This is a genomic window from Ensifer sp. VA4 (genome assembly GCF_055710065.1).
The window spans coordinates 113,789-170,505 of the sequence record NZ_JBVQPO010000014.1 but is presented as its reverse complement, the minus strand read 5'-3'; the positions used below and the strand labels follow the sequence as shown (position 1 = coordinate 170,505).

54 protein-coding genes (2 of these 54 running past the window's edge) are annotated in these 56,717 nt (G+C 61.8%); 21 read left to right on the top strand and 33 right to left on the bottom strand.

The features are described 5' to 3' along the window. Positions 1–624 carry the 5' end (the start) of a Na/Pi cotransporter family protein gene (locus tag AC0C6X_RS24370; protein ID WP_472955648.1) on the bottom strand. It extends 1,029 nt beyond the left edge of the window, so 624 of the gene's 1,653 nt are visible here — the first part of the coding sequence; it begins with the start codon at positions 622–624; the stop codon falls past the left edge of the window. Between the two features lie 118 nt (positions 625–742). Between AC0C6X_RS24370 and AC0C6X_RS24365 the strand changes: the two genes are divergently transcribed. Further along, positions 743–1,618 carry a LysR substrate-binding domain-containing protein gene (locus tag AC0C6X_RS24365; RefSeq protein ID WP_334196746.1) on the top strand — a complete coding sequence of 292 codons (876 nt, stop codon included), beginning with the start codon at positions 743–745 and terminating at the stop codon, positions 1,616–1,618. An 80-nt stretch (positions 1,619–1,698) separates the two neighbouring features. Here AC0C6X_RS24365 and pta read toward each other — a convergent pair whose 3' ends face one another. The 8 genes from pta to tauA form a co-directional block, all read right to left on the bottom strand. Continuing rightward, the gene (gene pta, locus AC0C6X_RS24360) at positions 1,699–2,718 is read right to left on the bottom strand and encodes a phosphate acetyltransferase (protein WP_472955645.1); all 1,020 of its coding nucleotides are present in this window, start codon (positions 2,716–2,718) and stop codon (positions 1,699–1,701) included. Further along, positions 2,718–3,755: a YeiH family protein gene (locus tag AC0C6X_RS24355; RefSeq protein ID WP_472955643.1), complete on the bottom strand. Its 1,038-nt coding sequence runs from the start codon at positions 3,753–3,755 to the stop codon at positions 2,718–2,720. The genes pta and AC0C6X_RS24355 overlap by 1 nt, the downstream gene beginning before the upstream one ends. Positions 3,756–3,826: 71 nt before the next feature. Next, on the bottom strand, positions 3,827–5,602 hold the full coding sequence (xsc, locus tag AC0C6X_RS24350) for a sulfoacetaldehyde acetyltransferase (protein WP_472955640.1): 1,776 nt from the start codon (positions 5,600–5,602) through the stop codon (positions 3,827–3,829). A 35-nt stretch (positions 5,603–5,637) separates the two neighbouring features. Further along, a complete protein-coding gene (locus tag AC0C6X_RS24345; RefSeq protein ID WP_472955638.1) occupies positions 5,638–7,038 on the bottom strand; it encodes an NAD(P)/FAD-dependent oxidoreductase in 1,401 nt (466 codons plus the stop codon). A gap of 18 nt (positions 7,039–7,056) precedes the next feature. Then, entirely contained in the window at positions 7,057–7,443 is a 387-nt protein-coding gene (locus AC0C6X_RS24340; RefSeq protein ID WP_247959955.1) for a nuclear transport factor 2 family protein, read from the bottom strand. A gap of 111 nt (positions 7,444–7,554) precedes the next feature. Further along, entirely contained in the window at positions 7,555–8,382 is an 828-nt protein-coding gene (locus AC0C6X_RS24335; protein WP_472955635.1) for an ABC transporter permease subunit, read from the bottom strand. Beyond that, the gene (locus AC0C6X_RS24330) at positions 8,375–9,187 is read right to left on the bottom strand and encodes a taurine ABC transporter ATP-binding protein (RefSeq protein ID WP_247959953.1); all 813 of its coding nucleotides are present in this window, start codon (positions 9,185–9,187) and stop codon (positions 8,375–8,377) included. The genes AC0C6X_RS24335 and AC0C6X_RS24330 overlap by 8 nt, the downstream gene beginning before the upstream one ends. A gap of 86 nt (positions 9,188–9,273) precedes the next feature. Then, entirely contained in the window at positions 9,274–10,290 is a 1,017-nt protein-coding gene (tauA, locus tag AC0C6X_RS24325) for a taurine ABC transporter substrate-binding protein (protein ID WP_173520064.1), read from the bottom strand. Between the two features lie 143 nt (positions 10,291–10,433). Here tauA and pdxR point away from each other — a divergent pair, with 143 nt between their 5' ends. Both pdxR and AC0C6X_RS24315 read left to right on the top strand, forming a co-directional pair. After that, a complete protein-coding gene (gene pdxR, locus AC0C6X_RS24320; protein WP_472955632.1) occupies positions 10,434–11,915 on the top strand; it encodes a MocR-like pyridoxine biosynthesis transcription factor PdxR in 1,482 nt (493 codons plus the stop codon). A 146-nt stretch (positions 11,916–12,061) separates the two neighbouring features. Beyond that, positions 12,062–12,430 carry a hypothetical protein gene (locus AC0C6X_RS24315; RefSeq protein ID WP_472955630.1) on the top strand — a complete coding sequence of 123 codons (369 nt, stop codon included), beginning with the start codon at positions 12,062–12,064 and terminating at the stop codon, positions 12,428–12,430. 138 nt (positions 12,431–12,568) lie between these two features. On the opposite strand, the gene AC0C6X_RS24310 is transcribed toward AC0C6X_RS24315, so the two are convergent. The 3 genes from AC0C6X_RS24310 to AC0C6X_RS24300 form a co-directional block, all read right to left on the bottom strand. Further along, positions 12,569–12,829: a hypothetical protein gene (locus AC0C6X_RS24310; RefSeq protein WP_247959949.1), complete on the bottom strand. Its 261-nt coding sequence runs from the start codon at positions 12,827–12,829 to the stop codon at positions 12,569–12,571. 285 nt (positions 12,830–13,114) lie between these two features. Beyond that, positions 13,115–13,714, bottom strand: a complete 600-nt coding sequence (locus AC0C6X_RS24305) for a hypothetical protein (RefSeq protein ID WP_472955628.1) — start codon at positions 13,712–13,714, stop codon at positions 13,115–13,117. A 12-nt stretch (positions 13,715–13,726) separates the two neighbouring features. Then, positions 13,727–14,050, bottom strand: a complete 324-nt coding sequence (locus tag AC0C6X_RS24300; RefSeq protein ID WP_472955626.1) for a PepSY domain-containing protein — start codon at positions 14,048–14,050, stop codon at positions 13,727–13,729. 197 nt (positions 14,051–14,247) lie between these two features. Between AC0C6X_RS24300 and AC0C6X_RS24295 the strand changes: the two genes are divergently transcribed. Further along, positions 14,248–14,544: a PRC-barrel domain-containing protein gene (locus AC0C6X_RS24295; RefSeq protein ID WP_247960085.1), complete on the top strand. Its 297-nt coding sequence runs from the start codon at positions 14,248–14,250 to the stop codon at positions 14,542–14,544. A gap of 96 nt (positions 14,545–14,640) precedes the next feature. Here AC0C6X_RS24295 and AC0C6X_RS24290 read toward each other — a convergent pair whose 3' ends face one another. Next, positions 14,641–15,138: a YciE/YciF ferroxidase family protein gene (locus AC0C6X_RS24290; protein WP_247960084.1), complete on the bottom strand. Its 498-nt coding sequence runs from the start codon at positions 15,136–15,138 to the stop codon at positions 14,641–14,643. A gap of 295 nt (positions 15,139–15,433) precedes the next feature. Here AC0C6X_RS24290 and AC0C6X_RS24285 point away from each other — a divergent pair, with 295 nt between their 5' ends. The 3 genes from AC0C6X_RS24285 (at position 15,434) to AC0C6X_RS24275 (ending at position 19,118) form a co-directional block, all read left to right on the top strand. Beyond that, complete coding sequence (locus AC0C6X_RS24285; protein WP_472955623.1) at positions 15,434–17,350, top strand: ABC transporter ATP-binding protein/permease; 1,917 nt, start codon at positions 15,434–15,436, stop codon at positions 17,348–17,350. 100 nt (positions 17,351–17,450) lie between these two features. Continuing rightward, on the top strand, positions 17,451–18,491 hold the full coding sequence (locus AC0C6X_RS24280) for a glutathione synthetase (RefSeq protein ID WP_472955621.1): 1,041 nt from the start codon (positions 17,451–17,453) through the stop codon (positions 18,489–18,491). A 159-nt stretch (positions 18,492–18,650) separates the two neighbouring features. After that, positions 18,651–19,118, top strand: a complete 468-nt coding sequence (locus AC0C6X_RS24275) for an NUDIX hydrolase (RefSeq protein WP_247960083.1) — start codon at positions 18,651–18,653, stop codon at positions 19,116–19,118. Here AC0C6X_RS24275 and AC0C6X_RS24270 read toward each other — a convergent pair. Both AC0C6X_RS24270 and AC0C6X_RS24265 read right to left on the bottom strand, forming a co-directional pair. After that, on the bottom strand, positions 19,115–19,309 hold the full coding sequence (locus AC0C6X_RS24270; protein WP_247959944.1) for a hypothetical protein: 195 nt from the start codon (positions 19,307–19,309) through the stop codon (positions 19,115–19,117). The two genes, AC0C6X_RS24275 and AC0C6X_RS24270, sit on opposite strands and share 4 nt — an antisense overlap. Before the next feature lie 149 nt (positions 19,310–19,458). Next, complete coding sequence (locus AC0C6X_RS24265) at positions 19,459–20,742, bottom strand: DUF763 domain-containing protein (protein WP_247959943.1); 1,284 nt, start codon at positions 20,740–20,742, stop codon at positions 19,459–19,461. Between the two features lie 252 nt (positions 20,743–20,994). Between AC0C6X_RS24265 and AC0C6X_RS24260 the strand changes: the two genes are divergently transcribed. Beyond that, the gene (locus AC0C6X_RS24260) at positions 20,995–21,174 is read left to right on the top strand and encodes a hypothetical protein (protein WP_173520073.1); all 180 of its coding nucleotides are present in this window, start codon (positions 20,995–20,997) and stop codon (positions 21,172–21,174) included. 352 nt (positions 21,175–21,526) lie between these two features. On the opposite strand, the gene AC0C6X_RS24255 is transcribed toward AC0C6X_RS24260, so the two are convergent. The 4 genes from AC0C6X_RS24255 to AC0C6X_RS24240 form a co-directional block, all read right to left on the bottom strand. Continuing rightward, entirely contained in the window at positions 21,527–23,134 is a 1,608-nt protein-coding gene (locus AC0C6X_RS24255) for a copper resistance CopC/CopD family protein (protein ID WP_472955619.1), read from the bottom strand. A 45-nt stretch (positions 23,135–23,179) separates the two neighbouring features. Continuing rightward, positions 23,180–23,710 carry a YcnI family copper-binding membrane protein gene (locus AC0C6X_RS24250; protein ID WP_247959941.1) on the bottom strand — a complete coding sequence of 177 codons (531 nt, stop codon included), beginning with the start codon at positions 23,708–23,710 and terminating at the stop codon, positions 23,180–23,182. A gap of 296 nt (positions 23,711–24,006) precedes the next feature. Next, the gene (locus AC0C6X_RS24245; RefSeq protein ID WP_472955616.1) at positions 24,007–24,381 is read right to left on the bottom strand and encodes a hypothetical protein; all 375 of its coding nucleotides are present in this window, start codon (positions 24,379–24,381) and stop codon (positions 24,007–24,009) included. A gap of 300 nt (positions 24,382–24,681) precedes the next feature. Next, entirely contained in the window at positions 24,682–25,224 is a 543-nt protein-coding gene (locus AC0C6X_RS24240; protein ID WP_247959939.1) for an NADPH-dependent FMN reductase, read from the bottom strand. A gap of 482 nt (positions 25,225–25,706) precedes the next feature. On the opposite strand from AC0C6X_RS24240, the gene AC0C6X_RS24235 reads away from it, so the two are divergent. From AC0C6X_RS24235 to AC0C6X_RS24215, 5 genes are all read left to right on the top strand, one after another. Beyond that, positions 25,707–27,050 carry an extracellular solute-binding protein gene (locus AC0C6X_RS24235; RefSeq protein WP_472955614.1) on the top strand — a complete coding sequence of 448 codons (1,344 nt, stop codon included), beginning with the start codon at positions 25,707–25,709 and terminating at the stop codon, positions 27,048–27,050. Between the two features lie 74 nt (positions 27,051–27,124). Then, positions 27,125–28,015, top strand: a complete 891-nt coding sequence (locus AC0C6X_RS24230) for a carbohydrate ABC transporter permease (RefSeq protein ID WP_247959937.1) — start codon at positions 27,125–27,127, stop codon at positions 28,013–28,015. 7 nt (positions 28,016–28,022) lie between these two features. Beyond that, complete coding sequence (locus tag AC0C6X_RS24225; protein WP_247959936.1) at positions 28,023–28,910, top strand: ABC transporter permease subunit; 888 nt, start codon at positions 28,023–28,025, stop codon at positions 28,908–28,910. A 42-nt stretch (positions 28,911–28,952) separates the two neighbouring features. After that, positions 28,953–30,074, top strand: a complete 1,122-nt coding sequence (locus tag AC0C6X_RS24220; RefSeq protein ID WP_472955612.1) for a sn-glycerol-3-phosphate import ATP-binding protein UgpC — start codon at positions 28,953–28,955, stop codon at positions 30,072–30,074. A gap of 30 nt (positions 30,075–30,104) precedes the next feature. Further along, positions 30,105–31,019, top strand: coding sequence for a sugar phosphate isomerase/epimerase family protein (locus tag AC0C6X_RS24215; RefSeq protein WP_472955609.1), 915 nt, complete (start codon positions 30,105–30,107; stop codon positions 31,017–31,019). Positions 31,020–31,113: 94 nt separating this feature from the next. Here the strand turns inward: AC0C6X_RS24215 and AC0C6X_RS24210 are convergent, their stop codons facing one another. The 5 genes from AC0C6X_RS24210 to AC0C6X_RS24190 all read right to left on the bottom strand — a co-directional run bounded on the left by AC0C6X_RS24210 (position 31,114) and on the right by AC0C6X_RS24190 (position 35,891). Then, positions 31,114–31,248: a hypothetical protein gene (locus AC0C6X_RS24210; protein ID WP_349508040.1), complete on the bottom strand. Its 135-nt coding sequence runs from the start codon at positions 31,246–31,248 to the stop codon at positions 31,114–31,116. Positions 31,249–31,285: 37 nt separating this feature from the next. Beyond that, positions 31,286–31,942, bottom strand: coding sequence for a flavin reductase family protein (locus AC0C6X_RS24205; RefSeq protein ID WP_472955607.1), 657 nt, complete (start codon positions 31,940–31,942; stop codon positions 31,286–31,288). Between the two features lie 596 nt (positions 31,943–32,538). Further along, on the bottom strand, positions 32,539–33,252 hold the full coding sequence (locus tag AC0C6X_RS24200) for a GntR family transcriptional regulator (protein ID WP_472955605.1): 714 nt from the start codon (positions 33,250–33,252) through the stop codon (positions 32,539–32,541). A 39-nt stretch (positions 33,253–33,291) separates the two neighbouring features. After that, complete coding sequence (locus tag AC0C6X_RS24195; protein ID WP_472955603.1) at positions 33,292–34,488, bottom strand: amidohydrolase; 1,197 nt, start codon at positions 34,486–34,488, stop codon at positions 33,292–33,294. Between the two features lie 26 nt (positions 34,489–34,514). After that, on the bottom strand, positions 34,515–35,891 hold the full coding sequence (locus tag AC0C6X_RS24190; protein ID WP_472955751.1) for an amidohydrolase family protein: 1,377 nt from the start codon (positions 35,889–35,891) through the stop codon (positions 34,515–34,517). Between the two features lie 165 nt (positions 35,892–36,056). Here AC0C6X_RS24190 and AC0C6X_RS24185 point away from each other — a divergent pair, with 165 nt between their 5' ends. The 6 genes from AC0C6X_RS24185 to AC0C6X_RS24160 all read left to right on the top strand — a co-directional run bounded on the left by AC0C6X_RS24185 (position 36,057) and on the right by AC0C6X_RS24160 (position 43,657). After that, complete coding sequence (locus AC0C6X_RS24185; RefSeq protein ID WP_247959929.1) at positions 36,057–37,631, top strand: ABC transporter substrate-binding protein; 1,575 nt, start codon at positions 36,057–36,059, stop codon at positions 37,629–37,631. A gap of 163 nt (positions 37,632–37,794) precedes the next feature. Beyond that, complete coding sequence (locus AC0C6X_RS24180; RefSeq protein ID WP_173515051.1) at positions 37,795–38,760, top strand: ABC transporter permease; 966 nt, start codon at positions 37,795–37,797, stop codon at positions 38,758–38,760. Continuing rightward, positions 38,760–39,656 (top strand): ABC transporter permease, encoded by an 897-nt coding sequence (locus AC0C6X_RS24175; RefSeq protein ID WP_472955601.1) that lies wholly within the window; start codon positions 38,760–38,762, stop codon positions 39,654–39,656. Before AC0C6X_RS24180 ends, AC0C6X_RS24175 begins: the two co-directional genes overlap by 1 nt. 1 nt (position 39,657) lies before the next feature. Then, positions 39,658–41,370 (top strand): dipeptide ABC transporter ATP-binding protein, encoded by a 1,713-nt coding sequence (locus AC0C6X_RS24170; RefSeq protein ID WP_472955599.1) that lies wholly within the window; start codon positions 39,658–39,660, stop codon positions 41,368–41,370. 211 nt (positions 41,371–41,581) lie between these two features. Next, positions 41,582–42,778, top strand: a complete 1,197-nt coding sequence (locus tag AC0C6X_RS24165; RefSeq protein WP_472955598.1) for a cyanate transporter — start codon at positions 41,582–41,584, stop codon at positions 42,776–42,778. A gap of 174 nt (positions 42,779–42,952) precedes the next feature. Then, the gene (locus AC0C6X_RS24160; RefSeq protein ID WP_173515047.1) at positions 42,953–43,657 is read left to right on the top strand and encodes a GntR family transcriptional regulator; all 705 of its coding nucleotides are present in this window, start codon (positions 42,953–42,955) and stop codon (positions 43,655–43,657) included. Between the two features lie 180 nt (positions 43,658–43,837). On the opposite strand, the gene AC0C6X_RS24155 is transcribed toward AC0C6X_RS24160, so the two are convergent. The 3 genes from AC0C6X_RS24155 to AC0C6X_RS24145 form a co-directional block, all read right to left on the bottom strand. Then, on the bottom strand, positions 43,838–45,235 hold the full coding sequence (locus AC0C6X_RS24155; protein WP_173515046.1) for an amidohydrolase family protein: 1,398 nt from the start codon (positions 45,233–45,235) through the stop codon (positions 43,838–43,840). Positions 45,236–45,389: 154 nt separating this feature from the next. Beyond that, the gene (locus AC0C6X_RS24150) at positions 45,390–46,250 is read right to left on the bottom strand and encodes a LysR family transcriptional regulator (RefSeq protein WP_173515045.1); all 861 of its coding nucleotides are present in this window, start codon (positions 46,248–46,250) and stop codon (positions 45,390–45,392) included. A 270-nt stretch (positions 46,251–46,520) separates the two neighbouring features. Next, positions 46,521–47,225: a gamma-glutamyl-gamma-aminobutyrate hydrolase family protein gene (locus AC0C6X_RS24145; protein ID WP_173515044.1), complete on the bottom strand. Its 705-nt coding sequence runs from the start codon at positions 47,223–47,225 to the stop codon at positions 46,521–46,523. 445 nt (positions 47,226–47,670) lie between these two features. Here AC0C6X_RS24145 and AC0C6X_RS24140 point away from each other — a divergent pair, with 445 nt between their 5' ends. Next, positions 47,671–47,937, top strand: a complete 267-nt coding sequence (locus AC0C6X_RS24140; RefSeq protein ID WP_173515043.1) for a hypothetical protein — start codon at positions 47,671–47,673, stop codon at positions 47,935–47,937. Between the two features lie 239 nt (positions 47,938–48,176). On the opposite strand, the gene AC0C6X_RS24135 is transcribed toward AC0C6X_RS24140, so the two are convergent. The 6 genes from AC0C6X_RS24135 to AC0C6X_RS24110 form a co-directional block, all read right to left on the bottom strand. Further along, on the bottom strand, positions 48,177–49,196 hold the full coding sequence (locus AC0C6X_RS24135) for a sulfate/molybdate ABC transporter ATP-binding protein (RefSeq protein WP_173515042.1): 1,020 nt from the start codon (positions 49,194–49,196) through the stop codon (positions 48,177–48,179). Further along, entirely contained in the window at positions 49,196–50,008 is an 813-nt protein-coding gene (cysW, locus tag AC0C6X_RS24130) for a sulfate ABC transporter permease subunit CysW (protein WP_246304356.1), read from the bottom strand. Before cysW ends, AC0C6X_RS24135 begins: the two co-directional genes overlap by 1 nt. Positions 50,009–50,070: 62 nt before the next feature. Beyond that, positions 50,071–50,892, bottom strand: a complete 822-nt coding sequence (cysT, locus tag AC0C6X_RS24125) for a sulfate ABC transporter permease subunit CysT (RefSeq protein ID WP_173515040.1) — start codon at positions 50,890–50,892, stop codon at positions 50,071–50,073. Between the two features lie 78 nt (positions 50,893–50,970). Next, positions 50,971–51,957 carry a thiosulfate ABC transporter substrate-binding protein CysP gene (gene cysP, locus AC0C6X_RS24120; protein ID WP_173515039.1) on the bottom strand — a complete coding sequence of 329 codons (987 nt, stop codon included), beginning with the start codon at positions 51,955–51,957 and terminating at the stop codon, positions 50,971–50,973. Between the two features lie 99 nt (positions 51,958–52,056). After that, on the bottom strand, positions 52,057–53,253 hold the full coding sequence (locus tag AC0C6X_RS24115; RefSeq protein WP_282439000.1) for a septal ring lytic transglycosylase RlpA family protein: 1,197 nt from the start codon (positions 53,251–53,253) through the stop codon (positions 52,057–52,059). A 568-nt stretch (positions 53,254–53,821) separates the two neighbouring features. Next, entirely contained in the window at positions 53,822–55,915 is a 2,094-nt protein-coding gene (locus AC0C6X_RS24110) for a carboxy terminal-processing peptidase (protein WP_173515038.1), read from the bottom strand. Between the two features lie 362 nt (positions 55,916–56,277). Between AC0C6X_RS24110 and AC0C6X_RS24105 the strand changes: the two genes are divergently transcribed. After that, positions 56,278–56,717, top strand: the beginning of a protein-coding gene (locus tag AC0C6X_RS24105; RefSeq protein ID WP_173515037.1) for an oxidoreductase. It continues 1,666 nt past the right edge of the window; only the first 440 of its 2,106 coding nucleotides appear in the window; its start codon is at positions 56,278–56,280; its stop codon lies off the right edge, out of view.

The window sequence follows — 56,717 nt, the reverse complement described above, 5'->3', positions numbered from 1 at the left end:
GATGGGCACGATGCCTTTCGCGGCAAAGGTCAGGATCAGCAGGATCGCCGCCACGCTGGAATGCAGCGCCCAGGTAAAAAGCGCCGCAAGGATCATCACGGTCAGCGCGTCCCTGCCGATGAAAGCGACGATGGACGGCAGGAGCGGGCTTTGCGCGAGCGGCTGCGTCGCATGGCCGATCATCTGCAGCGACAGGAGCAGAAGGCCGATGCCGAGCACGGCGCGTCCGCCTTCAACAGCCTTGCGCGCCGAGGCCTTCAGATGCATGAGGCCGCCCACCGCAATCAAGAGCGGCGCCAGCCAATTGAGATCGAAGGACAGGATCTTGACGACGAGCGCCGAACCGAGATCGGCGCCGAGCAGCACCGCCAGGCCGGTATCAAGGGCCAGAGCGCCGCTGACGGCAAAGCCGGCGGCAAGCATGGCGACGGCTGTCGAGCTCTGCAAGGCAACGGCAACGGCGCAGCCGCAGGCGGCGGCGCGCGGCCGCCCACCAGCGCCGCCGACGGTGCGCGCGACGATGTCGCCCGCCGCCGCTTCAACGCCTTTCTTCACGAGACTGACGGCATAGAGCAGCAGGACGGTTGCGGCGGCGAGTTCGAGGGCGACAGCCGGCAGGTTCATGGGCGTGTTCCGGAAAGAGCAGCAATCCGAAAACTATCCTTTGCGACTTTACATAAATCAAATCGTTCGTTCTAATGAATCCATAGGTCAGATCTATCCTGAAGAGGCGTCCGCACGCATGCGCTATGTCCAGCTTCGCGCCTTCCACAATGTGGCAATCCATGGCGGCTTCTCGCGCGCTGCGGAAGCGCTGTTCCTCACCCAGCCTGCCATTTCGGACCAGGTGCGCAAGCTCGAGGAGGAGTACGACGTGCTGCTCTTCAACCGAAACAAGAAGCAGGTGACACTGACCCAGGCCGGCCAGAACCTCCTTGAAGTCACGCGCCGCATGTTCGACGTCGAGCAGCAGGCGCTGGACCTTCTTTCGGAATCGCGGGCGCTCAGGGCCGGCAAGCTTCGCATCGTCGCCGACGCTGCCCACCACCTGCTGCACATCCTTGCCGCCTTCCGGCGCACCTACCCGACAGTGCAGGTCTCGATCGATTCCGGCAATACCGAGACGGTCATCACCAGTCTGCACGCCTACGAGGCGGATATTGGCGTTCTCGGCGAAATCCCGCAATCGAGCGATTTCGACATCCTGAAACTCAATTCCACGCCAATCATCGCCTTTGCCAGCTTCAACTATTCGCTGGACAATCGGAAGAAGATCACCTTCGCCGAGCTCGTGAAACACCCGCTCGTCATGCGCGAGCAAGGTTCGAAAACCCGGCAAAAGCTGGAGGCCATGGCGGCACGATGCGGCGTGCAGCTGACGCCGCTGATCGAGGCCGAAGGCCGTGAGGCCGTTCGCGAGATCGTGGCGGCCGGCGGCGGCGTCGGTTTCGTCTCCTCCGCTGAGTTTGGCCAGGACGCCCGCCTCGTTCCCATCGAAATCGACGCGCCCGAGATGCTGATGGACGAAGCGCTGATCTGCCTGCGCGAGCGCAGCAACGGCAAGCTCGTCAGCGCCTTCTTCGACATTGCGCGCAAACTTGCGCACACGCCGACGTGAGCCGCGAGGGATCAAAGACACAAAGGTGTCGCTGCAGCGCTTTGACTTGCCGCATGCTTTGTCCCTTTGACCCGCTGTCATTAAAGGGGACGTGCAGTCGGCCGCCGGTTTGACGCCTGAACGACGGTCACGGCGATCATGTGAAAGACATCGTCGACAGTGCAGCCACGCGAAAGGTCGTTGGCGGGCTTGGCAAGCCCTTGCAGGATCGGGCCGATGGCGGTGGCGCCGCCGATGCGCTGGGCGATCTTGTAGCCGATATTCGCCGCATCGAGATTGGGGAAAACGAAGACATTGGCCTCGCCATGCAGCGCCGAGTTGGGTGCCTTAGCGGCGCTCACCGCCTCGACGAAGGCGCTGTCGAACTGCAGTTCTCCATCGATGACGAGACCGGGTGCGGCGGCATGGGCAAGCCTCGTCGCCTCCACCACCTTGGAAACGCGCTCGTGCGCAGCACTGCCCGCGGTCGAAAACGAGAGCATCGCCACCTTCGCAGGCTGGCCGGAGAGCGCCTCGAAGGACTGCGCCGAAGTCACGGCGATGTCGGCGAGGCCCGCAGCATCCGGATCCACCACCAAACCGCAATCGGCAAAGACGAAAGCGCCCTTCTTCGCGTGATGCGGTGCACAGAGCATCATCAGGAAGAAGCTCGAAACGAGACTGACGTCCGGCGCGGGGCCGATGGTCTGGAGCGCGGCGCGCACCGTGTCGGCGGTGGTCGCAACCGCGCCCCCCACCGTACCATCGGCCGCATCTTCCCGCACCATCATGGCGGCAAAGACGAGCGGCGAACGCACCGCTTCGCCCGCTGCTGCCGCATCCACACCCTTGTTCCGACGCAGTTCATGGTAAGCCGCAGCAAGGCGCCGGGTAAGCGTTGACGAGGCCGGATCCTCGATGCGGATTTCGCCCGGCCCAGCACCAGCGGCCTCCAGCCGCTCTTCGACAATCTTCCGACTACCGACGAGCGTGATCTCGGCGAGACCGGCACGAACGGCCCTGAGGCCCCCCTCGACGATGCGCGGGTCTTCCCCTTCGGCAAGCACGATATGGCGCGGCGCGGCCTTCGCGGCTTCGAGAATGCGATCGAGCGGTTTCATCAGGCGTGCCCCAGATAGTGAATGCCGACGAGGATGAAGAGAGCGATGAAGATGGTTTCGGCAACGATCAGCGCGACCGCATCGCCGCCGACGTCGAGCACGCGGCGAAGCGAAGTGCGCATGCCGACGGCGACGATGCCGGCGAGCAGCGCCCAGCGCGAGGTCTCCATCCCGGCCTTTGCGACCATTTCCGGCACGAAGCCGAAGGAGTTCAGCGCCGCAAAGATCAGGAAGGCGACGACGAAGCCGGGCAACAGCGGCGGGCGCTTGCCGGTCTCACCCTCGGGCTGCGGCACCTTGCGCAGTGCCAGCGAGAAGGTCAGCACGACCGGCGCCAGCATGGTGACGCGGATCAGCTTGACGAGGGTCGCCGTCTCGCCCGCCTCCGGCGAGACCGAAAAGCCGGCGCCGACGACCTGGGCGACATCATGGATCGTGCCACCGAAGAAGATCCCGGTCGCCCGCGCATCGAGCCCCATGGTCTGGGCGATGATCGGATAGGCAATCATCGCAAGGGTCGAGAGTACCGTGACCGAGAGCACGGTGAAGATCAGGTTGCGCTCGGAAAACTCGTTCTTCGGCAGCACCGCGGCGATCGCCATTGCCGCCGAGGCGCCGCAGATGGCGACGGAACCGCTGGTGATGAGCGCCAACCGCCAGCCGCGGCCGAGCAGTTTGGCTGCGAGCAACCCGAAACCGATCGTCGCGGCAATGGCAGAAACGAGCAGCAGGATCGTACCGGCGCCAAGCCCGATCAGGAGGTCGACGCTGATGCGCATGCCGAGCAGCGCCACGCCGATGCGCAGCACCTTCTTGGCGCAGAAATCGATGCCGGCGACGCAACGCCCCTCCTCCGAGAGAAAATGAAAGGCAATGCCGAGCAGCAGCGCCATCAGCATGGCCGGCGCACCATAGTGGTCGGAGAGGAACTGCGCAGCAACGGCGACCGCCGCGGTAACGGCGAAGCCTGGCCAATAGGTCGAAAACCCTGAGGGCATGCTGCGGAAACGTTCGTGGACGGAGGCGGTGAAGGTCATGTTTGCGTTCCGGTCGCTTGCGGGAAGCTTCGCCTGCCCGGGCCGACCGGGCAGGCATGGTCTGTGAGCGGTCAGGCCCGCTTCTGCGGACGCATGTCGGCGCGGTCGATGCCGGCAACCGGCACCGGCTTCTTCATCGCGTCGCGGCGGAAGGGTTCGCCAAGCTCCTGGTTGAGGATGACTTCGATGAAAGTCGTCACGCCGTTCTTCTGGTCGGTGATCGCATTGGAGAGCGCCTCGGTGAGTGCTGCCGTGGTATTGACGGCAACGCCCTTCAGGCCGCAGCCCTCGGCGACTTTCGCGTAGGAGAGATTGGGATTGAGCTCGGTGCCGACGAAATTGTTGGCGTACCAAAGCGTCGTGTTGCGCTTTTCCGCACCCCATTGGTAGTTGCGGAAGATCACCATGGTGATGGCCGGCCAGCCCTCGCGGCCGATCGAACCCATCTCGTTCATCGAGATGCCGAAGGCCCCGTCGCCGGCAAAGCCGACCACCGGCACATCCGGGCAACCGATCTTGGCGCCGACGATCGACGGGAAACCGTAACCGCAGGGCCCGAACATGCCGGGTGCAAGATATTTCCGGCCGGCCTCGAAGGTCGGATAGGCGTTACCGATCGCACAATTGTTGCCGATGTCGGTGGAGATGATCGCCTCCTTCGGCAGGGCCGCCTGGATCGCCCGCCAGGCCTGGCGCGGCGACATGCGGTTCGGCTCGCGCGAACGTGCGGTCTCGTTCCACTCCGTGCCCGGATCGTCGTCCTCGTGGTCCATGGAGGAGAGCTGCTGCTGCCAGGCCGAACGGGTCTGGTGGATCGCAGCCTTGCGCTCCTCGCGACCGGCATCACCGGCCGACGGCGAGAGCTGCTCGAGGATCTGGCGGGCGACCTGCTTGGCGTCGCCGCAGATGCCGACCGTCACCTTCTTGGTGAGGCCGATCCGGTCGGCATTGATGTCGACCTGGATGATCGCGGCGTTCTTCGGCCAATAGTCGATGCCGTAGCCCGGCAGGGTCGAGAAGGGATTGAGCCGGGTGCCGAGCGCCAGTACGACGTCGGCCTTGGAGATCAGCTCCATCGCCGCCTTCGAGCCGTTGTAGCCGAGCGGACCGACCGACAGGCGATGGCTGCCGGGGAAGGCGTCATTGTGCTGATAGCCACAGCAAACCGGTGCATCGAGCCGCTCGGCAAGCTTCATGGAATCGCCAATGGCATTGCCGATGACGACGCCGGCGCCATTGAGGATGACCGGGAATTTCGCCTCTGAAAGCAACTTGGCCGCTTCTGCGATCGCCTGCGGCCCGCCGGCCGGACGCTCGAAACGGACGATTGCCGGCAGGTCGACGTCGATGACCTGGGTCCAGTAGTCGCGCGGGATGTTGATCTGCGCCGGGGCGCAGCCGCGCCAGGCTTTTTCGATGACCCGGTTCAGCACCTCGGGAATGCGGGAGGGATCGCGCACTTCCTCCTGATAGCAGACCATCTCCTCAAACATCGCCATCTGGTCGACTTCCTGGAAACCGCCCTGGCCGATCGTCTTGTTGGCCGCCTGCGGCGTGACCATCAAAAGCGGCGTGTGGTTCCAGTAGGCGGTCTTGATCGCCGTGATGAAACCGGTGACGCCGGGGCCGTTCTGGCCGATCGCGATCGACATCGTGCCGGTGGCGCGGCTGAAGCCGTCGGCCATCATGCCGGCATTGGTCTCGTGGGCGCAGTCCCAGAACTTGATGCCGGCCTTGGGGAACAGATCCGACACCGGCATCATGGCCGAGCCGATGATGCCGAAGGCATGTTCGAGGCCATGCATCTGCAAGACTTTGACGAAGGCTTCCTCGGTGGTCATTTTCATGGGGCAGTTCCTTTCCTGGGAATTATTTCAAAGAGTTAGAGGATCTCGTCGCGGAGGTAGTACCAGCGGTACATTCCCCATTGGCCAAGCCGGCGGAACGGCGTCAAAAGCCCGTGGCTCGGCAAGGGCGAGGTGAAGATGGGAAGGTCGAGGGCGCCGCCCTTGCCGGCGACCATCTGGGCCATGCGGCGGCCGGCCTGGGCGGAATACATGACGCCGTTGCCGCCATAACCCATGGCGTAGAACAGCCTTTGGCCCGGATCCGGCTGGAAGATGCGCGGCATCATGTCGTGGCTGACATCCACCCAGCCCCACCAGGAGTAGTCGATGTCGATGCCCTTCAGCGCCGGGAACTTGCGGTAGAGACCTCCGAGCAGCAGCTCGAGATGCTTCGGGTTGCCGGCATCGCGCCCGGTTATGGCGCTGCGGCTGCCGATCTGCACGCGGCCATCGGGCAGCATGCGGTAGTAGTGGCGGAGTGTGCGCGTGTCGGTAAGCGGTATGCGCGCCTTGAAGTTCAGCGCCTGCTGCTCGCCTTCAGTCAGCGGCCGGGTGACGATCGAGTTCGACAGGATCGGCATCAACCGGTGGCGCGTGAGCGCATTCATGCCGGGTGACGTGTAGCCGGCGGTTGCAATGCAGACGGCGCGGGCACGAACCGTGCCGCCCGGCGTCGTCAGGTAGTGCAAGCCACCCTTCGTCGTGCAGGAGAGCACGGGACTGGAGGTATGCACCTTTGCGCCAAGCCGGCGGGCGAGCTTCAGGTAGCCGAAGGCGAGCTTTGCCGCATGAATGCCCATGCCGTCGGGCTCGTGCATCGCCCCGCGCGCTTCCTCATCGCGGACGAAATCGCGGTGGATCTCCTCGCGCGAGACCATGCGGGCTCGGTAGCCAAACGTGTCGTTGAGGACGCGAACCTCGCTCTCGAGCGCCGGCAGCATCTTGTCGCGGTGGGCGATATAGAGATGGCCGCCGTCCTGCGGATCGCAGTCGATCTCCGGTTCCCGGACCAGCGCCCGGAAAAGGTCGAAGCCTTCGGCGATCTCGGCATGCATCTTTCTGGCGACATCCACACCCCAACGGGCAATCCATTGCGAGCGCTTCAGCCGGCCGGCGGAAATCTGCGCCTGCCCGCCATTGCGGGTGCTGCAGCCCCAGGCAACGCCATTGGCCTCCAGCACCATCGCCTTGATGCCGTGGTCGCGCGCCAGATGGATGGCACAGGAGAGGCCGGTATAGCCCGAACCGATGATGGCGACGTCGACATCGATGTCCCGGGTGACGGGACCGTCATCCTCGGGTTCGGGCCCGGCGGTACCAATCCAGTAGGTCGGCGCATAGTCCTTGCCCGTGCCGGGGCTGCGGGCATGGTTGGGATCGTAGGCCGGATCAAACGGCTGCCTTGCGGGCTTGAGGGGTGTGGCGCGCAGTTGCATGGCTCTTGCTCCAGGCCATCAGTAGCGGGGTTGCAGGACCGGGCGGTTCTTGCGGAACGCCTGCTTGCGCACGATCTTGCCGTTGCGGAATGTGAAGAGGTCGCAGCCTTCCGCCTCGATGCGGCTGCCATCGGCCGCCGTGCCCGAGAAGGTCCATTCGGACACGCCGCGATCGCCCTCCACGAAATGGCTGTGGTTGCCCCACTCGGCATCCGGCATCGATTTCCAGACGCTGCTGAAAGCATCTGCGATCGCTCCGGTGCCGACGAAGCGGGTGCCGTGAACCTCCGGGCCGCCGACCGCATTGAATACGCAGTCCTCGGCGAAGAAGCGCATGACCCCGTCGATGTCGTGCCGGTTGAAGGCATCGAACAAGGTTTTGAGATCGGTTGCAGAGAGTGTCATGGTCCTGTCCTTTGGCTTGGTCCGCAAGGCATGGCTTCGCCGGAGACGGGAAATGCCGTCTTCAAAAGGCCGCCAGGCCGAATTCAGATGAAGTGTCGAAGTTGCCGCCGGTTACAGGCGGCCCTTCCAGGGGATCAGCGCCTTTTCGAGGTAGCGGATCAAAAGATCGAAGGCGAAAGCGAAGATGCCGATGATGAAGATGCCCATGATCACGGTATCGCTTTCGAGGTTTTCGGCGGCGTTGAGGACCATGAAGCCCAGGCCTCGGTTTGCAGCAACCATTTCCGCGGCCACCAGAGTGGTCCAGCCGACGCCGATGCCGATGCGCATGCCGGTGAAGATCTCGGGCAAGGCGGCCTTCATGATCACCTGGCTGATCACCTGTCCGCGCGTGGCTCCCATCGCATAGGCCGCGTGGATCTGTTCGGTCGAGACCGAACGTACCCCTGCCCTTGCGGCAATCGCCATCGGCGCGAAGATCGCCAGATAGATCAGGAACACCTTCGGGAACTCGCCGATGCCAAGCCAGATGATCACCAGCGGCAGGTAGGCAAGCGGCGGCAGCGGCCGGTAAAATTCGATGATCGGATCGAAGAGGCCGCGCACGACGCGATTGACCCCCATCAGGATGCCGATCGGCACCGCCGTCACCAACGCCAGCAGGAAGGCACCGAAGACGCGGCCGATACTGGCGAGCGTATGCTCCATCAGCGTCGAGTTCGAAACGCCGTCGGTCAGCGCCAGTATGAATTTGTCCCAGACCGCCAGCGGCGACGGCAGGAAGAGCGGCTTGACCCAGCCGGATTCGGTGACGGTGAACCAGAGGGCGACGAGAACGACCGTCGTTGCGAAACTGATCAGGCCGCTGCTTCCGTCACCTGGCGCACCGAAGATCTTTCCGGCCTTGGCGGGCTTGGCTCGTGTCACTCTATCAAGCATGGGCCACCTCCGGGTTGCCGGACGCACGTTCGTCGCCATAGATGATGCCGAGCACTTCCTCGCGCATGCGGATGAATTCCGGGCTGGACTTGATCGCACGCGCATTGCCCTCGGCGAGGAAACGTTTGTTGAAGTCGAGTTCGTAGGTGTGGGTGATGCGGCCCGGCCGCGGCGACATGACGATCAGCCGCGAGCCGAGGAACAGCGCCTCTTCGACGCTGTGGGTGATGAAGAAGAACATCTTGTTGGTGAGCTGCCAGACCTTGAGCAGCAGTTCCTGAATGGTCTCTCGCGTCAGCGCGTCGAGCGCTGCCATCGGCTCGTCCATCAAGAGCATGGCGGGATCGCAGGTCAGTGCCCGCGCAATGCCGACGCGTTGCTGCATGCCGCCCGACAGGTGATAGATCATGTGGCGGTGGAAGTCCTGCAGCCCGACCAAGGCGAGGTTCCTGGTGGCGAGTTCCCGCCTAGTCGCCTTGTCGACACCACGCAGCTTGAGACCGAATTCGGTGTTCTCGATTACGTTGAGCCACGGCAGAAGCGCGTGTTTCTGGAAGACCACGCCGCGTTCGGCGCCCGGCCCGTTGACCTGATGGCTGCCAAGCGTGATATCGCCCTCCGAGGGGGCCATGAAGCCCGCCATCAGATTGAGCAAGGTGGTTTTTCCGCAGCCGGAAGCACCCAATGCAACGACGAAATCGCCGCTGTTGATGGTAAGGTTTACACCTTTCAAGGCGATGATCGCCTGGTCCGAGTACAGGCCCGGATAGGTCAGACTGATGTTCCTGACGCTCAGTGTTTCCATGAGAAATGCCTCCCTGCACCTCGGTCACGGTCTCGATGATGGACGCACCGGCCGCTCCCCACGGCCGGCGCAACAGGCAGAATACGCTATTGCGCGGCAGCCTTCGCGAAGTTCGCGTTGACGTAGGGCGCATAGTCGTCAAGCGAATTGCCGATCTGCTTCTGTTCGACCAGGAATTTTGCGCTCTCGCCGAGCGCGCGCGTCGCACCGCCGCCGAGCCAGACGTCGGAGGCCTGCTCATCCGCATTCGGGAAAGAGAGCAGGCGCAGGGCTTCCACCGTGCTCGGGCCGTCGCCGCCGATCAGCTTGACGATACCCTGAACCTCGGCCGACTCTTCCGTCCAGGCGGCCTTGTTGGAATTGTAGTCGGCATAGGCTTTCGCCAGGACCTTGGTGAAGGCCTCCATCAGCTTCGGGTTTTCTTCCGCCCAGGCCTTGTCGACCACCAGGCCGTCGAAGGTCGGTACGCTCGCCGCACCGATCACCTCGGAATCGGAGATTGTCTTGCCGGTCTTCTGGATTTCGGAAAGCGCCGGTGGCCAGACATAGGCGGCATCGATATCGCCGCGCTGCCAGGCGGCGACGATCTGCGGCGGCTTCAGGTTGAGGATTTCCACCTCGCGGGGATCGACGTTCCAGACCTTGTTCATGCCGACAAGCAGATGAAAGTGCGAGGTCGAGACGAAGGGGACGGCGACTTTCTTGCCCTTGAGGTCGGCCGGCGTTTCGATGCCCGAACCATCGCGCGCGACGAGCGCTTCCGACTGGCCGATATTGTCGAGGATCCAGAAGAGCTGCAGGTCGACGCCGCGTGTGGCGGCCGCCGCCGTGCCGGTCGACCCGAGAACGCCGATCGGCACGTCGCCGGAAGCGAGCGCCGTCGTGATGTCGCCGGCCGAGCTGAACTGGCGCCAGTCGATCGAATAGCCGGCCTCCTTGGCCGCCGCGTCGAAACGGCCATCGGCGATTGCGGCGACGAAGGGACCAACGATCTGCTGATAGCCGACGACAAGCTTCGTCTCCGCATAAGCTGCGCTCGATGCGGCAAGGCTCGCCACGATGCTGGCCGCTGCTGCTAACCGCTTGAAATGTCCATGTAGCATTGTTCGTTCTCCTCTTTGATTATTGATTGACCGGTTCTTCCGGCCTTGCTGACGACGATAAGGTCGAGGCTTGGCTTGCGTTATATCCAGTTTGGAAGTTGAGTAGATCCAGATTGACCTCGCTGAGGGCTGCCTCTGTGCGCATGAGCGTTTCCGAAACGATTTTCTTCATCGAGCGCGAAAGCGGAATCGGCTTGCAGGCGCAATTACGCGAGACGGTAGTTTCGGCGGTGCTCGCCGGGCGGGTACAGCCCGGCGCGCACCTGCCCTCGACGCGCAAGCTCGCTGATTATCTGCGCATCTCACGCATCACGGTCACCCTCGCCTACCAGGAATTGGTCTCTCAGGGTTACGTCGAGGCCGCCAGCCGCAGTTCCTATCGCATCACCGACAATCCGCCAGGCAGGGACGTGGACGACAACCTGCCGTCCGGCGGTTCCGCCGCGGTGGACTGGAGCAGCAAGATCAAGATGAGCTTCGGCGTCGTGCGCCAGATCCCGAAGCCGCTGGATTGGCGCCGTTATCCCTTCCCCTTCCTCTATGGCCAGATGGACCCGACGCTCTTCGACCTCAACGCCTGGCGTGATTGCGCCCGCCGGGCGCTCGCCCGTGAGGACTTCGTGTTGATGGCGAGCGACTTTGCCGCGGCCGATGACGTGCGGCTCGTCAATTACATCTGCTCGCGCACGTTGCCCAGACGCGGCATCCATGCCACTCCGGACGAAATTCTCGTCACCGTCGGCGCCCAGAATGCGCTCTGGATCGTGACCCGACTGATCTTGGACAAGGCCTCGGCCGCGGTCTGCGAAAACCCATGCCACCCCGACATCAGCGCCTCGCTGCTGCTGAGCGGTGCCGATGTCACCACAGTCGACGTCGATGGCGAGGGCCTTTCGCCGGATGCCCTGCCGGAGAACGTCGACGCCGTGTTCGTGACGCCGAGCCACCATTCACCGACGGGCGCGACTATGCCGGTCGACCGGCGCGCGCGGCTGCTTGAGGCCGCCGAGGAGAAGGACTTCGTGATCGTCGAGGACGACTACGAGTTCGAGATCAGCTATCTGGCACCGCCCTCGCCGGCACTGAAGGCCCTCGATCCGACCGGGCGTGTGCTCTACATCGGCAGCTTCTCGAAATCGCTGTTTCCAGGACTTCGGCTCGGCTACCTCGTCGCGCCGGCCCCCTTCATTCGCGAGGCCCGCGCGCTCCGCTCGCTGATGCTGCGCCATCCGCCCGGTCACCTGCAGCGCACCGCAGCCTATTTCCTGGCGCTCGGCCACTATGACGCCGTGCTGCATCGCATGCGCACGGAGTATCACAAGCGCCACGTGCTCATGGCGGAGGCACTCCGCCGCGAGGGATTGACGATCGCGGGCTCGTCGGCCTTCGGCGGCACGTCTTTCTGGATCAAGGGACCGGAAGGGCTCGACGCCGATCGACTTGTGAGCGAACTGCGCCAGCATGGCGTGCTCGTCGAATCCGGCTCCCCCTTCTTCCCCAGAAGTGACGAGCCCTGTCGCTACTTCCGCATGGGCTATTCGTCGATTCCGAGCGCGAGTATCCCGGAAGGTGTTGCCCGTGTTCGCGCCCGCATCGATCTCCTTTCAGGCCAGCGACGTTCTTAGCAATCGGATCGGCGGCCAGGAACGGAGTATCACCGCGCTTGCCGATGCGGATGCCCAGTTGGAACCATTGAAGATGAGATCGGTTGTATCCTTGGCCCCTCTCCTCATCGGGTAGCGGGCGCAGAGGATACATATGAGGCAGACAAATGGTTGAGCATTTGGACGAGCGCGGCGAACCGAAATCTGCAACGCATGGTGCAAAGCGAACCCAGTTTTCACCACGCGAAGTCAGGCAGGCAGGATTGGGCAGGCGCGTCTTTCTGGTGCTCGTCGCCAGCCTGGCTTTGGCGCTGGCCGCATGGGGCCTCGTGGAATGGGGGCAAGGCGGTGGCTCTGATCAAACCGGTTCGGTTGAACGCACTGGGCCCGCCGCTTCGGGTCAACGGCCGGAAGCCGAACAGCGCCTGAGCACCGAGAGCCCGCAAGGCCTGGCACCCACGGATCGCAACCCAACCCCACAATCCGGAACGGGCGCACCAAGCAACAACAGCGCGCCCGATGATACCAACAGGTGACGGGTGGCCCTCGATGTTGGGGGGAGACACCGACGGTGAATAATGCGCCGGGCATCGGCGAGTTAGGCAGATCCCTGCAGGCGCGTTTGGCCCGGTCGCAGTCGGAAGGGCAGTCCTAGCTCGTGCCCACTGGTGAGATCAGGGCCGGTCCACGAATTTGTTGAACCGGCTCAGTCGGCCATCCGCCGTTTTGTCCTGGCGAAGAAACAGCAGCTTGTTGTGATCGAAAATGCGGAAAAACTCATCCCAGGAGATCGGCTCCAGGTCCACCTCTGCTTCCCCGAAATCGATCCGCAATATTCCATCGAGGGCACCTTTTACCCGGGCGGGTCTTCCCTTGCGCGCTTCGGCCCAATGGCGAATTTCGTCGTGGTTGTCGGTGATTTGCGCCTCGCTCATGCATTCGCTCCTTGCACTCAGTCGCTCTGGACATCGTATCGAACCGCTTCCATGCATGTTTGTTCCTCGCGTGCGCGCTGCCGCCACGGACGGCAGCGAAGGCACGGGGATCGGATGCGAACGCCTATGGTCGCGCGCAAACGCCCTGGCCCTCGAAATGATGGGTGTCCTATGGTCGGCCCAATTGCAGGCCACATTCCAGCTCCGCTGCCCGCAGCGGAGCACTTTGGCACCACAAATTGCGGCGCACTTTTGCGCGACATCCTTTAACGGCAGCCGCTGGATCTAAAGCCCCGAACGCAACCGATCGCGATGCATTCCGATTTCGGTCTCTGTCAGCGGCTCCCCTCGTTCATCGAAGCGGCGCCAACCGGTCGCTTCGTAGGCGGCGCGACGTTCGGCCAAATCGACACCTCTGTTGCGAAAGATCGTCCGCGCATGCTCGGCCAGAGGTTCGCTCAGCGACCGCGCCGTCACGAGTGCGCCGCCACGGCGGATGCCCTCGGCATACACGTTCGCGTCCGCTTCATCGATACCCGATTCCGAAAGAGCGCCGATCACGCCGCCCACGGCACCGCCGGCAATGGCGCCGGTTGCGGCGCCCGCAGCCGTCGCAGCAAGCCACCCCGCCGCCACGATCGGACCAATACCGGGAACCGCCATAAGGCCGAGGCCCGTCAACAGGCCGACCCCGCCTCCACTGGTGGCGCCGATGGCCGCGCCGGCTCCGGCGCCCTCGGCAGCGCCGCTCTCAGGAGAATATCGGCCGCCCGCGTTGTTGGCGATAATGCCGATGTTTTCCGGAGGAATTCCCGCTTGCTCCAGTTCACGGGCCGCCGACTGCGCATCCGCATAGTCGTCGAACAAACCACTTACGGTTTTCATGTCGCGATCTCCTCACTTCTTCGATTGAGACGTCACGTTGCCCTGATAGTCGAGGGCGACCTCAACGGACTTTCCGCCCCTTGTCGCTGCAGCCCGCCAGACGCCCTGGCTGTCCAGTTTCAAGCCCTGCACGGAAGCGTAGCCGGCCTTTTCGATGCGATCCTTGGCCTGAGCTTCGGTGAAGCTGCTGGCGCCGGCCACCGGTGCGGTCGGATTGATCGAGTCCGGGGTCGCAATGGCGGGCGTCTCCCCGTCAAAATTGGGCGTCGTCTGCGCGAAGGCCGGCGTTGCGAGGACACCGAAGAGCGCTGCCATTGCGAGAGTGGTGCGTTTCATGGAGTTCCTCTTACCGGGTCCCAATCGGCCCGTGGCGGTCTAACCGGGGGGATACGCTGCAAGTTCCGAGAAACATCCGAATTTTGACGGCCATCGACCTGGTTCTCGATGCCCACGACGGCTGCCAGCCGTGGTTCGCGTGGAACAGTTTCGTCCAGTGCCGGTTCTTTTCGGTTCATTTCAAAGGAGCAACGAAAATGGATCATGCCAATCACGTACGCCTCGACCCGACGGAACTCACGCCTGCCGTCCTAGAGGGCGCGACAGTATATGGGGTGGATGACGACAAGGTCGGCACGGTTGACCACGTCCACGGCGCCGGCGCCGCAAGCACCGTTATCATCGACGTCGGCGGCTTTCTCGGCATCGGCGCAAAGCCGGTTGCAGTACCTACTGCCGACCTCGATTTCATGCGGGATGAAAACGGTGAGGTTCATGCGGTGACGGCCTGGACCAAGGATCAACTCAAGGCGATGCCCGAGCATCGTGAGTGAGTGAACAATGGCGGCCCGGCCCCGTGCCGGGCCGCTTCTCGCCCAACCGCCCGCCTTGACGCGAAGGGCGAACCTACGCCCCGCCCCTTGCTCCGATCAAGCTGCAACCTTTGCCTTGTTGTTGGCGGCGGACAGAGCGATCTTGGTGAGTGCCTTGTCGGTCGCCCCTTCTTCCTGAAGAGTCTGGTCGAGCAGCAGCGCCGCCTTCTCCAACCCAAGTTGCTTGGCCCAAGTTTTCAGGGTGCCATAGCGCGCGATCTCGTAGTGTTCGACCGCCTGAGCCGTGGAGATGAGGCCCGCGTCGAGGGCCGGGCTCCCTTTGAATTCTTCGATAATCTCCTCACCTTCGGCAATGAGGCCCTGAATAGCCTCGCAGGTCTTCCCCTGCGCACGTTTCTCGATGATCTCAAAGACCTGTTGCAGGCGCTCGACATGGTGCTCCGTTTCGTCCCGATGCTTCTGGAATGCCGCTTTGCTATCGGGCAACTGCGCCGCGCGCGCCATCTTCGGCAGCGCTTTCAGTATCTGCTTCTCCGCATAGTAGATGTCCTTAAGGCCGTCATAAAACAGCGCCTCGAGTGTCTTCTCCGGCATAACAAGCTCCTGTGCCATCTGGTTGGAACGCCTCCAACATCTGCGGCGATAAAAGGTTCCGGACGGCGCCGAAGCAGGTACCCGGAGTGCGAAGCGTGCCCGGGCACGGCCTTCGACAGGCTGGGCGTGAACGGGCGGAATTGATCCGTAACGACATTTCGATCACCGACACTTACGCCTCGGAGATGAAAGGATCTCGGCAATTGGCAGGGGTTCTGGCCCCTCTTGCAATATTCCTCGGATTTGACAAGCCCGATCCTCGCCCCAGTTCATGGGGATGGCTTTAAGTGAGGTCGTGCGCAGTAACGCACAGCGAACAGCAGCACTGGTCAGATGGACCTTCGGCCGGGAGCGACTGCGCCGGACCAGTCCTGTTGCTTCAATGCGCAGCTTTTGGGGTCTGTTGCTGGCCTACTGGCTCTCCGAGCGTTGGCGCGAGGCCTGGGGCTTGACGTTTCTTATCCTGCTGCTCACCGGCTTGTCGGCTCAGGCAAGCGTATGGTTCGCCTTGACCTCCGGCGAACTCGTCAATCGGATCGCGAATTTTCACCATCCTACCGTGCCGACGACGCCCTGGTCGCTCCTGACCACCGCAGCCACGCTTGCCGCGATCGCCATCACCAGGGACGCAGGTTTCACAGCGGTCCGTCATTTCTTTTCGACCACGCTCCACCGGAAATGGCGCCAATGGCTGGACGATCGCTTCAACCAGGCGCTGCTCGATTCCAACCACACCCATTTCCACCTCCTGCAAAACGGGTTTGGCGCCGCAAGCGAGGCGGAGGCTTCATCGCCCGACAACATCGATCAGAGGATGCAGGAAGCCATAAAGGGCATGACGGGCGGTGCAATCGGCCTGGGCGTGGGCATAGCCGGCGTCGTGCTATCGCTTGGATTCGTCGGGCTAAAACTGATCGAGACGTCGAGCACCGTCAGAGGACTCGATCTCCTGGGCAGCTACGGCAGCGCCTGTTTGACATTCCTCGCAATCGCGATCTACGTCCCGCTGAATACGTTCCTCGCAGCCAAGCTCGGTCGTGTCCTGCAGGGTCTCTCGATACGCATCCAATCGGCGGAAGGCAGTTATCGCAGCGAATTGAACCAATTGTTGCACCGCAGTTTTCATGTTGCGGTTATTAATGGCGAACCGGCCCAGAAGGTAGTCAACCGGAGCCGATATCGCGAGATCGATCGCACCTGGGCAAGCCTCAATCGCGTGACCGCCGGCTTCATGGGGTTCGAGCTGGTGCACAATTTCATCGGCTCACGCATTGTCGCCTACGCACCAGGGCTGCTCCCCTACGTCGACAAGACGATCAGCCTGCAGGACTATGTCACCGGCGCCGAGCTGGCGACGGCGCTCATCAACGAATGCTCGTGGTTCATCCACGCGATGCCCGACATTGCGACGCTAAGGGCCGATGCACGCCGGATCACCGAACTTGCGCAAGCGATAGAAAGCGTGCAGCAGCCACAGGACTACTATGCCCGAAGCGGCCCCTCGGCGTTCGAATACAAGACCCAGGATGCCGCGCGAGGCCTGACCATTCACTCGCTCGAACTCCTGCATGCTGGCGACGCCAACCCCTTTCTAACCGCCGACAAGCTGCATTTCCGCCCTGGAGAGTGGACGTTGGTGGTCGGTGATTCCGGTAGCGGCAAGACCTCGCTGCTCAAAGCGATAAACGCTCTTTGGGCACATGGCCGCGGCACGATCATTACGCCCGGAAAAGTTCGAAGCCTCTACGCCGCCCAGGACGTCAAGCTCCAGGGCGTTTGCCTGAAGGAGCTCGTCTGTTTGCCGGATGAGGCTGAGACCCATACCGACGCCGCTGCCGTGGCGGCGCTGGAGGAGGCCGGGCTCGAAGAATTTGCGGGCGAGCTTTCAAAGGATGGTCGCGATGGCCAGACCTGGGACAAGCTTCTCTCCGGAGGCGAGAAACAGAAGCTCGTCCTGGCCAAGATCATTTTGTTAAAGCCGGGCCTGCTCTTCCTCGACGAGGCGACGAGCGCCCTGGACAGCCAGGCGGTTCAGGCATTTCATCGATCGATAAAGGATCATTGTCCAGAGGCGACTGCAATCGCCATCACGCATGATACCTCGTCGATCCAATCAGGGAGTGACGCCGATCTCTTCGACAGCGTGCTGACCATCGACAATGGCATCGCGAACAAAGCGCCGATGGCAGCCTGGCGCGACGCGCAGGAGTAGGCCGTCTTGGTGCAGTGTCGTCCCGCCCTATTTCTTAGGTCGTGCGCGGTGCATCAGGCGCTGGCGCGAACAGGACCAAAATCCGAAGCTGGGGACCTCAATGCGAATCGCCCTCCTTGTCAACGCACTCGAAACCGAAGAGCCAGCTTATACGACCACAGCGTTGGCGCTTGCCGCGCTCGCCCGCGGGCATGAGGTCCTGTATGTCACGCCCGGTGATTTTATCCTGCGCCCGGACGACACATTGATGATACGGGCGGCCGGTTTCGACGGAACACGGCCAAAGAAACCAGAAACGCTTTTGCGCGCACTCAGGGACGCAGACAGGGTCGTCGTCAATATTGAAGACGTGGATGTTCTGTTTCTGCGTAACGACCCATCGGAGGATGCGGATAGCCGTCCTTGGGCATCGCACGCCGGGGCGAATTTCGGTCGTCTCGCCACCGAGCGCGGTACGATTGTCGTCAACGACCCCTGCGGCTTGGCATTGGCACAAGATAAGCTCTATTTTCAGGATTTCCCGGTGGCCGTTCGCCCGACAACTCTGATCTCCAAGGACATCGATGAAATTCGCGCGTTCATCGACGGTTACTCCGAGGGCGTGATCATCAAACCGTTGCAGGGATCTGGCGGTAGAAATGTCTTCAGGGTCGCGACCAGCACGGAGGGCAACCTTACTCAAATTGTCGAGGCCGTCGGCGTCGTCGGCTATCTGATCGTGCAGGGCTACCTTCCGAAAGCATCGGAAGGCGACACGCGGTTGTTCCTGATGAACGGACGGCCGCTCCAGAGGGGCGGCGTCTATGCTGCGTTCAGACGCGTGCCGCCCAAGGGAGACGTGCGGTCCAATATCCACGCCAGCGGCACTCCAAAGGCGGCCCACGTTACGAAAGAGATGCTGGCGATCGCCGAAACACTACGTCCGAAACTGGTTGAGGACGGCATGTTCCTGGTCGGCCTTGATATCGTCGGCGACAAGCTTCTGGAAATCAACGTATTCACGCCTGGCGGCCTCCAGACCATCCGCGAGCTTCACGACATTGATTTCTGCGAGGAGATCTTGGATTCACTGGAAAACAAGGTCGAGATCAAGAAGACCTATCGCGGATCGCTCAGCAACCGTATCCTGTCAACGCTTTGAACCGGCCGGTCGTCCGTCCCGCGTCCCACTTTCGCGTAGTGCGTTGAGCGTGATGTGTTGGTGGAACAGAACCGCCTATCTGGTTGTTATCCTCTATCTTCGAGTGGCAGACAGAAAGCCTGCCCGCATACAAAGGGCAACAAAGGAGATAGCGTTTCTGTGAATTTTCTAGATCAAATTGCCTCTGACGTGCAGTTGATGCTTCGCCGGCCGCCACGCGTGCAATACGCGGCCCTGTGTTACCGCCGTAACGACAACGCACTGGAAATTCTTCTCATCACCAGCCGGGACACCGGCCGCTGGGTCATTCCGAAGGGCTGGCCGATGAAGGGAAAGCGCGCGCATGAGGTCGCGGCGAGAGAGGCCTATGAGGAAGCAGGCGTCAAAGGGACTTGCCAGAGGTTCCCGTTCGGCCACTACTTCTACAAAAAACGATTGGACCACGGGCTCAAGATTTCCTGCAGGGTTCAGCTCCACCTCCTCGAAGTCGGGCGCATGCGCCGGAAATTCCCCGAGAAGGGTGAGCGGAAGCTGGCCTGGTTCGACTATCGGGAAGCAGCAAAGCGTGTCGCCGAGCCTTCGCTGCGGGACCAGATGCTCCGTTTCGGTCAGCAATGCGCTTCTTAGTGGACGCTGGCGACCTTGACGGCGCTGGCGAAATCTTCCGCCACCAGTTCACTGATCGCGATCAACACCTCCTCCACCGAAAACCCGGAGTCGATCGTGTCGCGGATCAAAAGCTGAAGATCAAGCTCAACGACGTCACGGCAATCCTCGAGCCGTTCCTCAGATACCGTGATGCTCTGCAGTTCTTCCATCGCGAGACTCCTCTTGGCGTGGATTCTGCTGGCTCGCCCTCGCAAGCTTCCTTCCAACCCTTGGGAGGAGGTTTGAGTTCCGGCGAGAACTTCTCGAAGAGATCAAAGAAAGAGATTCGCTGCAACGCCTTGCTGTCACACAGAGCTGTCTACCGGTCGCGGCGACCGAAACGGGGCAACCGCTCCGCGTCCTCTGATGGTCCAGTCGGTCCTTCCCAGCCAAATACACTGCGGCCGCCGAACTCTTGCGATTGGCGAAACTCGCCGGCCACGATTTCCTTGAGACCCGGGCCGGTCACATATTTTTCGAGCTGGCGAGCCTGATCGTCCAGGCGTTTGAGAACCTGCATCTCTTCGCCGCGACCGAGCTTCGCCTTCGACACGGCCGACTTCATCACCCGGATGGTCTCGTCATAGACTTTCAGTGGCACCGGAAATGGGTGGCGATCCTTGCCTCCATGGGCAAGCGAGAAGCGCGCCGGATCGGCGAACCGGCATGGCGCACCGTGCACGACTTCGGCCACCATCGCCAGCGCCTTGACGGTCCGCGCCCCAACGCCCGGCACCAGCAGGAGGTGCTCGAAATCCTCTGGACCGCGGTCGGCAGCGGCCGCGAGCGTGGCGTGCAGACGCTTCATGTTGACGTCTTCCTGGCGCACATCGTGATGTGCAGGCATGATCAGATGCGGCAGCATCGGCTGCGCGGTTTGCCTGGCTTCGCGCCCGGGCTCGATAGCCACGACCTCCCGGACAATCCGATCCGGTCCGAGCGAAGCCAGCAGATCGAGCTGACTGTTGCGCGAGGCCGCGGCGCGGCGATCGGCAAGATTGACGATCTCGCCCTGCCGCGCACCCTCGATCGCCGTATGAGGCGAGTCCACAAAGCTGGTGATACCCTCCGACAGCCAGTGGTAGCGCCGGGCCTGCCGCTTTTCGCCGTTCATGCCCTGTTGCACGACGACCCATTTGCCGTCGTCGGCGACGATAAAGCCGTGCAGGTAAAGGTCGAAGCCATCCTGCACCGCCGCGCTGTCGACCTTTGCGACGAGGCGGCTGGTGGTCGCAAGGCCACCTCCATCCAGACCCACGCGCTCGCCGATCGCGATCAACTCGCCAGGCGTCTCCCGAGAATTCCGCCCTCGCCCGCCGCAGACATGAATGCCGAGTTCGCCGGACAGAGGCGACAAACCACGCTTCAGGGCGCCGATGACGCTGGTGGTGATGCCCGAGGAGTGCCAGTCCATGCCCATGACGCATCCGAAAGACTGAAACCAGAACGGATGCGCCAGCCGCCGAAGAAATTCGTCTCGACCGTATTCGAAGACAATCGCCTGGGTGATGATCGCGCCAAGTTTCGTCATGCGCTCGCCAAGCCACCGGGGAACCCGGCCACTGTGAAGCGGAAGATCGGCGCTGCCTGCTCTTTGGACCATTCGGCCTTATACACCGGCAGATGATCCTGTCACACAGGAAAGTTCTCCAAACGTTCTCATCAGCGACGGCAGACCGCGAGACCACGGCCGCGGTCGGGAACTTTAGGCATCATCGCAGGTTCTAATATAACCCTGCAGGCCCATGGTGTTCAGCACTGACCATGGGTGCAAGACAGCATCAGAGCAGTCCCAAATTCCTTTCGGCCGGCTCTGCTGCTGTCGAGGGATAAGGCGACATGCAAGGACTTGGAGATGAACCACAAGCACAGCTATGACAAGCCGCGGAGGTCTTCGACAGAACTGCCGATAGGCTTGATGCTGCTCGCCATCTTGGGGATTGCGGCATATCTGTTCGTCGCCGGTGCGTTCTCCGGCGAAAGAAATAATGTCGCCGTCTATCTTCCGAAGACGACAGCTTCGGACCCGCGGTGAACGCATCAGACGTCAGCCGGCGCCCGCTTGGTCATTGCCGAGATCAAATGCGGGGCCTTGGGAAAGCTGACGCCTCGGCCTCCTGCGCTGCCGGACAATGGACGGCTAGAAGCGGGTGCGCAGAAAGTTCAATTGGGCGTTCAGCCAATACCCGGCGCGTCTGGTCGCGGAGTGAATTTCATGTCCAAACTCCTGGGTGTAGCGGCCTTCACACAGGGTCGTGTCCGCCACCCACAATCCGCCAGCGAAAATTGCCATCAGCAGAAAACCGCGCATGGTGGCGCAGTATGAACATTTGATATTTCTAAAATACTAACAAAGCATCGCTCTGCCGGCGCCGCGGCCGCCGCGCTCATGGCCCGATGCTGATCTCGTCGCTCAGCGTTACCTTCTCGAAGTCATTGATCAGAATATCGACCCGCAGTTGCCAGAGACCCGGCAAGGGGATGGCCATGCGGTCGACCCCCCAATCCGCTTCGCCACGCCGTACCGCTATGCGCTTGAACGGCTCGATACCGGAATCGAGCTTGGAAAGGATGAGCGTCACCTCCTTGGCAGCAAGCGGTTCACTTTCACCCGTGAGAACGTTGATCGATACGTCGACCTCACCCATCCGCTCCGGCAAGACCTCAACGAGGACCATCGCCTTGTCGGTGTGGATATGAAGGCTTGCGGCTTGGGTCGCCAAGGCGGTAAGGACGCGCGGCGGCGGCGTAAAGCGCCAGCAAGACACGGCGCCGAAAATCAGGAAAACGAGAAGCGTCTCTGCAGCGATCGAGCGGACCAGATGCTTCGCTGATGTCCGATCTCCAGCAACGACCGGCTCCGTCAGTCGCCAGCGATTTGCGATCGCCAGGAGAAACAATCCGACCAGCAATGCCATCTTGACCATAAAGACCTGACCATAGGCGGTTTCCAACAGCGCTTGCGGCTTTTCGACCTGCACGATGGTCAAGACGACACCCGCCCCAACGAGCCCGACAAGCACATAAGGGATGAATGTTGAGAACCGACGCAGCGCCCGAAGCGCCATCGGGTCGCCGCGCCGCAACGCCATGCCCAGGGGAGCCAGTGCTCCGACCCAGAGACCTATTGCAGCGACGTGCAGGAAGACGGCCGGGCGCATCAGCCATTGCGGCTCTGCCGTAGAAGCGTGGCCGCTCAGCGAAAAGGCGGCCGATGACACGATCAGCGCCGCGAGGGATGACACCCGGGCAAACCGCCCCTTGCCGCTAAGCGCCATGGCGGCCACGCCAAAGGCAACGATCGCCGCTATCCCTGTCCCCCCGAAGCTCGTTGCCGTCGCCGTGGACCAAACGGCCGGCTCGACAATGTGCGTCAGGGGAACTCCCAGCGCATCGAGCCCCTGAAAGCCCAAGGCGGCAAGCGCGCCAAGGAACCCTGTGCCAAGCGCGACCGCAACGACGTTGCCTCCTGAGCGGGTGCTGCGGGGCAGCCAGCAAAGCGAAAACACGCCGCCAACGCCGATAAACAGGCCCACATAAAGTGCGAGTTTCGATAACAGGATGCCGGCGCGTACGGCCCAGTCGATCCTATCTCCCATTACGGGCGGTGCGGCGCTCGTCGCGCCGAGCGAAAAGACGACCGATCCACCGATCGGATGGCCATCGGCGGAGGTCACACGCCAGCTGAGTACATGCGTGCCTCGCCCAAGGTCAGTTGGTGCTGCGATCGCGACGGTTCGATCTTTGAGCTCGAACTTCTCCAGGGGGAGCACCGTCCCATCCGGCCTGATGAGCTTCAAATGCAATGGCGATACCGGTTCGCTGAACGTCAACACGTAGAGGGACGGCGCGGTGTCGGCGACCGTGCCGTCCGCCGGCTCGCTTGAATTGAGCGCCGCATGGGCGAACGCCACGCCAGCCTGCAGGAAGAGCCCGCACAGCGCGATTGCCATCAGCCTCGCCAGGCGGGAGAAGCTCCTTGGTACGAGCGCCATGCGTGCTCTCCGGTTAGCTAACCTTCTTGGGCCAAGTCGATCCGGTCAGTGCCCGCTTTTCTTTTCGAGCAGCCTGATGCCGGGTGCCGGAGATTCGAGATCGTCGCTCGACTTGCCTTCTGCCGGGACCTCGATCCAGCGCTCGGTCGCGCCATCTGGGCACTCCTGCACCAGCGGCACATAGAGCGTCTTGCCGACCGGCAGGCTTTCGGTCAGAAAAGCCCGGAAGACGAACTCCTCATACTCGTCGTCGGCCAGGCTGCCGCCCTTCCAGACGATCTCCTTCACGCCCTCCTTCATCGGCGTGCCGAAGTAGTCGTAGGACTTCGCGTAGGCTCCCTTGATCTTCTCCAGCGTCCAGCCTGGTTTCGGCATCGGCTTTGCCGCAATCATTCCTTCCGGGATCTGGACCCGCAGAGCGAGCGTCGGCTTGCCCTCGCAGCCGTGCGGGACCCGGATGACCGCCTTGTAGGACGCGCCGACATGCGCCTCCGTCACTTCGAGCGTGGAGTGGGCGAAGGCCATCGTGGCGCTTATCCCGAGGAAGGCGGCGGTGATGATCAGTTTCGACAGCATGTGCTATTCCTTTGAGATGATTGGCTTAGTCGGGGTTGGACGTTTCATAGGAGGACGCGGGAATACCTCCCGCGGGTCTCCGGGTTGGATGCGGTGGTCCGGAAAAGGTTGCCGAGATTTTCATCGGTGGTGCCCGGCAATCGCGCACAGGATTGATGTGCGCAGTGCCCGTCAGCTCAATGCCGACCCGCAGTCAGCGTTGGACCCCGCGAAAGGAGTGATCGTTGCGGTGGTGGCGGCCGCATGCCGGCGAACGAAAGGCCCACGTCAGACAAAGGACGGCCGAACGCAATCGATCAGGCGAACAACCCTGGAGGCGCGCGAGGATAGCCGGGCCGGTGTTTGCCGGTCGGCACCGGGCTTGCTGCGGGCCACACCTGGTGCACCGCAGACGCGGCTTGAAGGGCAACACCCCCGCCGGCAGGGGGCGCAGCCGCCAGGAACGGCGAGGACACGCAGCATCCGAGAAGGCAGCAATCGGCGGCGGTCCGATGATCGGCGTCTTGATTGCCGTTGCTGGCGTGATCCCTGCTTACGCAGAGCGCATTGCCGAAAGCGTCGATTTGCGAGAAGGCAGGCATCGAACTCGCGGCAAATGCGCCGACGATCGATTGCAGCACGAACAGGCAGGCAGCGATTAACGCCAGTCGCCAACCGTTGCGTCGCCTCACCACAATCAAACTCCTTCTGCGTTGTCTTTCGGAAGTGTCCAGAGCCACCGCATAGCTATCGGTTACGCACGCCCCCGTCCTTGCTCCACAGCAACTATGAAGCCACCAGGAAACCGGAAAGCTGAGCGGACCCCATTCTCCGACTTCGCAAGCAAAATCAGGTCGGAAGGGCGCCGGCCGGTCGATCAGCGGGTGACGGCTCGCAAAGAGCGTCGAACCGGCTGATCATCGGCCAGGCTATGGGCTGCCCCTCGAGGCGCGGATCGCTCCCGCAGCCAGAGGCTACGACAGGTTTCCACCTTAAGCGGTTTCACGCTCGGCCACGCAGAACGATGCAAACGCCTGAAGATAGGCTTGTACCTTCCAGCGGTTCTCAGGTGTTTCGACGGCCCGCGACACGTCAGCCGGCTCCATTTTCATCAGGTGGAGCCGGAGAAAGATGTCCGTCGTGAAACGGTCGCTGACGGTCGCAAGGACCGTGCGCAGACTGGCCAGCATGTCGTCTCCCCGATGGGAGGCGTGCAGCAGGGCAATCGGCTTGCTGATGATTTCCTCTCCGGATACGAGCCAGTCGATCGCATTCTTGAGGCCGCCGGGAATGGAGCGCACGTATTCCGGGCTTGCAATGATCAGGCCGTCACTCTTTGCGATGGCGTCTATAAAGTCTCGCACCGTCCGCGGCAGAGGCAGGCTCTCGAGGTCCGGCGAAAAGACCGGCAAGTCTCCCAGGCGATCGAAGACTGAAATATCGATGCTCGCCGGCGCAATCGAACGGACGGCACGCAGCATGGCCGTATTGGTGGAATTGATCCGGGCGCTGCCTGATATCGCGAGAATCTTCATGGGGAGAAGAGTGGTCGATTGGACATGGTTGTCAACGCATGCGGCCTACCCCATCGGCTGAGCTCCTGAACGGGGCGGCGCCGACAGACGGCAAACGCATTAGATGAGTATTGCGAGATAGTTTAACTTCTAATACGCATCGAACGATAGGTGAACGTCACAGGTACGAAAGCGGTCGCCTAACCCATTCGTATTAGGTATCCCCGGGAGCGATCGGATCGCGCCAGAAACGATCTGGCTCAGCCCCGTCTGCGCGCAACGCCGTTACAGCCGGGGGCATCCGGCGCCAGGCAAACAATGGCAGCTCGCAAAATGGACACGGCGCAACCATGGAGCGCACCGCATCTTGGCGGCGTAATCAAACTTTCATTTTTCCATCATGCAGATTGGCAAGGACTGTCACACTCAGCTGTTAGCAAGCGCCCGGCTTCATTCGTGCCACCGATCCTGGTGTCCGCCAATCTGCAAGGAGCGTTTTGCAAATGAGAGTCTCCGTCACTACGTCCGTATTCATCGGCCTGATGGCAAGCGTCGCGTTGGGCGCGCCGGCGGCAGCCGCCGAAAAGACCAAATTCGAATTCTGGTACGGCCTTTCGGGCGATCTTGGCGAACGTGTCCAGGATGCCTGCAAGAAGTTCAACGACAGCCAGTCCGAGTTCGAGATCGTCTGCACCTCGCAAAACGGTTACGACACGACGCTGCAAAACACGATCGCCGCCTACCGCGCCAAGAAGCAGCCGGCGATCACCCAGATCTATGATGCCGGCACGCTCGACATGATGCTCTCCGGCGCATTCGTGCCCGCCAAGAAGCTGATGGCCGACAATGGCTACACGATCGACTGGAACAATTATTTCGGCGGCATCGCCAACTATTATGCAACGGCAAAGGGCGAGCTGAATTCCTTCCCGTTCAACTCCTCGACGGCCATGTTCTATTACAACGTCGACGCCTTCCAGAAGGCTGGCATCGACTTCAAGCCGGACACCTGGGAGCAGGTCGAAGAAGCGGCGCGCAAGCTGAAGGCAGCCGGCTACGAATGCCCGCTCGCATTCAACTTCGACACATGGGCGCTAATGGAGCAGTTCTCGGCCATCCACAACCAGCCGATTGCGACCAAGGCGAACGGCTATGAGGGACTGGACGCCGAGCTCGTCGTCAACAAGACCAAGTTCGTCGACCACGTGAAGTTCTTCAAGAAGATGGCCGACGAGAAGCTCTTCGTGGTCAAGACCAAGCAGCTCGGCATGGACATCGTCCCCGCCTTCACGTCCCAGACCTGCCAGATGATCCAGACCTCGATCGCCGACCATGGCACGATCGGCAAGACCCTTCCCGAGGGTGTGAAGTGGGAAGTCGCCATGTTGCCCGTATGGAAGGGCACCGAACGCCAGAACTCGCTCGTCGGCGGCGCATCGCTCTGGGTTCTCGCCGGTCGTCCGGAAGCGGAATACAAGGGTGCTGCCGCCTTCCTCAACTATCTCGCGACGCCGGAAATGGCCGAATGGTGGTCGACGGTGACGGGCTACATCCCGGTCACCAAGACCGGCTTCGACGCCATGAAGGCCAATGGCTTCTACGACAAGGCCCCCTATAAGGGGCGTGAGCTCGCCATCCAGAGCCTGTCCTTCACCCCGACTTCGGAAAACACCCGCGGCATTCGCCTCGGCGGCTTCACGCAGATCCGCAAGGAGTTCGCGACCGCTCTCGAAGCGATCTTCATGCAGAACGCAGACGTGCAGGCCGAGCTCGACAAGACGGTGGAACGCAGCAACGCCGTTCTGCGTCGCTTCGAGAAGACCTACGCCGGACAGACGCTGAACTAAAAATCTGATCCGTCCGGAGCCTGCCGCAGCATCGGCAGGCTCCGATTTCTATTCTTGCGCATCGGAAATTCGACATGGACAAGCGTGCGGCCTTTCGCAGCTGGTGGCTACCCAGCCTATTTGCCCTGCCGCAGATCATTCTGATCCTGCTCTTCTTCTATTGGCCGGCGGTCGCCGTGCTGCGATGGGCCTTCACGCTGGAGCCGCCATTCGGGGGCGCTGCGGAGTTCGTCGGTTTCACCAACTTCCAGGAGGTGTTCGCCGATCCGCTCTACTGGAACTCCGTCGGCATCAGCCTGGCATTCGCCCTTTGCGGCACACTTGCCACCATTTTCATCGGCCTCGTTCTTGCCCTTGCGGTCGACCGGCAATTACCGGGCTCCGCCCCGTTTCGCTTCCTCTACATTCTGCCCTACGCGATTGCCGGACCTGCGGCCGGCATGGCCTTCCGTTTCATCCTGTCGCCGGAGCGCGGGCTGATGGCGTCGGTCAACGCCGCCTTTCCCGACTTCTGGAACCCGGCCAAGTACGGCAGTCACGCCCTGATCCTCGTCATCATCGTCTTCGCCTGGAAATGGGCGGGCTATACCTTCATCTTCCTTCTCGCCGGCCTGCAATCGGTTCCGCGCTCGCTCATCGAGGCTGCCGCGATGGACGGCTGCGGCCCGATCCGCCGCGCGGTCGATATCCAGATACCGCTGCTCGCGCCAACGCTCTTCTTCCTGCTGGTCATCATGATGACCGAAGGTTTCGTCGGTGCCGATACCTACGGCATCGTCGCCCGCACGACCGATGGCGGCCCGAACCACGGCACGGACGTGATGGTCTATCGCATCGTCGAGGAGGCGTTCCGCGGCTTGAACTACTCCGGCGCGTCGGCCCAGAGCCTCGTGCTCATCGGCCTCATCATGATCTTCACCTTCATTCAGTTCCGCTTCATCGAGCGCCAGGTCCATTACAAGTGAGGCTCCCATGATCCAGCGGACCCCTTTCGCCAACGCGCTGACCTACGGTGTCATGATCTTCGGCTTCCTGCTGCTGATCGGCCCGTTCATCGTCATCCTGTCCGGCGCCAGCCAGACATTCCAGCAGGTCAACGCCATACCCTTCAGCTTCGTGCCGCAGGATCGCCTGTTCGAGAACATGGGCGCTGCGTGGTCGCGCGCCAACCTCGGAACGGCGATGCTGAACAGCTTCGTCATGGCGAGTCTCGTCACGGTCGGCAAGGTGGCGCTGTCGGCGCTGACGGCCTTTGCCATCGTATTCTTCCGGACGCCGCTGAAAGGCTTCTTCTTCTGGATGGTGTTCATCACCCTGATGCTGCCGCTCGAGGTGCGTGTTGTGCCGACCTATGCGGTCGCCGCCGATCTGTTCCAGCCGGTTCGACTTCTGATTTCCACCGTCACCGGCCTCGAGGTCTCGGTCGACTGGAACCTTCTCAATTCCTATGCCGGCCTCACACTGCCGCTGATCGCGACCGCGACCGGGACCTTCCTCTATCGCCAATTCTACCTGACCCTGCCCGACGAACTGGCAGAAGCCGCGCGCATGGACGGGTCGGGCGCGATCCGCTTCTTCATCGATATGCTGTTGCCGCTTTCGCGCACCAACATGCTGGCACTGACGACGATCATGTTCGTCTATGGATGGAACCAGTATCTCTGGCCTCTCCTGATGGTGACGGACCCCCAATACAAGACCACGATGATGTCGCTGGTTGCGCTCCTTCCGGCCGACAATGGCACTCCGGACTGGAACGTGACGCTGGCCGGATCGCTGATCATCATGCTGCCCCCGCTCATCGTCGTTGCCGTCCTGCAGCGGTGGTTCGTGCGCGGCCTCGTGGCCACGGAAAAATGACCCCCCTTTCCCCAAACAGAACAGACAGAGAGGTCCGCGCTCATGGCTGACATCACAATTCGCGCCGTGCGTAAATCCTACGGAAAGAACCCCACCCTGCATGGCATCGACCTCGCCTTCGCATCGGGAGAATTCGTCGTGATCCTTGGCCCTTCCGGCTGCGGGAAATCAACGCTTCTGCGGATGATCGCAGGGCTGGAGGAGATCACGTCCGGTGAGATCGCGATCAACGGGAAGGTCGTGAACGGGCTCGAACCGCGCGAACGCGGCTGCGCCATGGTGTTCCAGAACTACGCCCTCTATCCGCACATGACCGTCGCAGGAAACATCGGCTACGCTCTGAAGGTGGCAGGCGTCCCGAAGGCGGAGCGCCTGCGCCGGATCGAGGAAACAGCGAAGATCGTCGGGCTTTCCGATTATCTCGATCGCAAGCCGGCAGCGCTTTCCGGTGGTCAGCGGCAGCGCGTCGCCATGGCGCGCGCGATCATTCGCGAACCAAACGTCTTTCTTTTCGACGAACCGCTGTCCAACCTGGACGCCAAGCTGCGCGTCACCATGCGGGCGGAGATCCGCAAGCTGCATCAGCGTCTCTCGGCAACCTCCATCTTCGTCACCCACGATCAGGTGGAAGCAATGACGCTGGCGGACAAGCTGGTCGTAATGAACAAGGGCGTGGTGGAACAGGTGGGCCAGCCGCTCGACATCTACCATCGCCCGGCAAGCCTCTTCGTCGCATCCTTCATCGGTTCGCCGGCGATGAACCTCTTTGATGCCGCTGTCGACGTCGACAATGCCTGCCTCACATTCGGCGGCACGAAGATGCCGATCGACAGAGGTCTTGCGACGCGACTGGGCGCAAGGCAGATCACGGTCGGCATCCGCCCGGAACAATGTGCCGTTGCGCCTGAGGGCGTGTCGCTAAAGGTGGATTTCATCGAGGAACTCGGCTCCGGCCGCGTCATCCACTCGGAACTGAACGGCTACCCCTTCGCCGCGAGCGTCGACGAGCATACGCGCGTGCGGCCCGGCGACCGGATCACCCTGGAACTGCCACTGGCGCACCTGCATCTCTTCGACCGGGAGACCGGCCGGCGGATCGAGATCGATCTGGCGCCGCGCGCCATCCGCAGCTCTGCCAGCCAACCGACACTCCAAGCAGTCTGATCACACTTCAATACATCAGGAGACACCGTGATGAACGACATCATTTCCGCCATAGGATTCTGCAACCGGACGGGCAAGGGCGATCTTTCGAGCCTTGATGCCTCCTTGCGTGAAGTTGCCGAGACGGGCGCCGACGCCTGCGAGATCGGAATCTACGGCGAAGAGATCGTCAGTGGCGGCCGCATCATCGAAGACCGTGTCCAGCGCGTCGCCGAGATCATCAAAAAGTACACCTTCAACAAGCTTGCGCTGCACGGCCAGATCGTATCCAACTTCATGGATCGCCAGCACCATCATCTGCAGAAGAAGGTCGTAAGGGCGATGCTCGAACTGTGCGACCGGCTCGGCGCCGGGATCCTCGTGCATCATTCCGGCGCAGCACAGCTTTCTCCCGGAGAGAACGCCGCGGATCTCGACAAGATGGAACGCGACGCCCTTGCAGAGATGGCGGAAATCGCAAAGGGATACGGCGTCCGCATCGCGCTCGAGAACATCTTCACGACGGAAAGCGGCCAGTACCGGCAAACCCCGAGCCAGGTCGCAGAAACGGTGCGGGCGATCGGCTCCAGCAGCGTCGTCGCGCTCATCGACTTCTCGCATGCCTATATCGAGGCCACGCATCGTGGGCTGGATTTCCGTGACGAGATGCGGGCCATGGCCCCGGTGACGGGTCACCTGCATGTGCACGACAGTTTCGGCCTGCCCTATTCCATGAACCGCTTCTATCATCCGGCCGAGGCGACGGCACTCGGCATCGGCGACCTGCATCTGCCGATCGGCTGGGGCGACATTGCCTGGGACGACATCTTTTCCGAACTGACCTTCCTTCCGGATACGACGCTGATCATGGAAATCGGCGCCGAGCGCTTTGCCGATCAGCAACCTGCCTGCCTCGAGCGCGCAAGGCGCCTTGCCGCAGCGGTTGGACAGCGTTCCGCCGCATGATGTTTCCGGTTGCTCCACCGCACACGCAGTGGAGCAATCCGGATTGCAATCCGGCTCAAGGCGAGCATTTCGGCCACGCCTCGCGACAGGACGGTCAATATGGGATGCGGCCAAAGCCGCCCACTTCGTCGGAGTCGATCGAAGCCGGTGTGCTCATTGCCGTTTCGGCATCGATGACGAAGCCCTCCGATCGCACAGCCTCGGCCGCACGTACGATCTGATCGGTCATGGACGCCGTCGAGTGGGATTGACGACGTGTATGCGGATCATCGAGTGGCCTTTTCCGGCCTGGGGTTCACTTGTGCGTGCTCGAAGGGCAACAGCTCCTCCGGCTTCTTGAGCTCGAACTGTCGATCTGAGGTGATGTAGTTGTCGGCATGCAGCCGAGCGATCGGCTGATAGGTCTGGGGATTCGCATAACGCCCCTGCGCATCAAGGCACCGGTCCTGGATATGCATGTGCACCACTCTGCCGATGACCAGCACGCGCTTGTGATAATCGAGGATCTGCTCGACCCTGCATTCGAAGCTGCAGGGACTTTCGGCGATGCGGGCGGCGTCAATCTGGTCGCACGCTATCGGCGTCAGGCGGGCGAAATGGAGCTCATCGACTTCTGAGGCGAAATTGACGCCACAGACGATCATCGCGTCGGCGAGCGCCATGTCGACCATGTTGACGACGAATTCGCCGGTTCGGCGGATGTTCGCGACGGTGTCCTTCTCGTCGCCGTTGCCTCGGTTCTGGATCCCGAGCACGACCAATGGCGGTTCGTGGGAGAACACGTTGAAGAAGCTCATGGGCGCTGCATTGTTGTGTCCGGCTGCCGATCGCGTGCCAACAAGCGCGATGGGGCGCGGACCGATGAAGTTGGTCAGCAGCCGATAGCGATCGGGAGGCGGAAGCGTGGTGAAATCTATGTTCATGTCCGGATCTCCTGCTTGCTAGTTCAAAGAATTCATGGCGGCAGCGCGGAAACAGCGCGCACCCCACCGTCGACCACATTGGGCAACGGCGTCGGTGCACAGCAAAGCGCGGCCAAGAGCATTGATCGCTCGAGCGCGCAGATACGGCCGGCATCGGCATATATCTTTCGGCAGGAACGATAGATTCTCAGGAAAGCATCGCCGGCCCTCCGGCCGGCAACGGGTACGTTGCGCATGCTGCCCCCCGACTGTGCCAGTCGCCGATACAGAGCTATATTGCATCCACTATACTGTCAATATCGTATCCCGTTGTTATATAAAGTTAGGCGCAAAACGGCGAACGAAATGGCCATCACCTGCAGGAAAACAAGCCGCCACCGGAAAAACGGTCAGAACTATATGGAAAGAAATCAGTCCATTACCGAAATCAAGCAATAGTAGGAGACGCGTGGAGCGGGAAACGTGTCCGCTCCCGTGAGCCGGAACACTGGCGACGTCTTCCGATTAAATCTTCAAAAGATTGCATACAATGCACTCGATCATCGAATTCGCATCTTTGAACCCAGCTTCAGCAACGAGCCGGAAGGCGTTGCGGCCTAAAGACCTTCCTCTTTTGCGTAAGCGGCAAGGAGGTGAGCCAGATCGTCTTCACCTTTGCTTTTCAGCAGGGCTCGGACCGTTATGGCTTCGATGTGATGGCCCATCAATTCACGTGCTTTTTCGCGATCATTCCGCGCGAGGGCAGCAATCAGGGTGCGATGCTCGGATACGGCGCAATCGGAAGAATGGGGGCGTCCGTAGAGTGACAGTATCATAGACGAGCGCGAGACCAGTTCCGTGACGTATCGTGAGAGAATCGCGTTCTCCGTCAGTCTTGCGAGCAGGACGTGAAACTCGCCGGCGAGTTGAATCGAGGCCGAAGGATCACTGACCCTGGCCTTGTCCTCGGCATCGAGATGCGCTTCAAGCGCCTCGATCTTCGGCGGCGTCAGCCTGCCGATCAGGCTATCAACGACCAACGTCTCCAGTGCCCGCCGCACAACAAAAATGTTGTGTCCGTCCTCGACACTGGGATGGCTGACGCAGGCGCCCCTGTTCGGACGCAATTCGACCAACCCCTCACCGTTCAGGCGGGCCAGAGCCTGCCGGACAATCGTACGACTGACGCCGAGCCGTTCGCCGATCGAATCCTCCGGAAGCTTCGTTCCCGCAGCGAACGCCTGATCGAGGATGGCGCGCTTCAAGATGCGATAGACCACGTCCGACTTGGGGACCGAGGGATTTTGATTGGCGACGCTGGGTTTGGGCATCATGACGAACCTGAAGACGGCGAGGCACGGATCATGCGATCATTCGATGGTCGGCAGGTCACCAGCCGGTTCGCCGCCCTTCACGACCACGCGGCCGCGCCGGATGACGGTGCGCCCTTGCGGCGTCAGGGCGACGGCTTCCGCCAGCGTGCGCGCCGGTACCAGCACCAGATCAGCGAAACAACCTTCGCAGAGCCCATAGCCGCCTAGCCCGATGCCTTCAGCGCCACCGAAAGTGCAGATGCGGGCGACATCTTCGAGATCGGCATCGTTGGCCATGCCGTTGCGTTGCGCCAGGTACCTCGCCCGCTCCAGCATGTCGCCGTTCCCGTACGGCTCCCAGGTTCCCTGAATGCCGTCGGAACCGGAGGCTACGGTGAGACCGCTCCGGCGCATCAGTCTCAGCGGCAATGCGGGCGCCGACGGACTCCCTACGGTCATGACCGCGATACGTTCCGCAGCCAGCTGGTCAATGAGCCCTGCTTGCCGGGAGGTATCGAGCGTCCCGAGGCAATAGGCATGGCTGACCATGACCCGCCCTTGCAACGACAAGGCGCGGGTACGCTCGACGATGAGTTCAAGGCAAAATGCTCCGAGGTCGCCGGGTTCGTGCAGGTGGATGTCGACCGGTTTTCCATGACGATCTGCAAGGGCGAAGATGGTATCGAGATGACGCACCGGATCGCGCTCGATGGAGGCGGGGTCGATACCGCCAACAATGTCGGCACCGGTCTTCAAGGCCGCATCCATCAACTCGAGCGTACCCGCGCGCGGCAGCATGCCGCTCTGCGGAAAGGCTACGATCTGCACGTCGACCAGATCGCCCAGCGCCTCGCGCGTTTCGAGCACGCCTTCGATATTGGCAATGCCGATCTCGGTGTCGACGTCGACGTGGCTGCGAATGCTCAAAACGCCGAAGGCCAGCGTCTGCATGATCTGGCGGGCAGACTGCCGGCGGGCGTCGATGCCAAGTTCGCGCTTGGCGTTGCGATCGGCCAAGATCCGGTCATTGCGGGTCGGGCCAACCCGGTTTTCGAACCAGTCCATGCCGATGAGCGTCTTGTCGAGATGCGTATGGGCTTCGACAAACCCCGGGAGCGCGATGTGTCCGGCCGCGTCGATCTCGACCGCAGCATGGACGCGGTCTGCCGCGACGTACCGGCCGTCACGGATGAAAAGGTCCTCTACCGGCCCACCGAAGGGACGGGCATTACGGATGATTAGGTCTGCAGTCACCTTGAGATCCTCTCGTGTCGCAATGCTTAGGTGCGAGCGCTTAGCCCGGCGCGGGCGATCGCGAGATGAAAGGCACGCAAGGCGCGATCCAGTATCGCGTCTTCGTCCTGGGCCACTAGGCGCCGCCCACGCATCAGAATTCGTCCCCCGACAATGGTCGTATCCACGTCCGCCCCGTTGGCGAACCGCGCGAGGCGTTGCACCGGATCGTGCGGCGGCCACAGATGCGGCTGACGCATGTTCATGAGCAGGATATCAGCGCGCTTGCCGGCCTCGAGCGAGCCGAGTTCATCCTCCATCATCAGAGCGCGTGCACCCTCGATCGTCGCCATCTCCAGCAGCCGCTGGGGCGGCAACACGGCGTCGTCTGCGAAATGACGCGCGTGGTAACGATGCGCCTGGAACAGGTTGCGAAACATGTCGAAGGGCCGATCGGGTGCCGCAGCATCGGTGCCGAGCGCCACCGTTATGCCATCCTCCATCAATTCCGGCGCCGGGCAGCGGCCATAGACCGACATCAATGCACTGGGATTGTGTGCAACCTTGGCACCCGTCCGCTTGAGGACGGCACGATCGGCCTCGGTGAGGTCTATGCAATGGGCAAGGAGCGATCGCTCGTCAAAGAGGCCGAGACGCGCATCATTGGCGGCAATGGATCCGTCGCGATGGCCGTCCTGGACCAGGAGGCCGCTTCGCTCACGCGCCCGATCACGGACCTCGCATGCGATCCTGTATACCGTTTCATCCCTGAGTTCCTGCTCGTCGAAAACGGGCAGAGAAAAGACGACCTGCAGGCGGTCGTCACGCCCAGCCCAGGCGTCGACCAATTCAGTTGCCACGTCAATTTGCCGGTCTGGGGAGACGACGATGTCGTCGTGTGCTGTCGACGTATAGTGACGATACACATGCCTTTGCCCGGGCCGGTTCGGCCCCAGAGCCAGAACCTCCCGCACGCCCATAGCGGCAACCGAGGCAAGGTGGGCCTCCGCGGCCTCCGGCGCTTCGCTGCGCATGATATCCGGGCCGCCGCCGAACAGCAGCGCCGCGGTCGTCGTGCCGCACTTGATCCGCTCGGCCGCTGACAGCGCCGCCTCCGCCGCCCAAAATTCTGGATCGGTCGCGGTTGCGTAGATACGGCCGGTCACGGACATCCAATCCTCGGCCACGCTTCCAAGCCCTTTGGTCAGCATATGTCCGGCATGGGCGTGCGTATCGATCAATCCGGGCATCGCGACCATGCCGGCGGCTTCGATGCGCTCGGCCTGCCGATCTCCGGCGTAGTCTTCTTCACCTATGGCGGCGATGCGCCCATTCTCGATCAGAATATGGCCGCGCTCGATGATGCGCCGGTCCGGGTCCATCGTGATGATCGTGGCATTTTCAATCAGTAGTGCGTTCGTCATGGCAGGTTCCCTCTCCGGCTGCTGGGTTTGGCGTTCTTTTTTGACAAAGCGGCGCCAAAACGACCTTCGCCATCTTGATCTTGTTCGCAGCAGATGTACACTATTTATGGGAATATTCGTATCCAATAGCAAAGACAATATGTATACGTTAAACGGGAGAAACCAGTGAAGACCTCTATAAAGACCCTCTTGGCAGGGCTCGCCCTGCTGGCGCCGCTGTCTGCGCCGGCATTCGCCGAAACGCTGCGCTGGGCCTCATCCGGCGACGTCATTTCCTACGACCCGAACGCCCAGGTCGACAGCTTCACCCAGAGCGTTCATCACATGGTTTTCGATCCGCTGGTGCGCCGTAACAAGGATCTGAAGCTGGAGCCGGCGCTGGCGACGTCCTGGGAGGTCATTGAGCCCAAGCGCTGGCGCTTCAAACTGCGCCAGGGCGTGAAATTTCATGAAGGCCAGCCATTCAACGCCGACGATGTCGTGGCGACGATCCAGCGCCAGATCGACCCCGGCGCGCGCAACCGCGAGAACCTTTCCACCGTCGTCGGCGTCGAGAAGGTGGACAACTATACCGTCGACCTTATCCTGCGCGGCCCTTACCCGCTTCTCCTCAACGATCTTGCCGCCATCTACATCATGAGCAAGCCGTGGATGGAGGAGCATGATGCGCTGAAGCCGGGCAATGCGTCCACCGGCGTCGTCACCTATGCCAGCAACCATGCCAACGGCACGGGCGCCTTCAAGCTGAAGAGCTACGAGCCGGACTCGCGCTCGGTCTTCGAAGTGAACAAGGAGTGGTGGGACAAGCCGCAGCATAATCTGGACGAGGTCGAATTCCGTCCGATCGCCTCCGACGCAACCCGCGTCGCGGCGCTGATGTCGGGTGAAGTCGACATGATTGCTCCGGTTCCGCTGCAGGACATCGACCGCATTGCGGCCACCGATGGCCTGAAGGTTGTCGAAAACCCGTCGCTTCGCACCATCTTCTTCGTATTCAGCTACCGGCCGGAACTGCATGCAACTCCGGGCCAACCGAACCCGCTGCGCGATGTGCGCGTGCGCCAGGCATTGTGGCAAGCGATCGATACCAACACGATCCAGAAGCGCCTGATGCGCGGCAAGTCCCGTACAGCCGGCATGCTGGTCGCACCGGCGGTGACCGGTTACGATGAAGACATCGATGTGCCCCTGCCTTACGATGTCGCCAAGGCCAAGGCGCTGCTGGCCGAGGCCGGCTATCCGGATGGCTTCAAGACCGGGCTCGCCTGCCCCAACGACCGCTATATCGCCGACGAACAGATCTGCCTTGCGGTCGCTTCCATGTGGGCGCAGATCGGGGTCCAAGCCAACGTGAGTGTCGAGAGCAAGACGACCTATTTCCCGCGTACCGACAAGGGGGAGTTCGACATCTACCTTCTCGGCTGGGCCTCGCTACCGCCGATGGATGGCTTTAGCCCGCTGCAAGCGCTCCTGGCGACGAATGACGGCACCTTCGGCGGCAGCAACGCCGATGGGCTTTCCAATCCCGAGATCGACAAGCTGGCCTATGCCGCTTCGACGGAACTCGACGAAGCCAAGCGCATCGAGGATCTGAAGCAGGCCTTCCGTATTACGCATGACGAGGTCCTCTATCTGCCGCTGCACCAGCAGCCGGTCGCCTGGGCGATGAGCAGCAAGGTCGACATGCCGCAGTTCCCGGACGAGTACGTGCGTCCGTGGTTCGCGCAAATAAGGAAGTAGTCGGGATTCTCCCAAGGCCAGTCCTGGCGAGCGAAAGCAAGCCGGGACTGGGCCGCAAACCGGGTTAACCCCTCCATGACCGGCGACGGCACGGAGGAAGCGGGAGCGTACGACCCGGTAGCCGCCCCCTTCGGGCAACATCGCTCCCCGTAAGGACTATCCGATGATCAGACTCCTTTCAGTCAGGCTGCTTCAGGCCATCCTCGTGATGGTTGCGGTGACCGCCATCGCCTTCGTCATGTTTCGCTTCGTCGGCGATCCCGTCGCCTCAATGGTGCGCGAAGGCGCGACCCAGGCGGAAAAGGACGCCGTACGCGTCGCCCTCGGCCTCGATAAGCCGGTCCTGGCTCAGTTCGTCAATTTCCTCGGCCAGGTGGTGACCGGCGATCTCGGCACGAGCTACCGCTACCAGCAGCCCGTGACGAGCCTGTTGCTCAGCCGCCTTCCTGCCACGCTGGAGCTGGTGATCGTTGCCACCGTGCTGGCGCTGTCGCTCGGCATTCCGCTCGGGGTGCTCTGCGCGCTGAAGCCGCACGCCTTTTTCTCACGGCTGACCCAGTCTGCGACACTCGTCGGCATTTCCATGCCCACCTTCGTCACCGGCCTACTGCTGATCCTGATTTTCGCGGTAAACCTGCGATGGTTGCCATCCTCAGGACGCGGAGATCTCGTCGATATCGGGCTCTGGCAGACCGGCTTCCTCTCGCTTTCAGGCCTGAAGTCATTGATCCTGCCGTCGATCACGCTGGCATTGTTCCAGCTCACTCTGATCATGCGGTTGGTGCGCTCGGAGATGATCGACGTCTTGTCGTCGGATTACATCCGCTTCGCCTTCGCACGCGGCCTGCCGCGAACCTACATCTATGGGCAGCTTGCCCTGCGCAACGCATTGATGCCGGTTGTCACGGTCACAGGGCTGCAGATCGGCCAGCTCATCGCCTTCGCGATCGTCACCGAGACGGTGTTCCAATGGCCGGGCATGGGCCTGCTGTTCACCAACGCGGTCGGCTATCCTGACGTACCGGTGCTGGCGGCCTACCTTCTCTTCGTGGGCTTCCTCTTCGTCATGATCAACATGATCGTCGACATTCTCTACACCTTCATCGATCCGCGGCTGAGGACACGATAATGGCTACGCAATCCCTGATGCGCCGGCTTCCGCCGGTTTCCGTTGTCATCGCCAGCCTGGTGCTCGTCATCATGCTGATCCTCGTCATCTTCGCACCGCTGATCGCGCCGATGGACCCGCGCGACGTCGCCTCCTACTCGCTGATGGACATGGAAATTCCGCCAGTGTTCATGGAGGGCGGCGATTCCCGCTTCCTGCTCGGCACGGACAACCAGGGACGCGACCTCGTCTCCGTCATTCTGTTCGGGCTGAGGATCTCCGTCGTCATCGGCCTCGGCGCCGTGGTCTTTGCGGCCATGCTCGGCGTCGTGCTTGGCCTCATTGCCGGCTTCTTCGGCGGCATGGTCGACGGCATCGTGATGCGCGTCGCCGATATATTCGTGAGCTTCCCGACCATCCTCGTTGCATTGCTCATCAGCGGCATCGCCCGCGCACAGCTTAGCGCCGATGCGATGCTTGCCTGGGCGCCGCTGGTGCTGATCTTCTCCATCGCCATCAACGAATGGGTCCAATACGCGCGGACCGTGCGCGCCTCGACCATGGTGGAGATCGCGCGGGACTATGTGCGCGCCGCCAAGGTCATCGGCCTGCCGTCGCCCCGCATCATGGCCCGCCACATCCTGCCGAACATCATGAGTTCGGTGATGGTCATCGCCACGATCAACCTCGCCGGCGCAATCCTGACGGAAGCGACGCTCTCGTTCCTCGGCGCGGGCATGCCGCCGACCTATCCTTCGCTCGGCACGCTGATCCGCATCGGCAACCAGTTCCTGTTCTCCGGTCTCTGGTGGATCGCGGTGATGCCCGCGACGGTGCTGGTCATCCTCGTGCTGGCCGTCAATGTGATCGGCGACTACCTGCGCGACCACTTCAACCCGAAACTGATGGCGAGATGAGATGACCGAAACAACGCGCCCCGTCCTCGACATTCGCAAGCTCCGCGTCGAGTATCCGCTGGCCAACGGCAACACGCTGACGGCCGTCAAGGACCTCGATCTGACGATCCGCCCTGGAGAGATCCACGCCCTCGTCGGTGAATCCGGCGCCGGCAAGACCACTGTCGGCAACGCGCTGATGGGCCTCCTGCAGGCCCCCGGCAAAATCGCCGCCGGCTCGATCACCATTGCCGGCAAGGAGATCAACCTGCGTACCGGCCGTACCGAAGGCATTGTGCCCGGGCGCGATGTCGGCGCAATCTTCCAGGACCCGATGACGAGCCTCAACCCCCTCTTCACGGTGGAAAGCCAGCTCTGCGAAGGCATGCTTACCCATCTGAAGCTCTCCTCCCGGGAGGCGAAGGCCCGCGCGCTGGAATTGATGAAGGCCGTCGGTATCCCGGAACCCGAGCGCCGGCTCGGCAGCTATCCGCACCAGCTTTCCGGCGGTCAGCGCCAGCGCGTGGTCATCGCCACGGCACTCGCCTGCAATCCGCAGCTGATCGTTGCCGACGAGCCGACGACCGCGCTCGACGTCTCGGTGCAGGCGCAGATCCTCAAGCTCATTCGTGACCTTGCCGACGAGCGGGGCGTCGGCGTTCTGCTCGTCACGCACAATATGGGCGTTGTCGCCGAGATCGCCGACCGCGTCACCATCATGCAGCATGGTGCGGTCGTGGAAAGCGGCTCGACGCGCGAGGTGCTGACGGCACCGAAGGCGCCTTACGCCCGCACGCTGATCGCCGCCGTGCCGCCAATCGATACGCGCCTCGATCGCCTGCCAGTGCCGAGCGAAGAAACGCAGGTGACCCTCGACGCGCGCGCCTCGGTGCGCCGCATGAGTGCGAAGAGCGAGACAGGCAGCCGCGACGAAGTGGTGCTCTCCGTGCGCGACCTTGCCGTGGAGTACGGCGGGCGCGGATTGCTTCGCAAGGCCTCGGTGTTCAAGGCCGTCAGGGGCGTTTCATTCGATGTTCGGCGCGGCGAGATTTTCGGTCTCGTCGGCGAATCCGGCTGCGGCAAGACGACCGTTGCCAACACCATCGCGGGCCTTGTCACGCAAAGTGCAGGTTCCATCGACTTTCAGGGCACGGCGCTCGGCGGCCGCCGTGAAAAATCGGTTCGGCAGTCCCTGCAGATGGTGTTTCAGGATCCCTATTCGGCACTCAATCCACGCCTGCGGATCAACGCCGCCATTGCGGAGCCGATCCTGTTCTACAAGCTGGCCTCCAATGCGGAGGAAGCCCGCAAAGACGCCAAGACCCTGCTCGAAGCAGTCGGCCTTCCCGCCGACGCCGGCGCGCGCTTTGCGCACGCCTTCTCTGGCGGCCAGCGCCAGCGCATCGCTATTGCCCGCGCGCTCGGACCGCGCCCGTCGCTGCTCATTTGCGACGAGCCGACCTCGGCGCTCGACGTCTCGGTGCAGGCGCAGCTCCTCAACCTGCTGAAGGATCTGCGCGACCTTGCCGGCCTCTCCATGCTGTTCATCAGCCACGACCTCGCCGTGATCCGTCAGATGTGCGACCGCGTCGCCGTGATGAAGGCCGGCCAGATCGTCGAGCTCTCGGATACCGAAACCCTCTTCACCGCGCCGAAACACGAGTATACGCGCGAGCTTCTCCGCCTTGCTCCGTCCGTCGAGCGCATCATGGGGCGCGAGCTGGCTTCGGCCTAAGCCCGGAGGGCCAAAGACCGATACTCCCACCCCTGCGCTTCGCCGGCCAAATCCGGCGCGCTCGGGGACCTGTCACCAGCATCCTCATTCGCCCGCCGCTACCGCGGCTTGCGCCGGGCGCTTTTGCGCAATCGCCAACGATTGACGCGCCAGCGCGCAAGTACCCCTTCGGGCCACAAAACAAGAAGAAGACGTAAGGAAATACCCAATCATGCCCAATTCATCAAAGCCCACGACGGGCCGCCAATGGATGCTGCTCATTCTCGTCGTGCTGGTCGCCGTCAACCTGCGGCCATTTCTCACCGCTCCCGGGCCCGTGCTGTCCGAGATCGTCGCTGATACCGGGATGGGATATGCCAGCCTGGCCCTGCTGACATTGTTGCCGATGATGCTGATGGGCGTGGGCGCCTTCGTGTCTCCTTCTGTGCAGGCCCTGATCGGCACGCGGCGCGGCATTCTCATCGCCCTGTTTGTGCTGGTGGCCGGCTCGCTGCTCCGCCTCGTTGCGCCGGGCGGCGCAGCATTGGTGATGACGGCTGCCCTTTGCGGCGCCGGCGTCGCTTTCATTCAGGCGGCTTTCCCCGGCATCATCAAGGCGGAGTTTCCCCGGAGCATACCGGTGGTCACCGGCCTCTATTCCGCGGTTCTGATGGGTGGTGGAGCGTTGGGCGCGCGGCTGACGCCATTTCTCGTCAATCACGGTTCCGGCTGGCGCCCGGCCCTTGCCTGGCTCGCAGCGCCAGCGTTCGTTGCTCTCGGTGCCGCCTGGCTGATCCTGTCGGACTCGCGCAGCGATCGCCCGGACAAGGCGCTCACCGGCCGGCTGCTCCGCCGGCCTCGAACCTGGACACTCATTCTCGCCTTCGGCCTGGTCAACGCCGGCTACTCTTCCGCCGTCGCCTGGCTCGCCTCCTATTACCAGTCCCTCGGTTGGAGCAGCGGAGATAGCGGCAATCTCGTGGCGCTGATGGCGATCTGTCAGGCGGCGGCGGCGCTCGCCCTGCCGATTTTGGCTCGCCGCAGCATCGATCGCCGCGCGTTTCTGCGCTTGACGCTGGCGATGCAGGCGATCGGTTTTGCCGGCCTTGCGTTCCTGCCCCAGATAGCGCCCGCGACCTGGGTCGGCCTGTGCGGCGCCGGCCTTGGCAGCAGCTTCTCGTTGGCGATCGTCACCGCCCTCGATCACCTGCCGCGGCCGGAAGAGGCCGGCGTGCTGGTGGCATTGATGCAGGGCGGTGGTTTCCTGATCGCGTCCCTCGGCCCGTTTGCCACGGCATTTCTGCACGATGTCAGCGGCAGCTTCGCCGCTGGCTGGACGCTGCACCTTGCCTGCGTCGTCAGCGTGTTCTTCCTCTACACGCGCTTCAACCCATCGCGCTACGCGCAGGCCATGCAGTCACCCATCTGAGCGACGTCTTGCTCTCAAAGGCTTTGGCCGCGCTCGGGCAGTCGACGAGACTTTCCGGGCGGCGGCTCTTGCGGTTCCCGCGGATACCGGTGGCGGACGAGACCAATACACTAGACATCTCGCCGTTTTGTATGCAATTCGAAGAGATAATTGCGACGGCTCGGAGTGACCAGTATGGCAAAGAAAGAGAACGAAACGGGCGGTGGCCGCGCTCAGGCCGTTCATCGCGTCCTGAAGCGGGCAATCCTTGATCAGGCGCTGTCTCCAGGATCGAAGCTGCCGGAAGATTCAATCGGCGAAAGGCTGGGGGTCAGCAGAACCCTGGTGCGCGAGGCGCTGGTTCGCCTGAGCGAGGAAGGGCTGGTAGAGCTCAGGCCAAACAGGGGAGCAGTGGTTGCGCGGCCAACCCTTGAGGAAGGACGCAATCTGTTCCTTACCCGAATGGCGCTGGAACGTCTTGTGGTAGAGACGCTTTCCGGAAAACTGACGCAAGAGCAAATCGGCATTCTCTCGTCTCATATTGAAGCCGAGGAAGCCGCGAAGAAGGAGCGCGCTCAATCGATCCGCCTGGCGGGCGAATTCCACACACTCCTTGCTCAGATGACGAACAACGCCAGCCTCATCCGCTACGTGAACGAACTGGTCGCGCGCAGTTCCCTGATCCTTGCACTCTATGGGCGGCCGCATTCTTCGGAATGCGCCGTATCGGAGCACCAGGAGCTTCTGGACAAATTGATCGCCGGCAAGACCGACGAGGCGGCAGCCCTCATGGCACATCACCTCGACTCCGTGACGACGCGTGCGTTGCTTCCGACCGACGGGGACAGAAACATCAAGGAGGTGCTCTCCGCCTACGCTGTGGCGGAGGGCCTTGCCTAGACGAAACGCGGCGCTCCCGGAAGATATCCGGGAGCCTTATGCGGCAGTCGGCGCGCGAGCCTTTCCTTGGACATCCGCGGCATCGGCCCCTGGCCCACTTCGTCATTCGGCAAGGGGCAGACGCTGCCCGGCTCCGCGATGACGAACGTCGAAGTGGCCACAGGGAAACCCTGAGCTTTATCAGGCCTCGCCGAGCCCGCCCGACACCAGGCGCCCTTTGTGGAAGGTCGCGGACCTCGCCGGCACGCGGGCCACTGCCTCTGCCGAGCAGCTCGCCCCGACAAGCGTGAATGAGGCCTCGTCGCCGACATTTGGCCAGGCCCGTTTGCCCTCGTGGTCGAGGGGCAGGATGCCGCCGGTGGCGATCGACATGGACCGCGAGAGGCGGAATTCGTCCGACCCACGATAAAGCTGCGCGTAGAGATACGCCTTTTCCAACATGTCCCCGCTGCCGAATGGCGACCAGTGGTCGATGACGCTATCGGTTCCGGTCATGACGAAGACCCCCTTCTCAGACAGTTGCGGCAAGGGCATCATCAGCGCTCCGATCGGCACCGTCGAGGCAATCGAGATCTTCTGTTCCGCGAGGCGCGAGGCTGTCTCCTCCAAGGCTTCCGGAGCAAGTGTGGTCAATGCGAAGGCGTGGCTGATCGTGACTTTGCCACGCAGAGCCGGGTTCTTTTCAACGGTCTCGATCATGTAATTGACCGCCGCAACACCAGCAGGGCTCGTTTCGTGCAGATGAATGTCGACCCCTTTGCCGTTGTCCAGGGCGATCTGGAACATGGCATCGAGTGACTTTTCAATGGCGCCGTCGACATTCGTCGGGTCCAGGCCGCCGACATACTGAACGCCCATCTGCATCGCTTCGCGCATCAGACCGTCGACCTTGGAGTGAAGCAGGCCGTGCTGGGGGAAGGCGACGATCTCGCACACGAAATCGTCACGATGGTTCTCCAATGCCTGCTGCAGGTGCTCGAGGCTCTTGAGGCCACTAACGGGGTCGATGTTGCAATGGCTACGCGCGACGGTTGTTCCCTTGGACTGCAGGAGGGCGATCAGCCCCTCGGCCCGCTCTCGCGAGGTCGGCAGCAACTGAGGAAGCAGCTTCTCCTCGAGCGCGATCATATCCATGATGGTTTTGCCCTGACGCGGGCGCGGCGCCTGCCAAGGGCCGCCATAGAACGTCTTGTCCAGATGGATGTGCATGTCGCGCATCGCCGGCAACAGAAGCTGGCCATGAGCCTGATACTGCGGCACACTTCCGGGCAAGGTCGCCTTTTCCGGATGCAAGGCAACGATCGCGCCGTCCTTGATCTCCAACGCGTAGAGCGCAGTCCGCGTGGCGACGACGATATCGCCGTCGCGCTCAAACCCCTCCTCCAATCGCACGCCGGTCAAAACGTAGTGGCGATCCGCGAGCGTCTTGGTATTTGTCTCGCCGGCACCGTCACCGGCGCTGGCCGATGCCTCGCGAACCGCTCCGCCAGCAAAGCCAGCGACAGCGCAAGCGGTGGTGAGCATCCCGGTCCGGCTGAGAAAGGTCCTGCGGCTTTGCGGTAGCATCTGTTCCAACATCATTGCCTCATCATGGATAGTATTAGAGCCGGCAATCTACCGAACGGCGCCAAGGCATGGCAGCGACATTTGCCAATGCTGGCTATTCGATTTGCCAATGCATGCGGCCAGCTTCGTAGTGATAGTCAATGACAAGCGAGGGAGACGCTTCCGTCTATGACCGCCTCAGGCCACAATACTCGATAAGGCGCTCCGCCAGCGCGAGCGTGGCGGCACTGGCGTTGTCGCGATAAAAGAGAGCCAGCTCGAAGTCATCGACAGGCGGCAGGCGCTCGGCGGCACCCAGCACGCGATGGGACGGCAGCCTGCAGCTGGCGGGCAACAGACTGACGCCAAGACCGGCAGCGGAAGCGGCGGCCAGGGCCGCGAGACTGGCGCTGCAGTAGCTAATGCGCCAGCGTATACCCAGGCTGTCGAGCGCCTGGCACAATTCCTCGCGATAGAGGCCGTTGAGCGGAAACACTGCCAGCGGCACCGGCAATTGTTCGATCGCCGGACGCACGACGCTGTCCAACCACAGCAGGGGTTCGGGTCTGGCGGCGCGCGGCAATTGCTTGCGGCGCTGCTTGACGAGGATGAGATCGAGCTCTCCCTCCCGGTAGGCAAGTTGCAGATCCGCGCTCAGGCCGCTGGTGACATCCAATCGCAAGTGTGGATGCTGGCTGTTGAACGACGCCAGCAAGTCGACCGTCGGTACCGTGAAATCCTCAGGCATTCCCAACCGGAGCACGCCGTCACGCCAGGGACCAGCCAAGGCATCATGCGCCTCTTCGTTCAACGCGATGATGCGCCGTGCATAGCTCAGCAACTTGACGCCCTCTTCCGTCAGTTGCACCAGATGCGATGAGCGCTCGAAAAGCGCTTTCCCGAGCATGTCTTCCAGTCGGCGAATTTGCTGGCTGACTGTCGATTGGGAAAGGTTTACCCGCTCGGCAGCGCGGGTGAAGCTGTTGCTTTCACAAATGGCGACAAAGCTGAGCAACAGCTGGGGATTGAACATGGGATAACGGTTCATTCGTCCCCCCGAATGCGCTGGAGCCGGTTGGGCGAGGGCTCGTCAGCCAATCGCCGCGCCGTGCGATTCCCAGGCAGGCCAGTTCACGCGTAACACCAAGATTGAATGCACTGAATTTATTATCTTGTATACAACCTGCATGCAAAGGCAAAAGTTCTCTGCGCGTTCCGGAGTTGCTGCGCTACAGCGGCCTCCAGAACGGAGCCCGCCAACCATCACGAGGGCGAGCTTCTGTTGGAGAAGCGATGCACTCAGCCTTCATGCCGTTTTTCAAGCCGAACGGGAGCTTGCAGCTTCTACAAACGCGTCAAATACGCGGGCGCCCGGATGGCTTTCGGCATCCAGCAGTTCCGGGTGCCATTGAAGCCCCATGGCAAAAGACTGCGAGCTGATCTCGATCGCTTCGACGACTCCATCCGGTGCTCGAGCCGTAACGGTCACTGTATTGGGCACCTCCACAATGGCCTCTCTATGAAACGTGTTCACGGCGAACGTTTCGGCGCCGAAGATATCGGCCATTCTCGTGCCGGCGACGGCGCGCACCTCATGTGACAGATTTCCCTGGTCGTGAATGAGGGCTTCCGGCCACGAAGAGTGGACATCCGAAACCATCCGGCAGCCGTTCAGGCATCCAAGCATTTGCATGCCATTGCAGATGCCAAGCACAGGCTTGTCACGCGCAAGAAACCCTTCCATCAATGCCATATCGACGGCAAGACGATCCGAGGGCGGGTACCGGGATTGGTCCCCTTCGACGTACCAATCTTTCGGAAAGTTGATACGGCCGCCGACGCTCAGGAACCCGTCGAACTCCTCGATGACCTGGCCGACCATGTCAGGGATGTACGGAATACCGAAGGCGAAGGCGCCCGCGTGGCGCAGCGCAGAGAAGTAATTCTTCGAGATATCATAGCGTCCGCCCCCTGAGCTGGTGTTTTCGTCCATGATCACGGCGATCTTCGGCATGCGGCTCATTGGTTCATCCTGAATCTGGAAGTCCTACGCATATTTATCCCATCCGGATCACACAGGTAGTCCTTTTCAGACCGACGCCGCCTCTACCTTCGAACGGGAGTTTGCCGACCACGCTCCACTGGCCGGGCCAAGTCGCCTTTATATTTCAGTTATTTATCCAAGGGCAGCGCTCCGTCGGCGAAGGGCAGAACTCTCGCCGACACCGTCGTCGTCTGTCGCCGCCGGCAGCAAGTCTCGTGCGTGACATCCGCATCCACGAGTGCCATCGATCGCGGCTCCTGGCGTGTCTCGGGTGTCGTTCGGCAGCGACCATCGATCGTCGGGAACCCGTTCTCGTCTTGCGGCGTTTCCTGTTTTTCCGGTGCTTTCACGCGCCGGACCGCAGGAGATGACCTGGGCGAGGTACCAGACGGACCACAGGTCAGAGCAAAGGACATGAGACGATATGGGTTTGGTACAACTCGGCCGGGCTCGCCTTGCGCTGGTGCTTCCACGGCATCGCGAACTTCTGCGCATCACAAAGAACCATGAACTCTACGGTCTGTTCGAGGCCTATGCCCGCGAGTCGATGACACTCGACAACCTTTTGCGGGAACTTCCACGCCGCGAGAAGCAGGTATGGGAGCATCAGCAAACCTGCCTGGATCTGCAGGCCGAAGTGGTAGCGCTGCTGACGCGGCTGACAGAGCCGCTCAAACCGGGAGCTCTGTAACTGCCTCGATGGTCCCGGAGGTGCCGAAAATACCGCTCCGCACAACGCCCCTATCCGCGCCCGCCCTTTATCCGGGGTGCCGGTTCGTTGCCCAATCGCGATCAGCAGCCGGAACTGGATATCCATCACATAACGGCGGTCAGCGAATGCGCGGCAGGCAGGCAGTGAGGCTCTCGCAATTGCCGTCACCAAAGTTCCGCACGCCGGCTCGAACCATCAGAATCGTGCAATCTCAGCGTCTAGGCGGCAAAGACCTTGGCACGGCGCAGCGTAACGAAACCATTGTCGCCGGATGTCACGGCGCGTTCCGGTTCCAGGTCGAGTTCCAGATGCACGCCGTCGCGAGTGGTCGCAATCACCCGGCGACCGCCCGGCCGGTCCATGACCCGACTGATCGTGGCCGCGATGCCTGCCCCTTGCGGCGCCCAGTCGAGATCGCCAGGACGGGCGTAGAGTTCGGCCTTGCCATCTGCCAAACCCGCCGCGTCGATCACCGCGCCATCGGCATAGGCCTTGCCGTCGCGCACGTCGGCGGCGAGCATGTTGGCATCGCCCAGGAACTTCATGACAAATGCCGACTTGGGATCGCGGCAGACCGCCTCCGGCGTTCCCTGTTGGACGATGTGGCCATCCTTCAAGATCACGACGCGATCGGCGAGGTCGAGAGCCTCTTCCTGGTCATGGGTGACGAAAAGCGTCGTGATGCCGAGCGTGGTGTGGATCTCGCGCAGCCAGCGGCGAAGCTCGCGCCGGACGTTGGCGTCAAGCGCGCCAAAAGGTTCATCGAGGAGAAGCACTTTTGGATCGACCGCGAGCGCACGCGCAAGCGCCACACGTTGACGCTGTCCTCCTGAGATCTGCGCCGGAAACCGGTCACCCAGCCCTTCGAGGCGTACCAGCCGCAAGAGCTCCTTCACCCGCGCACGGATCGCGGCCTTCTCGCGTTTCACCTTCGACACGTCCATGCCGAAGGCAATGTTTTCCGCAACGGTCATATGTGGGAAAAGTGCATAGTGCTGGAACACGAAGCCCACGCCGCGGTCGCGCACCGGGATGTCGGTCGCATCCTGATCGCCGAAATAGATGTTGCCGCTATCGGCGAATTCGAGGCCTGCAACCATGCGCAGGATGGTCGTCTTGCCGGAACCGGACGGCCCAAGCAGCGCGACGAGCTCGCCGCTTTCGACCTCCAGGGAGACGTCCTTGACGGCACGAAAGGTTTCGAAAATCTTGACGACGTGATCAAGGCGGATTTTCATTATGCTTTCTCCGCAGGATTGACTGCCGGACGGACACGGCCCGCACCGCGGCGCTCCAGCGCCAGCTTGGCAATGATGGTGAAGACGGCGATGAGCGCCAGAATGGACGCGGACGCGAAGGCGCCTGCCGCCTGGTAGTCGTGGTAAAGCAGCTCGATATGGAGCGGCAGCGTGTTGGTTTGGCCGCGGATATTGCCCGAAACAACCGATACCGCGCCGAACTCGCCCATGACGCGAGCATTGCAAAGAACGACGCCATAAAGCAGCGCCCATTTGATGTTTGGCAGCGTAACGGAGAAGAAGGTGCGCCAACCGGATGCCCCGAGCGAAGTCGCGGCCTCTTCGAGATCCCTGCCCTGGGCCTGCATGAGCGGAATGAGTTCGCGAGCGACGAACGGCGCTGTGACGAACATCGAGGCCAGGATGATGCCGGGGATGGCGAAAAGGATCTTGATGCCGTGGGCGTCGAGCGTCGGGCCGAATATGCCTTGCAGCCCGTAGACGAAGAGGTAGGCGACACCCGCAACGATCGGCGAGACCGAGAACGGGATTTCGATGACGACCAGCAGGAAGGCTTTGCCGCGGAAGTCGAATTTGGTGATGGCCCAAGCCGCGGCGATACCGAAGGCGGTATTGACCGGAACGGCAACGAGCGCAGCGAGCACTGTCAGCATGATCGCGTGCCGGGTGTCGGGATGAAGGATCGTGTCGCGATAAACCTGCCACCCCTTGGCAAAGGCTTCGACGCCAATGATCAAGAGGGGTGCGAGGATGAGGAAGGCACCGACGACAAGGACGATGCTGATCAGCATGCGACGGAAGAAGGGTCCGTCGCCGACGCGGGGCGGAGTGCAGCCGGTTCGTTTTCTCACGGTCAGGTCCTCAGCGTGTAGCGCAGCGCTCTTGCCTGCAGCCAATTCGTGATGCCGAGCATCAAGAAGGCTGTAAACAACAGGACGGAGGCGATCGCTGCCGCGGCCTGATAATCGTATTCCTCCAGCCGAATGAAGATCAGCAGGGCGGTAATTTCGGTCGACATCGGCTGGTTGCCGGCGATGAAGATGATCGCGCCGAATTCGCCGAGGCAACGGGCAAAGGAGAGCGACACGCCCGCCAGAAGCGCTGGCGTGAGGAGCGGAAGAATGACCTTGCGGAAAATCGCCCAGTCCGAGCCGCCAAGCGACTGGGCCGCCTCTTCCAGCGACGGGTCGAGATCTTCCAGCACCGGCTGCACCGTGCGCACGATGAAGGGCAGCGAAGTGAAGCACATGGCGATCATGATGCCGAGCGGAGTGTAGGCAACCTTGATGCCAAAATCGCTGAGGATGGAGCCGAACAAGCCGTTCGTCGTGAAAAGAGCCGTCAGCGAAATGCCGGCGACTGCGGTGGGCAACGCAAACGGCAGATCGACCATCGCATCAACGATGCGCCTTCCCGGAAAGCGATAGCGCACCAGGGTCCAGGCGAGCGCCAGGCCCAAAAAAAGATTGAAGAAGGTCGCGGCAAGAGCGGCGAGCACTGTGACGCGATAGCTCGCGAGAGCCCGCGACGACGAGACGATCTGCCAGTAATCGGCAGGGCCAAGGCTCGCCGCCTTGAACACGAGTGCTGCCAGCGGCAGGACGACGATCAGGCTCACATAGAGCAGCGTCACACCCAGCGACAGGCGTAATCCGGGCAGGACATTGCGTCTCAAACGGCCACTTCCTTGTCATGGTGAAACCCGGCAAACGGTTCGTCCGCCGGGCTGGCTGAAAGCGAAATCGGGTGGCGCTTAGCGGCTGCCGTAGAGCTTGTCCAGGACGCCGCCGGAGGCGAAGTGTTCGGTCTGGATTTTGCCCCATCCGCCAAAGACGTCGTCGACGTTCACCAGGCGGATTGCCGGAAACTGATCCTTGAACGCGCCGGCCACCTTCTCGTTGCGGACGCGATGGCCGAATTCAGCGGCGATGCGCTGGCCTTCTTCGGTGTAGAGGAAATCGAGATAGGTCTTGGACAGGGCTTCGGTGCCGTGCTTCTCAGCGACCTTTTCGACGACGGCGACGGGGAATTCGGCGAGCAGGCTAACCGATGGGATGACGCTCTCGACCTTGTCGGCACCGTACTGCTTGACGATGCTGCGGGTCTCGGCCTCAAACGTGATCAAGACATCGCCGGTCTCGCGCTCGACAAAGGTCGTCGTGGAGGCGCGGCCGCCGGTGTCGAAGACCGGTACGTTGTCGAAGATCTTGGTGATGTAGGCTTCGATCTTCGCTTCGTCGCCCTCGTAGGCCTCCTTGGCCCAGGCGTAAGCGGCGAGATAGGTGTAGCGGGCGTTGCCGGAAGTCTTCGGATTGGGGAAGACGGCATGAACATCGTCGCGCGCCAGATCGCTCCAGTCCTTGATGTTCTTCGGATTGCCGGTGCGCACCAGGAACGACGGGAAAGAATAGAACGGCGAGGCGTTGTTCGGGAAGGCCTTGGCCCAGTCCTTGGCCACGAACCCGTTCTTGGCCAGGAACTCGATGTCAGTGGTCTGGTTGAAGGTCACGACGTCGGCCTCGAGACCTTCGAGGATCGAGCGGGCCTGCTTCGAGGTGCCGGCGTGCGATTGGTCGATCGTCACGCCCGGATGCTGCTTGATGAACGCCTCGTTCTCGGCGACGAAAAGCTCTCGCGAAACGTCGTAGGAGGCGTTGAGGAGCTTCGTAGGCTCCTCGGCCAGCGCAGGAGTCACGAAGTGCGCGGCAAGGGTAGCGCCGAGAATGAGGAGGCGTTTCATGCAATTCTCCGGTGTTGTTTTCCCTGAAAACCTATCGGCGTGCGTGTTGTCGCGCGAGGGAGCGAGCACCTTGGTTGTGCAAGGCCTTAGAAATTCCGTCTAGTTTTCGCCACAATTTGCAGAGTTTTTGCCTGCGGGCCTTGTACGGGTCAGCGCGGACAGGGTCGCCGGGCAAGCCGTATACGCCGAACCCGTCCACATGCGCTGCCTCCTTTCTAGCGCCTGGAAAGACCCGCTTCGTGAATAGGATGGCTTCCCTCGCCAGCGGTAGCCGCTGAGCGGGTGCTTTCTGGAAATCACGCCGACCAGGCGCTCGTTGCGATTGCCCGCCGGCAGCGGGAGAACCCCGCACTTGTCGCGCACGGCGTTACTGCTCTCTTGCTCCTCCAGGCAATATCTGACATCGAACGTCACCACGTCGCGAACGCTTGCAACGCCGCTCGACGGCCGCTCAGAGATCGTGTGGCCGATCTTCGCGAACATCACGAATTGCGCGGATGTCTGGGATGCAGATGCGACGTCGATCCCTGCTCCGTAGGAGGGGCTCGGCCTATTGCCGACGAGGTCCGTCTTTGCAGACCAGAGCGATCGGCCATGTCTCTGCCAATGGTCGCCCGCAGACCTCATCGAGGCCACCATCATGCCGGTTGCGTTCGGGAGGTTGCGATGAATGTCGGGGAAGTGATCGTGTTTCCTGACGTAGGAGGCCATGAGGTAGCGCGCATCATGTCCGTCCAAGCGGGCGCGGCCCATATACTGCACCCGAACCGGGGCGGTCCCACGGTGTTTCAGGTCCAGCATCTCCGCTGCCCTCCTGGAAACGTCGATGATGCGGCCCTGATGAAACGGACCACGATCGTTGACGCGCAGGATGAGCGAAGAACCGTTGTCGAGATTGGTCACCCGCACGTAGCTGGGCAAGGGAAGGGTCGGGTGCGCCGCGGAAAGTTGACCCGGGTTATAAACCTCGCCGTTTGCGGTCAAGCGCCCACGAAAGGCCGAGCCGTACCAGGAGGCGAATCCATTCTTGTCGTAGGTTGGATCTTCCTTCGGAAAATAGCGCGTGCCTTTCATCCGATAGGGCTTGCCGATAATGTAGCGACCACCGCTCTTGCGAATGTGCTTGCTGTGGGGGGCTCGGAGGCCCGCCTTCACGCCGTGGGCCTTCTCGGAATATTCCTTGATGTGGTAGCCGCCCGGAGCTTGTGTGATCGTGCAGCTGGCGCAGCAGGCGCAGACCATTACGATCGCCAGGCATCGCGCGCCTCTGACGGCCTTACCGACATCGATAACCATCTTTCCTACGCTGGCGACGGCCTTTCGCGCATCCGCGAGATCTCTCGACACGAAGGTTCATGCTGATTGCACGCTCGAAGCCAGATCGAGCGACAGACTGAAAGGCAGCCGAAGCATGCGTCGACGCATTGCCGAATCCGGGAGCGCGCCATTGATTCGCTCCATCCTTGATACGGTCGCCAAATCGGGTCTGAGGGCGAAAGTTCCATTGGGACGCACGAATTTTGCGCCGTCCTGTTGCCTGGATGGCAGCCGGGAACGCCGGCCGCCTATGCGACTGCACTTTCACCCGACCGCAAAAGCCGGCTGCCATGGCGCGAGACTGGTTCGCCGGTTGAAAGGCTTGGTACGTTTCGCCTGCGACCGCTTGTAAAAAGCAAGCCTGGGCCTCGTTGACGGGGCGGCCGCTCACCCTCCGCTGTTTTGGACGATCCTGCCGCAGCGAAGGCGGCGCACCTCTCGCCGCCTTGAAATGCTCCAGGCTACTACAAAGAGCGAAGACAGGATCCCAACCCGAGCATTGCCTTTGCGCGGGCCGGTCTGACTATTTCCCGACTGCATTTCCCGATTATTTGGTGGCTGCCTTCAGCCTTCCTTCCCGCAAATCCGCCTCATCGGCAAGAATGGCGGCAGCCTCGTCCAGCAAGACATCCTTTGCGTTCTTGCGGGCATTCTCAATGGCAAGCTCAGCACTCAGGCTGCGCTCGTTTGCATTGAGGCCATCGTCTTCGCCGGCGTCGCCGCCATCGCTTGCTTGCGCTCGAGACTTGAACCGATTTTCTCGGGCGGTCATTTCTTTGCGGCGTTCGGCCTCGTTGAGGGAGATAGTCCCTTTCTCGCGTTGCGCCTTCATGTCCGCAATGTCTTTCAACAGGCGTTGGAAGTCTGGATTGCTCTCGACCCGTGCGTCATGGCGGCTTTGCAGTTTCGGAAGCAGCGTCGCTACACTGTCTGCGGGCGCATATTTCGCGGGCTTGATCTGCGTCCACGGCAAAGCATTGTCGTAGCTAGTCTCGCCAAAGCGTGTCGGATCAGAAAGTCCCGGCAAGTTGATGTCAGGCGTCACACCGCGCAACTGCGTTGTACCGCCGTCGATCCGGAAAAACTGGGCAATTGTCACTTTCAGCTGGCCGAATTCGGGTTTGCTGTTGCGGACGAGCTGGTCGAGGTCCACGACAGTTTGAACGGTGCCCTTGCCGAAACTGGGTTCGCCTATGATCACGCCTCGACCGTAATCCTGTATGGCCGCGGCAAAAATCTCCGAAGCCGACGCCGACCCGCGGTTGATCAGAACGCCTACAGGGCCTGTCCAGACGGGCGCCGGAAAGTCTGCACTTGTTACAGCGACCTTTCCGTCGCTGCCACGCTGCTGAACGACCGGCCCCTTGCCGATGAACAGGCCGGTCAATTCAATGGCCTCGTCCAGTGAGCCGCCGCCATTGTTGCGCACGTCGACAAGAACGCTGTCGACTTTTTCGTACTTCAGTTCGTCGAGAAGCTTTCCGACATCGCGGCTTGCGCTTCTAAAATTCTTGTCTCCTTTGCGCCGGGCTTCAAAATCCTCGTAGAATGCTGGCAGAGTGATCACCCCGATCTTGCGCGTGGTTTCGCCCACTTTCACAGACAGCACCCGCTTCTGGGCCGCCTGTTTTTCGAGGCTGATTTTGTCACGCACCAGGGTCACCACGCGATGGGTGGCATCTGCTCCGGCATCCGCCGGCAGAATGTCCAAGCGTACGACGGATCCCTTTTTCCCGCGTATCATTTGCACGACTTCATCAAGGCGCGTGCCCACTACTTCTTTTATCGGCCCATCCTTGCCCTGGCCAACGCCGGTAATGCGGTCTCCGACCGCAAGCTTGCCGGACAATTGCGCCGGCCCGCCAGGCACGAGTTCACGGATGGTCGTGTAATCGTCGCGTTCCTGCAGAACCGCACCGATACCGACCAGCGAAAGCTTCATGGCGATATTGAAGTCGGCCGAGGCGGCGGTGCCGAAGTAGTCCGTGTGCGGGTCGACCGACGTTGTGTAGGCGTTCATGAACGACTGGAAAACGTCATCGCTCTTGTACTTGTAGGCGCGCTCGAGAGCGTTTGTGTATCGTTTGGCGAGCGTCTCGCGAATAGCCGCATCGTTCTTGCCGCCCAGTTTCAACCGCAACCAGTCGCTTTTTACGCGTTTGCGCCAAAGCTCATTGCTCTCGGCTTCCGATTGCGGCCAAGGCGCGGTGTCGCGCAGCACGGAATAGCTCTCCTGCGCGCGGAAATCGAAGTCCTGCTTAAGCAAGTCGCGCGCGTAGCTCATGCGGTCGACGACGCGCTTCCCATAGGCGTTGAAGATCTCAAACGGGATCGACAGATCTTTCTGCTTGATGGCGTCGTCGATCTCGCTGCGCTCAGACATGAACCTGTCGATGTCCGCTTGCAGGAAGAGCACGCGGTCTGGATCGAGTGATTTGATGAACCGATCCATGATCGTGGCCGACAAGGCGTCGTCGAGCGCAACGGGCTTGTAGCTGAAACGCGTAAGAAATTTTGCACTCAGTTGGGCAGCTTGTGCCTGTTGCTTGACCGGCTCCAAAACGGGCGGAGGCGCAACTTCGGCATAGGCGGAGTGCACGAGTGCAAGAAATGCACCAAGGAAGACGTGTGATATGCGCATTCAGCGTTAACCCAATTCTCAAATGCCGAGTGTAGATGCCAATCTTGGTGAAACAATTATGGTTTTTTGGCAACCGGGGGATCACACGCGGCAGCGGGCGTTCGACCCACGCTCGCGCAAACGCGCCATTAGGTCGGCATCGTCGTGGATACGAAAGAAGAGCGCGCCGCCCGCAGGCGAAGCCTCACTCTCGCCACTGCCGGGATCATGACGAAGCGAAATGACATCAAAACAATTTGCCATTGAAGAAACTATACAATTGTATAGCAATGATCTTGCGAGGCGGCCGTGCCCGGTTAATCTGGGCTCGCCACGCGTTGCGGCTGGCCGCCGAAAACAAATTCTTATTCATGGTAGTGACGATGTCCCGAGACCCCCGCTTCGACATTCTCTTTGAACCCGTCAAGATCGGCCCCGTCACGGCGCGCAACCGCTTCTACCAGGTGCCGCACTGTTCCGGCATGGGCTACCGGTATCCGAACGCAGAGGCGCAACTGCGCGGCATGAAGGCCGAGGGTGGCTGGGCGGTCGTCTCTACCCAGGAGGCGGAAATCCATCCAACCTCGGACCTGACGCCGGCCAACGAAGCGCGCCTTTGGGACGAGGGCGATCTGCCCGCACTCTCCGCAGTCACCGAGCGCATCCATCACCACGGAAGCTTAGCGGCCATCCAGCTCGTGCATAACGGTTTGCATGTCGCCAACCGTTTCAGCCGGATGATCCCGCTTGCCCCGTCGCATGCCATCACGGACAGCCTCGACCCCGTCCAGGCGCGCGCCATGGATAAGACCGATATTGCAGA

Bases quoted from the DNA above. Each gene is read 5' to 3' on its own strand.
- AC0C6X_RS24365 (WP_334196746.1), top strand. From the start codon at position 743: ATGCGCTATGTCCAGCTTCGCGCCTTCCACAATGTGGCAATCCATGGC.
- pta (WP_472955645.1), bottom strand. From the start codon at position 2,718: ATGAAACCGCTCGATCGCATTCTCGAAGCCGCGAAGGCCGCGCCGCGC.
- AC0C6X_RS24355 (WP_472955643.1), bottom strand. From the start codon at position 3,755: ATGACCTTCACCGCCTCCGTCCACGAACGTTTCCGCAGCATGCCCTCA.
- xsc (WP_472955640.1), bottom strand. From the start codon at position 5,602: ATGAAAATGACCACCGAGGAAGCCTTCGTCAAAGTCTTGCAGATGCAT.
- AC0C6X_RS24345 (WP_472955638.1), bottom strand. From the start codon at position 7,038: ATGCAACTGCGCGCCACACCCCTCAAGCCCGCAAGGCAGCCGTTTGAT.
- AC0C6X_RS24340 (WP_247959955.1), bottom strand. From the start codon at position 7,443: ATGACACTCTCTGCAACCGATCTCAAAACCTTGTTCGATGCCTTCAAC.
- AC0C6X_RS24335 (WP_472955635.1), bottom strand. From the start codon at position 8,382: ATGCTTGATAGAGTGACACGAGCCAAGCCCGCCAAGGCCGGAAAGATC.
- AC0C6X_RS24330 (WP_247959953.1), bottom strand. From the start codon at position 9,187: ATGGAAACACTGAGCGTCAGGAACATCAGTCTGACCTATCCGGGCCTG.
- tauA (WP_173520064.1), bottom strand. From the start codon at position 10,290: ATGCTACATGGACATTTCAAGCGGTTAGCAGCAGCGGCCAGCATCGTG.
- pdxR (WP_472955632.1), top strand. From the start codon at position 10,434: ATGAGCGTTTCCGAAACGATTTTCTTCATCGAGCGCGAAAGCGGAATC.
- AC0C6X_RS24315 (WP_472955630.1), top strand. From the start codon at position 12,062: ATGGTTGAGCATTTGGACGAGCGCGGCGAACCGAAATCTGCAACGCAT.
- AC0C6X_RS24310 (WP_247959949.1), bottom strand. From the start codon at position 12,829: ATGAGCGAGGCGCAAATCACCGACAACCACGACGAAATTCGCCATTGG.
- AC0C6X_RS24305 (WP_472955628.1), bottom strand. From the start codon at position 13,714: ATGAAAACCGTAAGTGGTTTGTTCGACGACTATGCGGATGCGCAGTCG.
- AC0C6X_RS24300 (WP_472955626.1), bottom strand. From the start codon at position 14,050: ATGAAACGCACCACTCTCGCAATGGCAGCGCTCTTCGGTGTCCTCGCA.
- AC0C6X_RS24295 (WP_247960085.1), top strand. From the start codon at position 14,248: ATGGATCATGCCAATCACGTACGCCTCGACCCGACGGAACTCACGCCT.
- AC0C6X_RS24290 (WP_247960084.1), bottom strand. From the start codon at position 15,138: ATGCCGGAGAAGACACTCGAGGCGCTGTTTTATGACGGCCTTAAGGAC.
- AC0C6X_RS24280 (WP_472955621.1), top strand. From the start codon at position 17,451: ATGCGAATCGCCCTCCTTGTCAACGCACTCGAAACCGAAGAGCCAGCT.
- AC0C6X_RS24270 (WP_247959944.1), bottom strand. From the start codon at position 19,309: ATGGAAGAACTGCAGAGCATCACGGTATCTGAGGAACGGCTCGAGGAT.
- AC0C6X_RS24265 (WP_247959943.1), bottom strand. From the start codon at position 20,742: ATGGTCCAAAGAGCAGGCAGCGCCGATCTTCCGCTTCACAGTGGCCGG.
- AC0C6X_RS24260 (WP_173520073.1), top strand. From the start codon at position 20,995: ATGAACCACAAGCACAGCTATGACAAGCCGCGGAGGTCTTCGACAGAA.
- AC0C6X_RS24255 (WP_472955619.1), bottom strand. From the start codon at position 23,134: ATGGCGCTCGTACCAAGGAGCTTCTCCCGCCTGGCGAGGCTGATGGCA.
- AC0C6X_RS24250 (WP_247959941.1), bottom strand. From the start codon at position 23,710: ATGCTGTCGAAACTGATCATCACCGCCGCCTTCCTCGGGATAAGCGCC.
- AC0C6X_RS24240 (WP_247959939.1), bottom strand. From the start codon at position 25,224: ATGAAGATTCTCGCGATATCAGGCAGCGCCCGGATCAATTCCACCAAT.
- AC0C6X_RS24235 (WP_472955614.1), top strand. From the start codon at position 25,707: ATGAGAGTCTCCGTCACTACGTCCGTATTCATCGGCCTGATGGCAAGC.
- AC0C6X_RS24230 (WP_247959937.1), top strand. From the start codon at position 27,125: ATGGACAAGCGTGCGGCCTTTCGCAGCTGGTGGCTACCCAGCCTATTT.
- AC0C6X_RS24225 (WP_247959936.1), top strand. From the start codon at position 28,023: ATGATCCAGCGGACCCCTTTCGCCAACGCGCTGACCTACGGTGTCATG.
- AC0C6X_RS24220 (WP_472955612.1), top strand. From the start codon at position 28,953: ATGGCTGACATCACAATTCGCGCCGTGCGTAAATCCTACGGAAAGAAC.
- AC0C6X_RS24215 (WP_472955609.1), top strand. From the start codon at position 30,105: ATGAACGACATCATTTCCGCCATAGGATTCTGCAACCGGACGGGCAAG.
- AC0C6X_RS24210 (WP_349508040.1), bottom strand. From the start codon at position 31,248: ATGACCGATCAGATCGTACGTGCGGCCGAGGCTGTGCGATCGGAGGGC.
- AC0C6X_RS24205 (WP_472955607.1), bottom strand. From the start codon at position 31,942: ATGAACATAGATTTCACCACGCTTCCGCCTCCCGATCGCTATCGGCTG.
- AC0C6X_RS24200 (WP_472955605.1), bottom strand. From the start codon at position 33,252: ATGCCCAAACCCAGCGTCGCCAATCAAAATCCCTCGGTCCCCAAGTCG.
- AC0C6X_RS24190 (WP_472955751.1), bottom strand. From the start codon at position 35,891: ATGACGAACGCACTACTGATTGAAAATGCCACGATCATCACGATGGAC.
- AC0C6X_RS24180 (WP_173515051.1), top strand. From the start codon at position 37,795: ATGATCAGACTCCTTTCAGTCAGGCTGCTTCAGGCCATCCTCGTGATG.
- AC0C6X_RS24175 (WP_472955601.1), top strand. From the start codon at position 38,760: ATGGCTACGCAATCCCTGATGCGCCGGCTTCCGCCGGTTTCCGTTGTC.
- AC0C6X_RS24170 (WP_472955599.1), top strand. From the start codon at position 39,658: ATGACCGAAACAACGCGCCCCGTCCTCGACATTCGCAAGCTCCGCGTC.
- AC0C6X_RS24165 (WP_472955598.1), top strand. From the start codon at position 41,582: ATGCCCAATTCATCAAAGCCCACGACGGGCCGCCAATGGATGCTGCTC.
- AC0C6X_RS24160 (WP_173515047.1), top strand. From the start codon at position 42,953: ATGGCAAAGAAAGAGAACGAAACGGGCGGTGGCCGCGCTCAGGCCGTT.
- AC0C6X_RS24155 (WP_173515046.1), bottom strand. From the start codon at position 45,235: ATGTTGGAACAGATGCTACCGCAAAGCCGCAGGACCTTTCTCAGCCGG.
- AC0C6X_RS24150 (WP_173515045.1), bottom strand. From the start codon at position 46,250: ATGAACCGTTATCCCATGTTCAATCCCCAGCTGTTGCTCAGCTTTGTC.
- AC0C6X_RS24145 (WP_173515044.1), bottom strand. From the start codon at position 47,225: ATGAGCCGCATGCCGAAGATCGCCGTGATCATGGACGAAAACACCAGC.
- AC0C6X_RS24140 (WP_173515043.1), top strand. From the start codon at position 47,671: ATGGGTTTGGTACAACTCGGCCGGGCTCGCCTTGCGCTGGTGCTTCCA.
- AC0C6X_RS24135 (WP_173515042.1), bottom strand. From the start codon at position 49,196: ATGAAAATCCGCCTTGATCACGTCGTCAAGATTTTCGAAACCTTTCGT.
- cysW (WP_246304356.1), bottom strand. From the start codon at position 50,008: ATGCTGATCAGCATCGTCCTTGTCGTCGGTGCCTTCCTCATCCTCGCA.
- cysP (WP_173515039.1), bottom strand. From the start codon at position 51,957: ATGAAACGCCTCCTCATTCTCGGCGCTACCCTTGCCGCGCACTTCGTG.
- AC0C6X_RS24115 (WP_282439000.1), bottom strand. From the start codon at position 53,253: ATGGTTATCGATGTCGGTAAGGCCGTCAGAGGCGCGCGATGCCTGGCG.
- AC0C6X_RS24110 (WP_173515038.1), bottom strand. From the start codon at position 55,915: ATGCGCATATCACACGTCTTCCTTGGTGCATTTCTTGCACTCGTGCAC.